The sequence below is a fragment of the Acinetobacter sp. UNC436CL71CviS28 genome, from assembly GCF_000620525.1.
Taxonomy (GTDB): domain Bacteria; phylum Pseudomonadota; class Gammaproteobacteria; order Pseudomonadales; family Moraxellaceae; genus Acinetobacter; species Acinetobacter radioresistens.
The window spans coordinates 1-55760 of the sequence record NZ_JIBB01000021.1 but is presented as its reverse complement, the minus strand read 5'-3'; the positions used below and the strand labels follow the sequence as shown (position 1 = coordinate 55760).

At 41.3% G+C, this 55760-nt stretch carries 40 protein-coding genes, 1 tRNA gene and 3 pseudogenes; 24 read left to right on the top strand and 20 right to left on the bottom strand.

All coding sequences use genetic code 11. The annotated features are described in order from the left end of the window. Positions 1–325 (top strand): annotated as a pseudogene (locus N518_RS0109385) (IS4 family transposase); the annotation flags it as partial. A gap of 611 nt (positions 326–936) precedes the next feature. Here the strand turns inward: N518_RS0109385 and N518_RS0109380 are convergent. Continuing rightward, the gene (locus N518_RS0109380) at positions 937–2319 is read right to left on the bottom strand and encodes an amino acid permease (protein ID WP_017401211.1); all 1383 of its coding nucleotides are present in this window, start codon (positions 2317–2319) and stop codon (positions 937–939) included. Positions 2320–2467: 148 nt separating this feature from the next. Beyond that, on the bottom strand, positions 2468–4189 hold the full coding sequence (locus N518_RS0109375; RefSeq protein WP_017401212.1) for an alpha-keto acid decarboxylase family protein: 1722 nt from the start codon (positions 4187–4189) through the stop codon (positions 2468–2470). A 136-nt stretch (positions 4190–4325) separates the two neighbouring features. Between N518_RS0109375 and N518_RS0109370 the strand changes: the two genes are divergently transcribed. After that, positions 4326–4805 carry an Lrp/AsnC family transcriptional regulator gene (locus N518_RS0109370; RefSeq protein ID WP_005025307.1) on the top strand — a complete coding sequence of 160 codons (480 nt, stop codon included), beginning with the start codon at positions 4326–4328 and terminating at the stop codon, positions 4803–4805. A gap of 104 nt (positions 4806–4909) precedes the next feature. On the opposite strand, the gene N518_RS0109365 is transcribed toward N518_RS0109370, so the two are convergent. Together N518_RS0109365 and N518_RS0109360 are read right to left on the bottom strand one after the other, a co-directional pair. Beyond that, complete coding sequence (locus N518_RS0109365) at positions 4910–6442, bottom strand: pyridoxal phosphate-dependent decarboxylase family protein (RefSeq protein ID WP_005025304.1); 1533 nt, start codon at positions 6440–6442, stop codon at positions 4910–4912. Between the two features lie 3 nt (positions 6443–6445). Next, positions 6446–7819: a diaminobutyrate--2-oxoglutarate transaminase gene (locus tag N518_RS0109360; protein WP_005025302.1), complete on the bottom strand. Its 1374-nt coding sequence runs from the start codon at positions 7817–7819 to the stop codon at positions 6446–6448. Between the two features lie 469 nt (positions 7820–8288). Between N518_RS0109360 and N518_RS0109355 the strand changes: the two genes are divergently transcribed. Then, positions 8289–8990, top strand: coding sequence for an SIMPL domain-containing protein (locus N518_RS0109355; protein ID WP_026444182.1), 702 nt, complete (start codon positions 8289–8291; stop codon positions 8988–8990). 371 nt (positions 8991–9361) lie between these two features. Here N518_RS0109355 and N518_RS0109350 read toward each other — a convergent pair whose 3' ends face one another. Together N518_RS0109350 and N518_RS0109345 are read right to left on the bottom strand one after the other, a co-directional pair. After that, the gene (locus tag N518_RS0109350; protein ID WP_005404239.1) at positions 9362–10474 is read right to left on the bottom strand and encodes a fatty acid desaturase family protein; all 1113 of its coding nucleotides are present in this window, start codon (positions 10472–10474) and stop codon (positions 9362–9364) included. Positions 10475–10493: 19 nt separating this feature from the next. Next, positions 10494–11549, bottom strand: a complete 1056-nt coding sequence (locus N518_RS0109345; protein ID WP_005025296.1) for a flavin reductase family protein — start codon at positions 11547–11549, stop codon at positions 10494–10496. A gap of 137 nt (positions 11550–11686) precedes the next feature. Between N518_RS0109345 and fabR the strand changes: the two genes are divergently transcribed. Both fabR and N518_RS0109335 read left to right on the top strand, forming a co-directional pair. Beyond that, a complete protein-coding gene (fabR, locus tag N518_RS0109340) occupies positions 11687–12382 on the top strand; it encodes an HTH-type transcriptional repressor FabR (RefSeq protein ID WP_005025294.1) in 696 nt (231 codons plus the stop codon). Between the two features lie 175 nt (positions 12383–12557). After that, complete coding sequence (locus N518_RS0109335; protein WP_005025291.1) at positions 12558–12947, top strand: hypothetical protein; 390 nt, start codon at positions 12558–12560, stop codon at positions 12945–12947. A 60-nt stretch (positions 12948–13007) separates the two neighbouring features. On the opposite strand, the gene rapA is transcribed toward N518_RS0109335, so the two are convergent. The 3 genes and pseudogenes from rapA to N518_RS16195 form a co-directional block, all read right to left on the bottom strand. Beyond that, complete coding sequence (gene rapA, locus N518_RS0109330) at positions 13008–15845, bottom strand: RNA polymerase-associated protein RapA (protein WP_010700104.1); 2838 nt, start codon at positions 15843–15845, stop codon at positions 13008–13010. 141 nt (positions 15846–15986) lie between these two features. Then, entirely contained in the window at positions 15987–16631 is a 645-nt protein-coding gene (locus N518_RS0109325) for an RluA family pseudouridine synthase (protein ID WP_005025287.1), read from the bottom strand. Positions 16632–16805: 174 nt separating this feature from the next. After that, positions 16806–17294 (bottom strand): annotated as a pseudogene (locus N518_RS16195) (isochorismatase); the annotation flags it as partial. A gap of 186 nt (positions 17295–17480) precedes the next feature. Between N518_RS16195 and N518_RS0109315 the strand changes: the two are divergent. Continuing rightward, complete coding sequence (locus N518_RS0109315; protein ID WP_005025283.1) at positions 17481–18263, top strand: hypothetical protein; 783 nt, start codon at positions 17481–17483, stop codon at positions 18261–18263. Positions 18264–18369: 106 nt separating this feature from the next. On the opposite strand, the gene hemL is transcribed toward N518_RS0109315, so the two are convergent. The 3 genes from hemL to N518_RS0109300 form a co-directional block, all read right to left on the bottom strand. Further along, the gene (gene hemL / locus N518_RS0109310; RefSeq protein WP_017401213.1) at positions 18370–19671 is read right to left on the bottom strand and encodes a glutamate-1-semialdehyde 2,1-aminomutase; all 1302 of its coding nucleotides are present in this window, start codon (positions 19669–19671) and stop codon (positions 18370–18372) included. 44 nt (positions 19672–19715) lie between these two features. After that, complete coding sequence (gene thiE, locus N518_RS0109305) at positions 19716–20345, bottom strand: thiamine phosphate synthase (protein ID WP_005025279.1); 630 nt, start codon at positions 20343–20345, stop codon at positions 19716–19718. Positions 20346–20417: 72 nt separating this feature from the next. Next, positions 20418–20798, bottom strand: coding sequence for a DUF962 domain-containing protein (locus tag N518_RS0109300; protein ID WP_017401214.1), 381 nt, complete (start codon positions 20796–20798; stop codon positions 20418–20420). A 317-nt stretch (positions 20799–21115) separates the two neighbouring features. On the opposite strand from N518_RS0109300, the gene N518_RS0109295 reads away from it, so the two are divergent. After that, a complete protein-coding gene (locus N518_RS0109295; protein ID WP_017401215.1) occupies positions 21116–22597 on the top strand; it encodes a CYTH and CHAD domain-containing protein in 1482 nt (493 codons plus the stop codon). 67 nt (positions 22598–22664) lie between these two features. Here the strand turns inward: N518_RS0109295 and N518_RS0109290 are convergent, their stop codons facing one another. After that, positions 22665–23297 (bottom strand): hypothetical protein, encoded by a 633-nt coding sequence (locus N518_RS0109290; RefSeq protein WP_017401216.1) that lies wholly within the window; start codon positions 23295–23297, stop codon positions 22665–22667. Positions 23298–23405: 108 nt separating this feature from the next. Here N518_RS0109290 and N518_RS0109285 point away from each other — a divergent pair, with 108 nt between their 5' ends. Together N518_RS0109285 and N518_RS0109280 are read left to right on the top strand one after the other, a co-directional pair. Continuing rightward, on the top strand, positions 23406–23801 hold the full coding sequence (locus N518_RS0109285; protein ID WP_005015077.1) for a DUF3144 domain-containing protein: 396 nt from the start codon (positions 23406–23408) through the stop codon (positions 23799–23801). Positions 23802–23920: 119 nt separating this feature from the next. Next, on the top strand, positions 23921–24985 hold the full coding sequence (locus tag N518_RS0109280; RefSeq protein WP_017401217.1) for an amidohydrolase family protein: 1065 nt from the start codon (positions 23921–23923) through the stop codon (positions 24983–24985). Between the two features lie 91 nt (positions 24986–25076). Here the strand turns inward: N518_RS0109280 and N518_RS0109275 are convergent, their stop codons facing one another. From N518_RS0109275 to N518_RS0109265, 3 genes are all read right to left on the bottom strand, one after another. After that, positions 25077–27848, bottom strand: a complete 2772-nt coding sequence (locus N518_RS0109275) for a M16 family metallopeptidase (protein WP_017401218.1) — start codon at positions 27846–27848, stop codon at positions 25077–25079. Positions 27849–28001: 153 nt separating this feature from the next. Then, positions 28002–29393 (bottom strand): L-cystine transporter, encoded by a 1392-nt coding sequence (locus N518_RS0109270; RefSeq protein ID WP_005406188.1) that lies wholly within the window; start codon positions 29391–29393, stop codon positions 28002–28004. A gap of 525 nt (positions 29394–29918) precedes the next feature. Continuing rightward, complete coding sequence (locus N518_RS0109265) at positions 29919–30746, bottom strand: PhzF family phenazine biosynthesis protein (protein WP_005015083.1); 828 nt, start codon at positions 30744–30746, stop codon at positions 29919–29921. An 81-nt stretch (positions 30747–30827) separates the two neighbouring features. Here N518_RS0109265 and N518_RS16190 point away from each other — a divergent pair. Then, positions 30828–31422, top strand: a pseudogene (locus N518_RS16190) (flavin reductase family protein). A 53-nt stretch (positions 31423–31475) separates the two neighbouring features. On the opposite strand, the gene icd reads toward N518_RS16190, so the two are convergent. After that, positions 31476–32732: an NADP-dependent isocitrate dehydrogenase gene (icd, locus tag N518_RS0109255; RefSeq protein ID WP_005015085.1), complete on the bottom strand. Its 1257-nt coding sequence runs from the start codon at positions 32730–32732 to the stop codon at positions 31476–31478. A gap of 191 nt (positions 32733–32923) precedes the next feature. Between icd and N518_RS0109250 the strand changes: the two genes are divergently transcribed. Continuing rightward, the gene (locus N518_RS0109250) at positions 32924–33748 is read left to right on the top strand and encodes an rRNA large subunit pseudouridine synthase E (RefSeq protein WP_005025256.1); all 825 of its coding nucleotides are present in this window, start codon (positions 32924–32926) and stop codon (positions 33746–33748) included. A 333-nt stretch (positions 33749–34081) separates the two neighbouring features. Further along, positions 34082–35098 (top strand): ELM1/GtrOC1 family putative glycosyltransferase, encoded by a 1017-nt coding sequence (locus N518_RS0109245; RefSeq protein WP_005025254.1) that lies wholly within the window; start codon positions 34082–34084, stop codon positions 35096–35098. Positions 35099–35322: 224 nt separating this feature from the next. Here the strand turns inward: N518_RS0109245 and N518_RS0109240 are convergent, their stop codons facing one another. Both N518_RS0109240 and N518_RS0109235 read right to left on the bottom strand, forming a co-directional pair. Continuing rightward, positions 35323–37560, bottom strand: a complete 2238-nt coding sequence (locus tag N518_RS0109240) for an NADP-dependent isocitrate dehydrogenase (RefSeq protein ID WP_005025252.1) — start codon at positions 37558–37560, stop codon at positions 35323–35325. A gap of 516 nt (positions 37561–38076) precedes the next feature. Continuing rightward, entirely contained in the window at positions 38077–39780 is a 1704-nt protein-coding gene (locus tag N518_RS0109235) for a M61 family metallopeptidase (protein ID WP_005025250.1), read from the bottom strand. Between the two features lie 180 nt (positions 39781–39960). On the opposite strand from N518_RS0109235, the gene N518_RS0109230 reads away from it, so the two are divergent. The 9 genes from N518_RS0109230 to N518_RS0109190 all read left to right on the top strand — a co-directional run bounded on the left by N518_RS0109230 (position 39961) and on the right by N518_RS0109190 (position 52360). Continuing rightward, a complete protein-coding gene (locus tag N518_RS0109230; protein ID WP_005015094.1) occupies positions 39961–41274 on the top strand; it encodes a D-alanyl-D-alanine carboxypeptidase PBP6B in 1314 nt (437 codons plus the stop codon). Positions 41275–41390: 116 nt separating this feature from the next. Further along, the gene (locus N518_RS0109225; RefSeq protein ID WP_026444181.1) at positions 41391–42662 is read left to right on the top strand and encodes an NAD(P)/FAD-dependent oxidoreductase; all 1272 of its coding nucleotides are present in this window, start codon (positions 41391–41393) and stop codon (positions 42660–42662) included. Between the two features lie 138 nt (positions 42663–42800). Beyond that, on the top strand, positions 42801–43283 hold the full coding sequence (locus N518_RS0109220; protein ID WP_026444180.1) for an FKBP-type peptidyl-prolyl cis-trans isomerase: 483 nt from the start codon (positions 42801–42803) through the stop codon (positions 43281–43283). Positions 43284–43420: 137 nt separating this feature from the next. After that, on the top strand, positions 43421–44860 hold the full coding sequence (locus N518_RS0109215) for a cryptochrome/photolyase family protein (RefSeq protein ID WP_005015097.1): 1440 nt from the start codon (positions 43421–43423) through the stop codon (positions 44858–44860). Between the two features lie 481 nt (positions 44861–45341). Beyond that, positions 45342–46724 (top strand): adenosylhomocysteinase, encoded by a 1383-nt coding sequence (gene ahcY, locus N518_RS0109210; RefSeq protein ID WP_005025242.1) that lies wholly within the window; start codon positions 45342–45344, stop codon positions 46722–46724. 81 nt (positions 46725–46805) lie between these two features. Continuing rightward, positions 46806–47642 carry a methylenetetrahydrofolate reductase [NAD(P)H] gene (gene metF, locus N518_RS0109205; protein WP_005025240.1) on the top strand — a complete coding sequence of 279 codons (837 nt, stop codon included), beginning with the start codon at positions 46806–46808 and terminating at the stop codon, positions 47640–47642. Between the two features lie 40 nt (positions 47643–47682). Next, entirely contained in the window at positions 47683–48402 is a 720-nt protein-coding gene (locus N518_RS0109200) for a 16S rRNA (uracil(1498)-N(3))-methyltransferase (RefSeq protein WP_005025238.1), read from the top strand. A 354-nt stretch (positions 48403–48756) separates the two neighbouring features. Beyond that, positions 48757–51027 (top strand): NADP-dependent malic enzyme, encoded by a 2271-nt coding sequence (locus N518_RS0109195; protein ID WP_005015102.1) that lies wholly within the window; start codon positions 48757–48759, stop codon positions 51025–51027. 85 nt (positions 51028–51112) lie between these two features. Then, positions 51113–52360 (top strand): multifunctional CCA addition/repair protein, encoded by a 1248-nt coding sequence (locus N518_RS0109190; protein WP_005025235.1) that lies wholly within the window; start codon positions 51113–51115, stop codon positions 52358–52360. A gap of 52 nt (positions 52361–52412) precedes the next feature. Here the strand turns inward: N518_RS0109190 and N518_RS0109185 are convergent, their stop codons facing one another. Continuing rightward, positions 52413–53594, bottom strand: a complete 1182-nt coding sequence (locus N518_RS0109185; RefSeq protein ID WP_005015106.1) for a S1C family serine protease — start codon at positions 53592–53594, stop codon at positions 52413–52415. 170 nt (positions 53595–53764) lie between these two features. Here N518_RS0109185 and N518_RS0109180 point away from each other — a divergent pair, with 170 nt between their 5' ends. From N518_RS0109180 to N518_RS0109170, 3 genes are all read left to right on the top strand, one after another. Further along, positions 53765–54523 (top strand): Nif3-like dinuclear metal center hexameric protein, encoded by a 759-nt coding sequence (locus N518_RS0109180; protein ID WP_005025232.1) that lies wholly within the window; start codon positions 53765–53767, stop codon positions 54521–54523. 149 nt (positions 54524–54672) lie between these two features. Then, entirely contained in the window at positions 54673–55299 is a 627-nt protein-coding gene (locus tag N518_RS0109175; protein ID WP_005015109.1) for a superoxide dismutase, read from the top strand. Positions 55300–55444: 145 nt separating this feature from the next. After that, positions 55445–55520, top strand: a tRNA-Asn gene (locus tag N518_RS0109170). The last annotated feature ends 240 nt before the right edge of the window (positions 55521–55760 follow it).

Here is a 55760-nt window from a genome sequence, read left to right as displayed (position 1 = left end):
TGAAACCTTATTCAGTTGTCTCAAAGGACGCGGGTTTAATCTTGAAAATACGCGCTTGACAGACCCTAGACGAGTGAAAAAATTGATTGCGGTGTTAGCTATAAGCTTCTGTTGGTGTTACTTAACGGGTGAATGGCAACATGATCAAAAAAAAGCGATAAAAATAAAGAAGCATGGACGACTCTCAATGAGTTTATTTCGCTATGGTTTAGACTATGTTCAAATGGCGATTCAGCGTTTAATTGGTTTTGGGAAAAAAGAAGAGTTTAAGGAAATTTTGGCAATTTTAAGAAGGCAGAACCCTGATAGGATAAGGGTTCTGTGAAATTTGTCGTGTACAGAGAAAATTATATTAAAGAGATTGGGTCAAACATTTAATCCCGACATCTTATAAACTAGAATTAATTCTGTATCACTTTTATTAAGGTAGTTTTTCACTGTAATAGATCTATACAGATTCTGAGTTATCTTAAAAAATTTCAGTATGACTAATCTATAAAAGTTAGAATTGAGCTTTCTATATTTATAAGATGTGATATAGCTCACTACATAAATAGTGTACTAGCTAACAGATATTTAAGCCTAATAAGAATTTCATCAATGAGTCCCCTGCTATGGGAGTGCGATCAAGCAGAGCATTTGTATACCTTCTCCAGACCTATAAATAGAAATTTATAGATTGAAGTATTCTAATAGGCTCAGTTAAAAAAATTTTAAAGGAAAGTGATTAATACCTGAAATCTAAAAACTGGACCATTGGTTTATAGATTTGTCTTAAAATATTTATTGTTCATTAATTTATAGTTTTAACATAAAAATATAAAATCCACTTTAAAATCAGGACTTACTCCAGTTTTCAAATCTCCTCTTGAATTGAAAAAAAGAGATCATTCGATCTCTCTTTATATAGAAAACAAAATACTTAAATAACTGTTTTTAAGGATTAGGCTGGATCCCCCCAGTCAATATAACATTTCTTTTGCGATAATAGACAAAATACATAATGGCCAGTGCACTGAGCCATACAGGTGCCAAAATAACGGCTGAGCGCATATCTGGTGTCAGGCTCATGATCGTTAAAATGAAAAACATAAAAGCAATCGTTAAATAATTTGTCCAAGGACTGGCAATAGCTTTAAATGCAGTCAGCCTGTGTTGCTGCTTCATCACTTTTACAAACTTCAAATGAGTGACTGAAATCATAAGCCAGTTAATTACTAATGCAGCAACCACCAGCATCATAAGAAAACCAAACGCTTTTTCTGGAATAATATAGTTAATGACTACGCAAAGTGCAGTAATCGAACCGGATACAGCCAAGGCTGCGACTGGAATTCCACGATGATTCACTTTTTTTAGAAACTGCGGTGCATTGCCCTGTTCTGCCAGTCCGTGCAGCATACGACTATTACAGTAAATACAACTGTTATAAACTGAAACTGCTGCGATCATTACGACCAGATTCAAGACATTGGCTACACCATGATTATTTAAAGACTGGAAAATTAGTACAAATGGGCTCCCCCCTTGTGCCACCTGATTCCAGGGATATAAACTCAACAGAATACCGATTGCGCCAATATAAAAAATCAAGATACGGTAAACAATCTGGTTCGTAGCTTTTGGAATATTTTTCTCAGGATTTCGTGTTTCTGCGGCTGCAATTCCAATTAGCTCTAGTCCGCCAAATGCAAACATAATAGCTGCCATAGCCATTACCAAGCCAGAAATACCATTTGGGAAAAATCCGCCGTGCTGCCATAAATTGGCTATTCCGGCTTCTGGCCCAGCGGCACCTGAAAACAATAAGTAGGCACCAAAACCAATCATGCTCAAGATGGCAATAATTTTAATGCAGGAAAATAAAAATTCTGTTTCTCCAAAAAAATGGACATTAATAAAGTTAATGCCATTAATCAGTATAAAAAACCCCATTGCAGTAATCCAGGTGGGTATTTCAGGCCACCAGAACTGTATAAATGTTCCAATAGCACTCAATTCAGCCATGCTTACCAGTACATATAGAACCCAGTAATTCCACCCAGACATGAAACCTGCCATACGGCCCCAATATTTATTGGCAAAATAGCTAAATGAACCGCTCACAGGTTCCTCTACCACCATTTCTCCCAGTTGACGCATAATGAGGAAAGCGATGATGCCTGCAATTGCATACCCCAGTAAAACTGAAGGGCCAGCAAGTTTAATGGTTTGTGAAATTCCCAGAAATAATCCGGTTCCAATAGCGCCTCCTAGTGCAATCAGCTGTATATGCCGGTTAGAGAGACCTTTCTTCAATGTATTTTGATTTGTGTCCACAGTTTTATCTCCATTGAAGGCGTAATATCCTTTACACCCTTTATCATTGTTTAGAGAAATTAAGTCAGGAGCACCGAGTAAAAACCAGTGCTCCTCAAGGTCGGATTAAAATAATTTATAAAAAAATAACCGATTGATTTTTAAAAAATTAGAAAGATATTGCATTTTTACATTCTACATAGTGCTGTTGTGTTTTAAGTTTTTGGTAGCCGAAATTACCATAGTCATAACGCGCTACGACATCAGCAAATTTAAGCAGGCTCACCGGTGCATCCATTGCCGGTAATTTAAGTTCAATCAGGCTTAAACCATCATATGCCTCTACCTGATCTAACGCATTTTTTAGTTGGCCAGCGGTCTCGACCATACAGGTCTGATATTTTTCTTTACCATTGAACACCTGTACCAATTCAGTATATTTCCAGTTCTGAATATCGTTATAGCTGGCATTTTCACCCAGAATTAATCGTTCAATCGTATAACCCCCATTGTTGAGTACAAAAATAATGGGTTTGAGACCATAACGGATAATCGTAGAAAGCTCCTGCACTGTAAGTTGCAATGAACCATCGCCAATAAATAAAATTTGCCGACGTTTTGGTGCAGCGAGTAAACTGCCGAGTAATGCAGGTAAGGTATAACCGATTGAGCCCCATATAGGCTGGCAGATATACTTGGCAGTTACCGGTAAACGTAGCCCAGATAATGCTGTATTTGATGTTCCTACTTCACCCAGAATTACATCATCTGCTTTAAAGAAATTACCAATATATTTCCAAAGGATTTCATGCGACAGCTTCTGGTGTTCTGATACCTGAATTCGCTCAGTGGCTGGCGTCTCAAGTATAGGTTTAAGCGATTTTTTAGCTGTGACCCGTAGATTCAGTGCTGTCAGCAATTCGCCCATTTCAATTCCCGGGAAGTTTTTACGTGCGGTATTAACTTCATACCGTTTAATTTCAATATAGCTGTCTTTATTGATTTTATGTGAAAACATACCCGTACCAATATCGGTAAATCTGGCTCCGATTCCAATCAAGCAGTCTGAACATTCGATCAGATTTCTTACAGATAGTTGACTGGCCGCACCAACATACACACCTGCATAATGTGGCGATGATTCATCCATAATATTTTTAGCTGTGGGAAGACAGGCATAAGAGATACCTGTTTTGGCAGAAAGTTCAGCTAATAATGTTGTGACATTAAAAATATCGGCTTCATTATCAATTAGTAGAGCAGGTTTTTTTGCTTGAGATAAGTATTTAAATAATTCGTCTACTGCCTGTTCAAGTATTTCAGGATCACTTACCGGACGTTCCAGACACAGTGGTTGATCATCTATCTGAATCTTCACATGGGTAATATCGGAAGGCAGCTGAATATGTACTGGACGGCGTTCTAGCGCGCACTGGCGCAGTACCCGGTCAATTTCTGAAGCAGCATTAGCAGGTGTCAGACGGGTCTGGGCTACCGTAAACTCACGCATGCAATTCATGATATTGTCATAATTACCATCAACCAAGGTATGATGTATTAAAGCACCCTGAGTAACAGCATGCAGTGGTGGAATGCCTGAAATATGGATCAGGGGTACATTCTCTGTATAGGCCCCCGCAATTCCATTAATGGCGCTCAGGTCACCAACACCGTAAGTGGTGGCCAATGCAGAGAAACCATTAATACGCGCATAACCATCAGCAGCATATGCTGCGTTAAGTTCATTACAGTTACCAATGAATTCAATTTTCGAATCAGCTTCAATTTGTTCCAGATAAGATAGATTGAAATCACCTGGCACACCAAAAATATGCTTGATACCCAGTTCGCTTAACCGTTTATTTAAAAAATTACCGATTTCCATGAACATTTTTATCATCCTTCTCATCTATTTTTATTCCATAGAAAGATAATATTTCATCTAAAACTTATATTTCATGCATAATAGAAACGGATTTTAATAAAAATACATGATATGTGTATCATAAAGGAATAAGGTGCATATAATGGATAAATTTGACTGGCAAATCATTCAGGCGTTGCAGAGAAATGGCAGATTGACCAATCAGGAAATGGGTGAGCTTATTGGACTGTCAGCATCACAATGCTCGCGCAGACGGCAATTTCTAGAACAGAAAGGAATCATCATCGGGTATACCGCACGTATTCACCAGCAAGCCTTAGGCCTTGAAGTTACTGCAATGGTCCATGTAAATTTAAGAGTACATGAAGCCAAAAACCAGCTAGCATTTCAGGAGCTGATTGAAAGTGAAGAATGTATACAGGATGCTTTTTCTTTAAGTGGCGATGCAGATTTTATTTTAAAAGTAGTAGCAGAAAATCTGGAGCAGCTTTCGCACTTTGTGACAGAAAAATTATTATCTTGTGATTTTATTGGTCACATAAAATCTTACATTGTTTTGAAAAAATTTAAAGAACAGAATCACTTTATGCTCAAGAATAAAGTTCCCTCCTATACTTCCTAAATTATTCTATGTGAAAAAATCTATTACGAGAGAAACTCCAGGTTATTAATTCACCATGATAAAAAGCCGGTATCATAGACACCGGCTTTTTATAGGAACAATGTTTAGGCAATCGGCGGAGTATAACTACCCTGCTGAATTGATTCCTTGATTCGGTCAGCTTCGGCTAAAACCAGATCAAGTAAATTCTTTACATTTTCTAGTGTTGCTACCGGGCTCAAGGTCGTCATTTTCAGAGACTGTACCTGCCCCACTTTAGTTACGCCAATATTAGCTTCACCGCGGGCAAACAGCTCATCTGCTACATTCTGATTCAATGCATCTAAAAATTCAGCTGGATATCCTGCTGGAACAACACGGAACAATACTGATGCGAATTGTGGTTCAACCAGAAGTTCCAGACCATCAGTTGCTTTGATGTAGTCTGCTACTTCACGTGTCAATTTCACGCCATGATCAATCATTGAACCATAAAGCTCTTCACCCAGTGCTTCAACCGTCATCCATAATTTCAACGCATCGAAACGACGTGTTGTTTGTAAAGACTTAGACACCAGGTTCGGCACGCCATGCTCTTCATCATAAGCTGAGTTCAGGTATTCTGCTTCATAGTGCATGAAACGGTAGTTCGCTTCATCTTTAAGCAAAAACGCGCCACAAGAAATGGTTTGGAAATAATGTTTATGAAAATCGAGTGTCACAGAATCAGACAACTCGATACCATCTAGCATAGAGCGATAATCATTAGACAGAATCAGTGCACCACCCCATGCTGCATCAATATGCATCCACGCACCATATTTATTGGTAATTTCACGGATCTGTTTTAAAGGATCGATTGCACCGGCATCGGTTGTACCTGCGGTTGCCACTACACATGCCACAATCTTGCCTTCAGACTGAAGGTGAGCCATGGTTTTTTCCAGTGCATCGACATCCATCTGGGCATTTTCGTTCACAGGAACAGTGACTACTGACTGGAAACCCATCCCCATCATTGCCATGTTCTTCTGCACAGAGAAATGTGCATTTTCAGAACAGATGACTTTGACATTACGCATTGCTTCTGCAGGAATACCATCACGCTGAACAGACCACGGATTACCGTTTTCATCTTTCCAGTTTTTCGCGATACAGGCATCACGCGCAAGTAATACGCCCATCAAGTTTGATTGTGTACCACCTGAGGTAAATACACCTGCCTGACCTGAACCATAACCTACTTTTTGGCGTAACCAGTCAATCAGTTGCACTTCCATCAATGATCCGGCTGGGCTTTGATCCCATGAATCCATTGACTGGTTAGTTGCATTGATGAGTACTTCAGCAATCTGGCTTGCCACCATAGTTGGGCAATGCAGATGCGCCAGCGAATGTGGATGGTGTACTTTCAGACTTTTATTCAGAAAAAGCTCAACCATACGTTCAAGCGATTTCTGTACACCCAACCCTTCTTTAGAAGGATGAAAGGCGATTGCTTCACGGAGTTCCTTGATACTGCCGCCAGTATACATTTTATCGTTTTGCAACCATGCTGCTACGGCTTTAGTCGCCTGTTCCATTGCTGACTCATAGTCAGCAATGGATTGAGCATCATTGCAGAGTAACGCTTTACGGTGTTCTGCAAAATCTACCATGAATTATGCGCCTCGAACTGCAACAAGAGCTTCAGCAACTGCTTTCTTAAAGCGAGCAATTACTTCTACACATTCTTCCTGAGTAATGATCAGCGGACAAAGTAAACGAATTACTGTACCGTTACGACCACCTTTTTCAAGCAACAGTTTATGATTAAAACACGCTGCCTGAATTGCAGCAGCCAGTTGACCATCAGCAGGATAAGCACCAATATGATTTGGCTGCTGGCGCTCGTCAACGATTTCGATACCGATCATCAAGCCGCGACCACGTACATGGCCGATACATGGAAATTCAGCTGCCAGATTTTTCAGTTCAGACTGCAAGAACTCACCACGATCATGAGCATTCTGTGCAAGATTTTGCTCTTGAATGACCTGAAGTGACGCAAGACCTGTACCCATGGCCAATTGGTTACCACGGAATGTACCAGTATGGCCTGCTGGCTGCCATGCATCAAACTTGCGCTTAATACCTAAAACTGCAAGTGGCAAGCTACCGCCAACTGCTTTAGACATCACCACAACATCAGGTTCAATTCCAGCATGCTCAAAGGCAAACATCTTACCTGAACGCGCAAAGCCTGCCTGAACTTCGTCCAGAATCAACACGATATTGTGTTTTTCAGTCACTTCACGAATCTTTTGCAGCCATTTAGTTGGGGCAACAACTACGCCACCTTCACCCTGAATTGCTTCAAGGATAACAGCCGCCGGCTTGGTAACACCACTTTCAACATCTTCAATAAACTGTTCAAAGTAATAAGTTAAAGCGTCTACGCCCGCTTCACCACCTAGACCCAATGGGCAACGGTATTCATGCGGATACGGCATAAACTGTACACCCGGCATTAAACCATTGACTGCATTTTTAGCAGACAGGTTGCCTGTCATGGCAAGTGAACCATGTGTCATGCCATGATAGCCACCAGAAAAACTGATAACAGAGCTACGACCAGTATAGGTTTTTGCAAGTTTAATTGCTGCTTCAGTTGCATCGGCGCCTGATGGACCGCAGAACTGTAAACAGTAAGCCTCCTGACCACCTGGCAGAGATGCCAGTAGTGCTTCAGTAAAAGCATCTTTTAAAGGAGTCGTTAAATCCAGTGTATGTAATGGAAGACCACTTGCAAGTGTCTCCTGGATACTTTGAATCACCGCAGGATGATTATGACCTAAAGCCAATGTACCTGCCCCAGCTAAACAATCAAGGTATTTTGTACCTTCCACATCGGTAACCCAGCAACCATGTGCTTGTGCGATCGCTAACGGCAATTTGCGCGGATAACTACGTACATTCGATTCCATCTGACTTTGGCGAGTCAAATAATATTCGTTGGTGGAATTGGTGGCAGGGTTTACAGAAGTAACGCTCATATCGGATTACCATCTCTGATAAGGGTAAAAGAAAATAAGTCTGGTGACTTTTGGTCCTTTGACTCGGTGCTTGTTAAGAATCTAGTGAAGACACAAGGTTTTAATATCTTATTACTAGGAGCGCGATGATACCTAATTTTTAAAGAAAAAAAACATTTTTTGTGTACTTTCATAACCGCGTTTTATTGGAAAAAACGTAGAGGTTAAGCACTAAATAAAATTATCTATTGAGTATGTGACACGCTCAAGAATTTACCAAATCAACTATACATAATGGTCAACTCATGATTACAAGCTATTACTTTTATAAAATACTGATAATAAAAAATTTATCCTTAAATATTTTTTATAAAATGCTGACTTGGCTATTACAAAGCCACTACGATTTCTTCAAAAATTCAACATTTGTTATCATTAATATATTTATATAAAGCAATAAAACTTTCTAAAACGAACAAAAGGCTCTCTCATGCGTTATCTTGCTCTTGCCACCTTAGTTACCACTGCTGCTCTTAGTACTCATATTTTTGCTCAGGAAAATGAGAAACTGAATTATAACCTGGTCAATATTCAGGCCGGAGCGAGCCGTCAAATTTCAAATGATGAAATGCATGCTGTACTTTTCATAGAAAAAAGTAGTAAACAGCCTGCCGAGCTTTCCACACAGATTAATCAGTTAATGAACTGGGCCATGAATATTGCGCGTAAATATCCGCAGGTTAAGGTAGAAACAGGTTCACAAACAACCTATCCGGTATATGACAATGATAGTCGTAAACTCAAAGAGTGGCGTGGTCGTGCAGAAATTCAGCTGGAAGGTACAGATTTTCGTATGACCAGCCAACTCATTAGTGAACTGCAGCAACAATTCCAGACAGAATCAATTAATTTTACGGTATCCGATGCGCAGCGCAAAAAAGTTGAAAATGAGCTGATGGTAGAAGCTTCCAAAAACTTTCAGCAGCGTGCACAGCTGCTCTCGCAAGCATGGAATAAAGGCTCATATAATCTGGTTAGTTTAAACCTGAATACCAATAATTATTTCCCCCAGCCTTTAATGCGCAGCAGTATGGTAAAATTTGCTACAGCTGAGGCTGCTCCTGTACAGGATGTTGCCGCTGGTGAATCTAAAGTTACAGTTAATGCTAACGGTACCATTCAGTTCAGATAATCTATTTTTTGCTAACACTGCCTGAAAGTTAATTTCTTTCAGGCATTTTTTTATACACTAACACCGGTTTTTTCTTTCTAGATATTAAATTTTAAAAATTCTTTTTACATAGAGACCAAGAAAACTAAGGCTTATATAAATATCTGAAAATTCCTATATTAACTTTAAAAAATATAAATAAATTAGAAAGTTATTAAAGGTTAATTCTTCATACTTCTCAATCCTGAGTATATTCATCAGTATTTTCTATTTACAGAAAATAAAATTTGAGTTTTAGAGAATAAGAAAGGCTATCTATTTAGATAGCCTTTGTGATAGTTAAGCAGACGCTTAAATTGGTTTTACAATATCTTGGTCTAACTGTTTTAACTTTATTTCTTAAAGGGAAAAGCATATTTAACAATACGCCCTACCACTTGACCAAACTGTTTGGCTAAACTGGCATTATTATAATTCAGACCAAACTTGTTACAGACTGCTTCAACCTTAGGCGCCATTTGACGGTAACGGCGTGCAGGTACGTCTGGAAACAAATGGTGTTCAATCTGATGGCTTAAATGGCCTGTTAAAATATGAAATGCTTCTGAGCCTTTAAGATTTGATGAGCCACGAATTTGACGCATATACCAATGGCCACGGCTCTCATCTTTCAGAACAGTTTTTGGAAAAACTTCCACATCCTTGGTAAAGTGTCCGCAAAAAATTACACTGAAGGTCCAGATGTTGCGCACACCATTCGCTACCAGATTACCTGTAAATACAGGTAATGCTGCTGGTCCGGCAATTAGCGGGAAAAATACATAATCTCGGAACAACTGTTTAGTAATTTTTTTCTGTAACGGTTTCCACTCTTCTTTAAACTCTTCTTTTGATTTGCGCTTCATCCAGACTTTACCAATCTCAAGATTCTGGATAGCGACACCCCACTGAAACAACAGGCAGAATGGAATACTATATAGGGGCTGTAATAAAAAGCCTGGTTTCCAGCGTTGTTCTGGAAATAAACGTAACAAGCCATATCCGATATCATCATCCATACCCTTAATATTGGTATAGGTGTGATGTTTATAGTTATGTGTCTGACGCCAGTTTTCAGAAGTCCCTACAATATCCCATTCATATTTCGGACCATTGAATTTCGGATCATTCATCCAGTCGTACTGACCGTGCATAACATTATGGCCAAGTTCCATATTTTCCAGAATTTTGGAAAGGCTTAACAAGCCAGTGCCCAGTACCCAAGCAGGTGGAAACCAGCCAGCAAACAATAGTGCACGTCCAGCTGCACCGGTATAGCGGATAGTTGAATAAATACGACGAATATATTTGGCATCTTTCTCGCCAATATCATCTAATACTTCCTGCTTGATGGCATCCAGCTCTTTGGCGAGCTGATTCATTTCATCTGCAGTTAACTCTCTATTTTTAGGATTTTTAAAAAACTGGTTTTTTATAGGTTTTGCTGTAGAAAAATTTACTGACATATTCATAATGCAAACTCACTCAAAGATCAATAACAAGGTCAGTCTGTGCGGAACTCACACAAAGTTTCAGCAGGTTTCCAGGCTCGGTACTTTCAGCACCATTCACAAGATTTCTAGTTGAACCTTGCACTTTGTTACATGCACATTTATTACAAATACCCATACGGCATCCATGTTTTGGTTTAAGGTTCATTTGTTCCAAACCTGCCAAAATAGACTGACCTTTTGGGATGGCGACTGTTTTCTCGCTTTGTAGCAAAGTAATATTTACGAAACCTGTATCAGAAGAATCAGCCTGACTTAAACTGAATGCCTCACCTTTGAATAGCACTGCCTGACTGAATAGCTCTTCAGCCAGAGAGACAAAACCTGATGGACCACATGCGTATACCGCGCTCTGTTCAGGCTGGCTTACCAAAGATAAATGTTCAGTATTTAAACGCTGATCTGTCTGCTGAGTATAAAAAATCTGGAAGCTGAAATTTTCATTTGTCTCAGCAACTTTTTTAAAGTTTGCTTCAAAAGCTGCATCTTCATAATCTTTAACCCAATACAGCAACTGAACTTTAGCTAGAGCATCAGGCTGCTTTGCCCACGTTTCAATCATGCTTAACATTGGTGTAATACCACTACCGGCTGCCAGCAGCACCAAATTTGAAGCTTCGGGTAATATCATATCGCCATAGGGTTGGCCGAATTCGACCAGATCGCCTACTTGAGCATGTTTAGCCAGCCAGTTACTCACTACGCCCTGTTCAACCTGTTTTGCAGTTAATAAGACATGCTGCTCATCTATACGATGCAGGCTATAACTACGTTCATAACGTCGCCCATCTATTTCTATAAATACGGGATGATGCTGACCCGCCTGCCCCATACGAAAATGTCGGTTACACTTTATTTTCAGACTGAATATGCCATTTGCCGCTTTTTCTTTATGCACAATCTGTCCTAATGACTGGTTAACTGACCATAAAGGATTTAGTTTCTTTAGCCAGAAATTTGCTGCATCCGTATCGAATACGGAACTAGTTAAAAAGGATAAAGGCGAATGTTGCTTTTTTAGAGCTTGCATAGTACATCTGAACTCTGTGGTTTTTAATTATTATACACATGTATATACATTTGTATATAAGTTTATCTGCTGTATTCGTTTCACAACGTTACGCTCTACCGCTATAATAGAATCACTCTTTCAATGTATTGAAATATATGAGCGCATCTTCAATTTCGGCCGAACTAGAGCTAGATACTCATGCAGAAACTGTTCTGCATGAAAAAATGCCTGTACGTACGGTCGGGAGAAAAGCAACCATTACCAAGGAAGAACTGTTTCAGGCGGCTTTAAATCTGATTGGTCCACAAAAAAGTATTTCTTCTTTAAGTCTGCGCGAAGTTGCGCGTGAAGCAGGAATTGCACCTAACAGTTTTTATCGGCATTTCAAGGATATTGATGAACTGGCAATTGCCCTGATTGAACGTTCGGGTATTGTATTACGTCAGATTCTACACCAGGCACGTCTTAAGGCTCTGAAACAGAGCAGTATTATTCGAAGTTCAGTGAACGTATTTATAGAGCAGTTAGATGCAGATGAAGGTAACCTCAGCCTGCTATTACGCGAAGGTTATACCGGTTCACAATCTTATAAGGCAGCAGTTGACCGACAGCTCAACTTTTTCCAGCAAGAACTCCAGGAAGATCTGGTGCGACTGGAACGCTTAAATCATAGCAATATGGCACATCCAGATATAGCAGCAAAAGCTATAACACAGCTGGTGTTTAATATGGGTGCACAGGTTATTAATTTGCCATCAAGTGACCGGCAGGAAATTGCCGAGCAAACTATGATCATGATCAGAATGATTCTTGAAGGTGCCCGTCATCTGGATGAATCAAAAATTCGATAATCTTTTTATAGAGCAGTGAAAATAGCGGCTAAATAGGCCGCTTTCTTCTTTCCGAAAATTCAGTTTAAGTCTGGTTATTTAAAATATTTACTGCATTTATTTACGCTTTCCTTGTAGTTGTTTGCGGTAAAAACAGCTATAAAAAATCCATCTGGTGAGTTTTAAAGGAGCTGAAATGCGCCTGATCAATACTTTCCCTAAACTTCGGCAGCAGTATATACAACTGGATTTATCTCAGCCTCAATCCTGTATTTTAGAAACTATCCATCAAAACTGTGAGAAATTTGACGCAGATATTATTGTTGCTTCTGAACAGGAGGCAGATTATGCCCTGTCCTATGCCTATATTAATCCTTTTATAGCTATAGCCATCAAACGGCCAGCATTAGAAGCAGTTAATTTAGCAACCCTTCCAGCCCGATCACATGTCTGGGTGTATGTAGATGCAGCTCATCCTGCCTATGCAGGTCTAAAGAACCGTTATCGCATGCTAAATAGTGAATATGAATTTGACCATGAAATAGAGCAGCTGGGGCGTTGCCTGTTTCAGTTACCTCAGACATAAATACAAAATACTTATACAAAGAAAGAGCCTCTACCAAGGAAGCTCTTTCTTTAAATATTTTTAAGGTTTAACTACAACCAGCACCTGAATTGCTTCTGGCGTAACCGATAGGCCATCAAGCAAGTTCAAGCCTTCTCTCTGCAGTTTTTGCAATCGTTCAATCTCATCCTGCCGGATACTAGGGTTAAACTGTTTCAGATAACTCAGACGGTCAATTTCATACTGCCATTTGCTACCATAAATTTCTTTTGCCTGCTGCTTAAGCTCAGGCAATGCAACTCTGGCAATATCCAGCGCCTGTTTATAACGTGCATCAATGACTTCACGGCGTGCCTTGACCACCTGACGGCAACTATTACCATCCAGATGATGTAGATAAGGTTTCAAAATCGAAGGATCAATCTTTTCAGATAAATCCTGGCCATTTTCACTCAGTAATACACGTACTAACTGTTTTGGCAGGCTTGACTGTAAATTTAATGCCTTTGGCGCTACTACATCGACCTTAAACCATATTTCAAGCAATACTGAGCCCTGCTTTAATGCATTCGACTTAAGTACTGCAACATTGGTACTCCCGAAAGACTGTGTACGGATCACTTCCATTACACTTTCAGTAAATGGATGCTCAAGTGTCAGATATTGAGCATCTTCACGGATCTGGGCCTGATCGCGATAGAAGGTTGCAGTCATGCCTTCTTCATCTAGAGTCAGACCTTGAACCTGCATCTGGTCAGTTGGTTTAATGATTACTGTACCATTACTTTGCTCATCAAAATCAATATTGGTTGAAGCCATAAAACGCTTCATAAACATTGGCAAAGTGGTATTGTCATCATAATCTTCAAGTGCCTGAACAATTTCCTGTGCAACAATTGGCCGACAAGAGTTATATTCCAGCAAGCGGTCACGACCAGCCTGCAGTTCACTCTCCAGTGCCTGACGTTGTACATTCACTTCTTCCAGTAAATCCTCAAAGGTTTGCCCCTGATCAGACAGTAAACAATCCTTCAGCTCAACAATAAAGTTTTCCTGCAGAGTCTGTGCAGCTGGTGAAATATTACTAAAAATATTCAATGCTTCATTGTACCAGCGGAACATACGCTCTTGAGCTGTACCCACCAGATAAGGTACATGAATCTGGATACGGTTCTGCTGACCTATCCGGTCCAAACGACCAATTCGCTGTTCCAGAACATCGGGATTCGCAGGCAAATCGAATAAAATCAGGTCAGATGCAAACTGGAAGTTCCGCCCTTCAGAACCAATCTCTGAACAGAGCAGAATCTGCGCACCATAGCTTTCTTCAGCAAAATATGCAGCAGCCTGGTCACGTTCCAGCAGGCTCATGCCTTCATGGAACATGGCTGTACGAATACCTGCATGTAGACGTAACGCATTTTCCAACGCTTCAACTACAGGTCCGCTGCGAGCAATGAGCAACACCTTATTATGTTTCAAATCTTTGCGCAGCATTTCCATTAACCATGCAACGCGCGGATCACTTTCCATCCATGCGCCATCGATTTGACCTTCTTCCGGCCACATCTGTTCGCGAAGTTTACCGTCCATTGACCAGGTTTCAGGTGCTGGCAATGGTGCCGGACGGCAGTCACGACCAGGAAAGCCCTGGATGGCCTCCCGCGTATTACGGAACAGAATACGGCCAGTGCCATGCCGGTCAAGTAACTCGTGAATGGCCCGGAAACGCTGTTCAGGCTGGTCTTCAATCTGGTGGCCCAACAGGTCTTGAACAGCATTTAAATGCTGTTCAGAAAGCGGCTCATCAGACATTAAGACTTCAGCAATCTGGGCTGTATGCTGGTACTGCGCTTCTTCATCCAGAAAACGTTCAAGTGAGCTGAAACGTTGAGGATCAAGCAGACGTAGGCGAGCAAAATGGCTCTCTACCCCTAACTGCTCAGGTGTTGCGGTTAATAGCAGCACGCCCGGGGTCTTTTCAGCCAGTTCCTCAATCAGGTCGTAACGGTCATTCCCGCCTTCTTCCTCGCTCCACATCAGGTGATGTGCCTCATCGACAACCAGTAAGTCGAAGCCGGCTTCTACCGCCTGTTCACGCAGGTCATCATGGTCAATCATCAGATCAATACTGGCAATGATGCATTGTTCGGTCAGAAACGGATTTAACTCAGGATCATGTTCCTTGATCGCGGCAGTACGGGTTAAGTCAAATAGCGAAAATTGCAGATTGAAACGGCGACGCATTTCAATCATCCACTGATATTGCAGTGAATCCGGTACTAGAATTAAAATACGTTCAGAACGACCAGTTTTAAGCTGCTGGTGAATAATCAGGCCAGCCTCAATTGTTTTACCCAATCCGACTTCATCGGCCAGTAAAACACGTGGTGCAAAGCGTTGTCCTACTTCATGGGCAATATAGAGTTGGTGAGGAATAAGCCCGACTCGGGGCCCAATCAGCCCTCGTAACGGACTGGTCTGCATTTGTGCCTGCATGATGAGTGCTTCAATACGCAGGTCATACCACTCTTTATAGTCAATCTGACTAGCCAGCAGTCGGTCTAAAGGCTTGGAAAGCTGAATCTGGGCACCTACACGGGTTTCATTCAGCGCTTTGCGTTCCTGTTCACCATTTTCCAAGGTACGGACAACATTATAACGAACTACCCCGTGGCGGTCTTCAAGCGACTCGACCAGCCATTTATGGCCTTCCTGATCCTGAATTTCATCATTAATATTGAAAATGATACGGGACAATGGTGCATTATTTCGCGCATAAACACGAGTTTCATCGCTTTTTGGGAATAAAATGCTGATCGATCGCTCATCAACATCAATAAGAACACCTAAACCGAGTTCTGTCTCTGTATCTGATAACCAACGTTGACCAATAGCGAACTGCTGCAATTTTTCCACCTTTATTTCAAGTTAGCACTACATTTTAAAACTCAAACCCGATAGTTTTTGAGTATGTTTATGTAGTCTTTAAGCAATGTATTTTGGCATAAAGCTCGCCCGAAGGAGAACTCTAATAAATCTCGAAAATATGTATTTTATTTAAAATGGGACCGGGCAATAGAAATTTAAAGCCTCACCGGTCTGCGGATGCGCAAATCCCAGCTGCTCGGCATGCAGGCATAAACGGGGCATCAACTGTTGCTGCTCCAGATCTGCATATAAGGTATCGCCAACAATAGCATGGCCAAGATACTGCATGTGTACACGAAGCTGATGCGAACGACCGGTAACTGGAACCAGTTTGACACGCGTCACCTGCTGACCGTTTATTTCGAATTGCTCAATTGCCTGCCAATGTGTCAATGCTGGCTTATTATGATGAGCATCTGCAATATGCAAAGGCGGATGAGCTGGATCATAAACGACAGGAACATCTATAGTTCCTTCACCTTGCAGATGCCCTGCTACCAGCGCCTGATAGGTTTTCGTTGTCTGGCGTTCCTGAAATTGTCTGGCAATTGAATTTTGTCCACGCCGGGATAAACCGAAAACCAGAATACCCGAGGTATCCCGATCCAGACGATGAATTAAAAGTGTTTTAGGTTCAATTGCGACCAGACGTGTCAGAACGCTGTCAGACAATGCTTCACCTTTACCGGGAACACTGAGTATGCCTGATGGTTTATGAATTACCATAAAGTCTTCATCACGATGAATCAGGTGTTCGGCTAGAAAATTACCCAATGCTTTATTCCGATCGCGAATTTAAAAACAAGCCGGCAATAATAGAAATCTTGGAGAATAATTACAATGCGCATTTAGGCAATTGGTGATGAAATTTCCGATTATGTTAAGAAAACTGCTCAATCAGGGCCAAAATTTTTGCTAACTGCAAAATATAATCGAGCAATTCACTTAGGAAACTATATAACTTGATGGAGCACTCAAATCCCAAAGCCGGGTTAAACTATAACTGTTCATATGGTGCAAACCTTCTTTCGAGATATTTTCTATCCATTGAATATGCTGTTCCTGATTAGCCAGCAAGATGGCATCATCCACAATACAGAGTTGATCCGTCACGCTTTGCAGATGCGGCAGAATCTGTTTGAGCATCGGTGTTACCTGTCCTGTGAAGACTAATTGGGGATGAGTGGAAGTATATTCACCAAGCTGCTGCATACCTTGTATCAGGTCATCGCCATACAGGTCGACCACAGGAATATTTAAAGTTACAGCCTTGTTATTGATTTGAACAAGATTACTCATAAGATCAGTTTTCTGAACCATAGCCTGCATTTTTAAATTATGTAATCCAACCAGTACCAAAACCGAGCCTGATGATGAAATTTGCCATTTGGCTTGAGATGGGGCAAGCTGGATTTTCTTGGGCATCGCGTACAGCATTAAGGACTCTTTAGAAGGATTAAGCACCCATTATAATAACTGATGGGCCGGATTAGAATTTGGAAGTTTTATATATCAGTTATTTAATAAATGTGAGGATTTTTTACGCTAGTATTATTCAGTTAGAGATCATTATTTTTATGATATAAATCTCTCAAGCAAACAGATTAATTTAAAAATATTATTATGGTCACGCTTTATATTGAAAATAAAAAGGATCCTCTTATAAATGATGAGGCGCAGGAATTAATATGCTTTGCTACTGTTCATGAAGTTAAATCCTGGCAAGCTCTCCTTGATCTATATTTCCAGCTTAAAAGACAAAATTCTGTCAAAAAAGTACTTTTTCTTTTAGAAGATATTGGACAATGTGAATACACTTCCATGCATGCGTCCATGGAAGATAGACTATATTTCGATACCACTGAACTTGTTAAAGATGATCTAGACAGTAGTTGGGATAATGTCAAATCCTTTGAGTTTCAATATCATATCCAGCAACTTTTAAAACCTGAACATCTAATAGAGATTAACAGGTTGTATAATAAGTTCAATTATAGTGAGCAGGATTTATCTCTTCTAATTAAAATCAACAAATATCCTGAACAGATTCTAGATGAAATTATTCAAGTAAAATTGGTGGATACTACCAATGAAACTTATAAATTTGCAGCACAACTTAATGGCTACTTTGCTGGTAATTTAAATCCTTTTGAGACCTTTAGCCTGATTCAGCACTTAGATCAAAATTTTGGCTTAGAGTATATAGGTCTAGGCGCAAGTTTATTATTTTTTATTAAAACCACAAGGTTTAATGAAAGCAAAATAGATGAACTTCTGAACGAACTAAAGAAAATTTATCAGTCTAGTCAAATAGGCTATATACAATTAAAACAGCATTTACTTGCTCATCAATATCTTATTTTACCCTACGTAGAGTCGCTAGAAATTTTTGATTTTCACGAATAGATTAAATAAAAAATCTATTATTTCTGCTTTACTGAGAACACACATGAGCAAATAGGTTGAAAAAACCCGACCAGGATCGGGTTGTTCCTGCATGACTTCAAAACTGTTAAGCTTTCATTTCTTCAAATGTTTCTTTTGCTGCCTGAATAGTAAAAGTTATATCTTCATCACTATGGGCTGCCGAGATAAATCCAGCTTCAAAAGCAGAAGGTGCAAGATTAACACCACGTTTTAACATACCGTGGAAAAACTTTTTAAAAGCTTCTACATCACAGGCCAGCATTGAATCAAAACTGGTGATATCTTCCTGATCAGTAAAGTACAGACCAAACATACCGCCGGCCTGCTGGGTTTTAAAAGGTATACCAATCTCATCTGCGGCTTGCTGTAAACCTGTTAACAGTTTCTCGAGTTTAACTGTAAGATTTTCATAAAAACCCGGTTGGCGTAAATTTTTAAACATTTCAATACCAGCACGCATGGCAAGCGGATTACCAGATAATGTACCAGCCTGATATACCCCACCCAAAGGCGCGATGCATTGCATAATTTCGCGCTTTCCGCCGAAAGCACCTACGGGTAACCCGGCCCCAATAATTTTACCCAGTGTAGTCAGGTCAGGCTTAACATCGTAATAAGCCTGTGCACCACCTAGAGCAACCCGGAAACCTGTCATTACTTCATCAATGATAAAGACGGACTTGTATTCATCACAGACATCACGGATTGCTTGCAGGAAACCATCAATAGGCTTAACCAGATTCATATTCCCTGCAACCGGTTCTACAATGACACCAGCAATTTCATGGCCAAATTTTGCAAAACAGTCTTTTAAAGCAGCAATATTGTTATAAGGCAGAGTTAAGGTATGTTTGGCAAAATCTGCTGGTACACCTTTAGAGGTTGGCTCACCTTCCCCTTTGGTTAACAAACCTGAACCTGCTTTTACCAGTAATGAATCCGAATGGCCATGATAACAGCCTTCAAATTTAACAATCTTGTCTCGACCAGTATAACCACGAGCTAAACGGATCGCGGTCATGGTAGCTTCTGTACCTGAGTTGGTCATACGCACCATTTCAATAGATGGCATAATCTCACAGATAATATCTGCCAGTGTAGTTTCATGAACAGTAGGCGCGCCAAAACTCAAACCATCCTGAGCGGCATTTTGTACTGCCTGAATAATATCTGGATGTGCATGACCCAGGATCATTGGACCCCATGAGCCTACATAGTCAACATAACGCTTATCATCTTCGTCCCAAAGATAAGCACCTGCAGCTTTTTTAATAAAGACCGGCGTTCCCCCTACACCATTAAATGCACGCACCGGAGAGTTTACGCCACCCGGAATATGTTTACTGGCTTGCTTGAATAACTGCTCTTGCTTTGGAGATAAGCTCATGGAAGGTCTCAACTAATAATCACAATAAAATTAAAATATTCAGCTTATATAGCAGGCTGGGTCTCTGCAAATAAAATAGCCCAAGCCTGTACGCGGCCTGGAATTTCTTCGGCCGGCAATGCCAATATATCACTAATGACTGCACAAAGGTCTGCTCCAGCTTGAATCACAGGCTGAGCATTTTCAACCGTTAACCCCCCAATGGCACAAATAGGCAGACTAAACTTCTGGCGTGCCAGCTTTAAAGTTTCCAGCCCGATATTACCTGCTTCAGGTTTGCTGCAAGTCGCATAAATTGCCCCAAATGCAATATAGGTTGCCCCATCTGCAATTGCCTGTTCAGCCAGTTCAATAGAGTTAGCGCAGGTCCGGCCAATGATCATATTTTCTGGTAACTGAGTTTTCGCCTCTATAATTTCACCATCGGTCTGCCCCAAGTGCACACCTAGACCAAACTGTGCGGCCAGTCTAATATCATCATTAATCACCAAAGGAACCTTATAAAAATCGCATAGGGCTTTAATCCGTTCCACTTCATGCAATTGGTCAGCTTTTTCTACTTTTTTACGACGGTACTGCAATATTTCAATTTGATGAGTGGCTAGCGCAGCCTCCAATTTTTCCAGTAAGAGCTCAATTGGATCATCATTGGTAATGAGATATAGACCGCGCATAAAACCTCACTTTTAAATTTAAATAAAAATATCAATAAAGTATAACAAATTTCAGGCTTTTATCAGCTCTGCTTATGAGTCAATTTTATCGTAGCGGCGATCTTTTAGACTTAAATTACCACGCACGACATCGGCAAACATACGCCAGTCTGAAATAAAGCTGTATAAAGGCTGTTTGAAGCTGGCAGGTTTGTTTTTCTCAAACATAAAATGCCCTACCCAGGCACAAGCATAACCAGCCAGCAAAGCAAGTGGAAGATAACGTTTTTTAGATTTAACCAAACTTACACCGAGCAGCAATAAACCTGTACTGCTCCCGGCCACATGTAGACGTCGGCTCATAATATTACGGTGCTCTGTCAGATAGAACCTGTAAAATTCGTGATAATTACGTATTGGCAGCTGATATTTGATTTCTGTGCTCAGTTCATGGGGTGAATGTGCTGTTGTCATGGAATCATCCTGATACCGGTTACTTATTTTCTTTCACGTTACTGCATTTCTTGAGCAAAATAAAGCTGAGCATTTTGAATTGTAATCCTCATAGATTCAAGATAGCAAAAAGATACAATATGCTTATATATGAATAAAAATAAATTAATATAATCAAATAATTAATAATATTATTTTAAATCCGAAAATTTGGTGGTTTATTTTTTTTATGTCATAGTGAAAATTCATGTTTAGAGCTGTTCAGCTGGTAGAGCTGATCTGATTAAAATTTTATATCACTATTTTTTTAGCGTGATTGAGAACTCGGAGACTGTTCAATGCTGGAAATCGAATTAAAATTTCAAATTCCTGAGGCTCAACAAAAATCACTCAAGCAGGCTTTGCAGCCAGATACTGCACAGTCTATTCACCTGCAAGCCAAATACTTTGATACACCAGAACGATTACTCTCTAAAAATGGGATGGCGCTGCGGCTACGCAAGGAAGGTGAAGACTGGGTTCAAACTTTTAAGGCAGCTGGCAAAAATCATCTGCATCGTATTGAAGCAGAAGTTGATCTTGGTATATGTAGTGAAGAGCCTGAACTTCCTGATCTGAATTTTTTTGCAGAACATCCTGAAGCTCAAACTCTTCTGGAAAATACACTGGGGAACCAGGTAACCGAGCTAGAATTACAGTTTGAAACTGATGTGCAGCGAATCTACCGGATTTTTAACTTTAATAATGCAGAAATTGAAGTATGTCTCGACCAGGGAGAAGTCCGTACCCAAAATGATATCGATGTTATTCACGAAGTTGAATTCGAACTTAAACAGGGCCCTGCTGAAAGCCTGATTCATTTTGCACAAGGCTGGGTCAAGAAATATCAACTCTGGCTCGATGTTAGAAGTAAAGCTGAACGGGGCACGCTACTGGCGCTCGGCCAAAAAGCCTCCAAAGCAGTACATGCCAAGTCTATTGAATTATCGAAAGAAGACAGTACTGATACTGTTTTAAGAAAAATCGTGGCCAATTGTCTCGATCAAATTTTACCGAACCTGGCAGCAGTTGCTGCAGAGGTTGCTGATGCCGAACATACTCATCAGGCGCGTGTAGGTATCCGCAGATTGCGTAGTGCCCTCAAGATTTTTAGTAACTGGTCTGATGCTGTAGACCCTGTCTGGGAAGAAAATCTGAGTAAGCTCTTCAGCCAGCTTGGTTCAGCACGTGACCGCGATGTAGTAGAAGCAGACATTCTGCCTCAGATTGTCCAGGAAGGTTTAATTACTATTGAATTACCGTCAGCATCTGATGATTCAGAACATCCTGCTGGATCAGTTGTACGTTCAGTCATGGTAATGAACACATTGCTCGACCTGATGGCTTTTGCATATACAGGCAGCTCTGCCAATGAAAACCAGCATAAGTCCACTAAAGTAAAGAAAAAAATTAAAAAACGTTTGGAGAAAATGCATCAGCAGATCGTGCATGATGCATCGCAATTTATGCAGCTCGAAGCTGAAGAACGGCATCGTACCCGCAAACGTGCTAAACGCTTACGTTATGGTATTGAATTTGTGAGCAGCTTATATTCTGAAAAAGAGGTCCAGCACTATCTAAAGCAGCTACGTCCAGTGCAGGAGGCTCTCGGGCATTATAATGATCTAATTATTGCAGAAGAGGTTTTCCGTAACGCAGCTGCACAGCAACCTACTGCCTGGTATGCCGCTGGCTGGGTTAAGGCCAGACAGGAATCTGCTTTACATGAGGCAGCTCAAGCTCTAGAAAAATTCTGCGCTAGTCAAACCTTCTGGTCATAATCTTGAGATAAATTTTTTATATCATAGTGATTTTAAATGCTGCTCAGGATTGGGCAGCATGTATTAACTAACGATATTTTCCGTAGATTTTCCATATCCCGTTATCAGCCAGTGGATCACTATAGCTGTCACTGCGCTGTTTGCGTGGCTTGTCACGGGCATCTACCAGTTTAAAGTCAGGCTCTACACTCAGCACAATGCCATTTACATAAAACCGGGTACGGGTATATTCACGCTGGCCGTGTTGAAATACATAGGTACGCAGGTCAATAAACTCACGATGTGCTACCAGTGCAGCGGTATCATCACTTTCCAGCCACTCTTTCATAGCGAATACCTGTTCAGGTTCGAACTGGCCACATTTCTCTAGCAGACTGGCAACACCGCGAAACGTTTTAGACTCTTTGGCGCGGGTTTTATTAATACGGATCCGGTCTACATGAAAGAAAAAAAGCGGTAAATTTAAATGACTGGGCAGATGAATTGCATCTAAAATTTCATCTTCCATAAAAGGCTGGAACATTTCTTGAGCACGCTCGATTAAGCCTCGCCACTGCTGATAATATTCTGCCACTTCAGATTTTGAACCATAGTAAATAGGCAAGCCTTCCACATGTTCTAGGTGATTAGGTGGCCATATATGCTGGCGTAATAAAGCTATGTCACTTTTCAGACTTTGTACAGCAATGGCATCTTGCATGAGTTTACCTCATTCTAGGCTTAGGCTATTTTTAGATTAAGACAAAGGTTCAGTTTCTGCAAGGCTTTGCCTATAATAGAACATTAAATTTTTGAGTTGGAAAATGTCATGTCTCAAAAGATTCAAGCAACGGATGTTACCGAAGAAGAAGTGTTAAATGCTGCTTTCTTTGAACGTGCCGATGAATTTATTAGACAGGCCAATGAATTTTGCCGTCCTCCCAAAGGTGAAAAAGCCAATCCTGCAGAACTTCGTGGTCAGGTTAGTGCGGCCATGTTATTTGCTGCGGCCCGTTTTAACACATGGGTTGCAGCTAACAATTTTAAAGATGGCAACGAGATGCGTGAAGCGAAAGAACAGGTTATGTCCTATCTGATTCAGCAGTTTCAAATGATGTTGGAAGATAACTTTGATGAATATTGCGAACAGTTTGAAAACTATTTGCGTTTTCGTAAAAATGAGGAGTTTCATACTCATAAACATGATCACAAGCATGACCATTGAAATCATTGTTTAGGCCCTGCGGGGCTTTTTTTATGTTTACAGATTTATCTAGAATAAAAAGATGATTCATCATAATCTGTGCTCAGGATATTCAGAAATAAAAACAACATGGAATGATTATGCAAGATCTGGGTTTTAATTTTATTGATTCACATATTCACCAGTGGGATCCACTCAATACTCCACATAGTGCCCGTATGGCAGTTAAAGTTTTTGGTAGGTATCCGGCTGTACTCGACAAAGTTATACGCCTGGTTAAACCTAAAGAACTGATCGAGAGTTTAGGTCAAACTGTCTATGTAACTTCTCCTTATCTCCCCCAGAATTACCAGCAGGATCTTGGTCCCTATCAGGCTGAGCAGGTGGTACATATCGAAGCTCACTGGCATGATGGCCGAGGTAAAGGAGTAGTCAGCGAAACCCGTTTTATTGAATCCTTGCCTTTTGATACAACCCGTACTCAACTGGGTGCCGTTGTGGCAACAGCTGACCCGCGTCAGAGTAATTTTAAAAAGATTCTCAAACTCCATGCAAAGAATTCTTCACGGCTGCGCGGTATACGCCGAATGGGAGCTGTACATGAAGATAAAGGTATTCTGGCATGGGCAGATCAGCCCCATCTTTATACTGATAAAAAATTCTTAAAGGGATTTGAGCAGTTGGCTCAACACCAGCTCAGTTTTGATGCCTGGGTCTACTCTACCCAGCTTCAAGACCTAATTCAGCTGGCACGCCAGTTTCCAGAAACTTCGATTGTTTTAGATCATCTTGGAACACCTGCGGGTATATTTGGAAAAGTCGGAAAAAATACCGGACTGACCCAGACCGGTCGTGACAATATTTTTTATCAATGGCAGGAAGATATTGCAGAACTTGCTACCTGCCCAAATGTTTATACCAAAATGTCCGGACTAATGATGCCGGTTTTAGGACATCAATTTCATAAAAATAAACGTCTGGCCACCAAACAGCAAATGATCGATCTGCTTAGTCCAATGATTCTACACGCACTCAAGAGTTTCGGGACCTACCGGGTAATGTTTGGCTCCAATTTTCCCATGGATAAAGTAAGCACCAGTCTGGTTAATCTGATCGATGCTTATAGTGATATTGTGGCAAGTTATGATGCTAGCGCTTTGAAAAATATTTTTTATGATAATGCACGGCAATTCTACCGTCTGTAAAAAAACAGGCTGACTTTTAATAGCCAGCCTGCGTATACATTTATATTCTTTAAGATAAAATAAGCCATAACTGGCTTATTTCATATTTCATTTAGGAGCCTTTCTGAGGCTGACCATACTGGTCTGCCATCACTTCAACCAAGTGCTCCGGCTTGATGTATTTACGAATTACTGCATCAATATCAGCTTTATTCAAACCGGCAATAGCCATATCACGCTTTGCACGGCTTTCCATTTTTTTGCCGCGCTCCAGCTGGCTATTTAGCATGGCATGGATATTACGTTCATCTTCCAGTGCAGTAACGCGCTGTTTCATAATATCAGCTTTGGCTGCTTCAAGTTCCTGCTCAGTTACGCCCTGCTTCAGAAGATCATTCAGTACTTTATGTACCGACTGTGACACCTGTGCAGAACGGCCGGCCGTATAATTTGCTTCAATACTTAAGCCTCCAACCGCTGCATCCGGATCAAGCTGTAAATCACTACCAAAACCATAGACCAGTGCATTCTTTTCACGTAGCTCTTGTGCCAGGCGTGATGATAACTGAGAATTGCCCAGAATATGGCTAAAGATGATCAGTGCAGGCGCATCAGGATGGTCCACCCCTACCGGAAAAGTCAGTATGCTCTGGTAGTTGCCAAATTCACGCTGCTCAGAAAGCACATGTGCTTTTTGTGCTTGATATACCCTATGTTCAGAGGTCAGCTTTTTATAAGGCTGGTTCCCCTTCCAGTTACCCAGTTCACGCTGCAACAGTTTTTTAATCTGTTCAGGCTTAAATTCACCAGTAACTGCGACCTGAGCATGGTCCATAGCAAAGAACTGCTGATATAGCTGTTTGACCTGCTCTACTTTGGCGGTCTGTATTTTGGATTTCGCCAGTTCGGGTTCAAAATGATAGCGCAGGTCGCCCGGTTGATAAATTTCAATTAAACGTGCCATAGTTAAAGCAGCAACGGTATCAGGTTCAGTATAAGGCCTGTCCAGAGTAGCGAGAGTTTGTGATTTGATCAGATCAAACTGTGACTGCTCAAATTTGGGTTTCTTCAGCAACTCAATTACAAATCTGAAAAAATCATCAAATTTTTCTTTTTTTGCCTGTATCCGGATCACAATACCGTTTTCATCCGCACTGGCACTGGCCTGGCCTCCGGCTTCTATCGAACGGTCTGCAATGTCTTGTAAACTGTACTGATCTGTTCCTCTTAGTAGCAGATAAGCCATCAGTTCCAGAGTTTCTCCACGGTCAAAAAGCGTTTTCTCATCACCGAATTGCAGGGTAATAGTGGCGTAAGTTTTGTCATCACGAGTAGCGGTTGGAAACAGCGCATATTGCATGCCATTTTTGAGGGTTCCCCGCTGAATTTTCTTTTCAGCTTGGTCCAGAAGCTGTTTCGAGTTAGTCAGATACTGGGTAACCTGTTGCTTGTAAACACTGGCGTCAAGCAAGGGTTCAGCTGATACTGCCTGCTGATCAAGTGTTTTTGGCTGCTCGGCAGCCTGCTTTTGTTCCAGTGCCTTTTTCTGTTCTTCTGGTGTAGGCTTGATGTCACCTGAAATCCGGTGTTGCGGTACCAGAAAGCTTTTCAGGGTCTGGTTCAGCTCGGCAGTGTTTAAATTACGCACGGTCTGTAAATCATTGAAATACTGGTTCCAGTTACCCTGACTTGAAACAACATAATCACTGAGCCGTGAACCAATAGCAGTCGCATTGTTCATAATACTGTCTGCCTGATTCTGCATCAGACTTTGAACCCGTTTTAGCTCTGTATCATTGAAATCCTGGTTTTTCTCTACACTGGAAAGCAAAGTATTTTCAACTTTATTTTCATCATGACTTGGCGCATAAATAGCTCCCATAAAGACCAGATTAAAATCCTGATCTAACCAGGTAGTAGACTGGACAGCAGTACTTAATCCGGATTCAACCATACTCTGGTAAAGATGACCGCTTGGCTGCATGGTATACAAATATGGTGCCAATGCCAGTGCTGGCTGAATTTTGGTATTTTTTCCATCCATATAAATATGGAACTTGGCCAGATCGCTGCCTTTTCTGACAATAAAATTACGGTTCTTGATCTGGGTCGAGTCCAGTTTTGGCACTTTAACCTGCTCAGGCACTGAACGTGCTGGAATTGGACTGAACTGCTGATCAATCGTTTTTAATATGGCTGCCTTGTCAAATTTTCCGGCAATGACCATGACTGCATTGTTAGGCGCATACCAGGTACGGTAAAAGCGGTTAAGCTCATCCATTCGGATTGATTTAAGTTCTTCTAGATCTCCAATTGGTAATCGCCCAAGATACTGGTTGCCATAAGCAGATTTCCACATTTGGTCCATGAGCACGGCGAAGGGCTGGTCCAGACGGATTTCGCGCTCACGTTTTACAATCTCGATTTCAGAGGGAATAAACTTTTGCTGTAGTACCAGCTTATCCATTCGCTCTGCTTCAAGATACAAAACTTCATTCAGGGCTTTGCTGTCAGGTCGGACAATATTAAGGTAACGAGTAGAGTAATAGTCAGTACTGGCATTTGTCATTAATGTATATTGGTCCAGACGCCGCTGAAACTCCTCACCTTTTACATTTTGAGTACCTTTGAAAGCCAAATGTTCCAAAAGATGAGCCAGCCCTCCTTTTCCTTGCGGATCATTCAGGGAACCGGTCAAATAAATTGTGTTGATATAAACTTTATTTTCTTTATCATTCGGGGCAAGTACAACACGGAAGCCATTGTCCAGTTTGTATTCCTCGATTTTTTGCTGGGATTTAACCAGAATCGGCTGTGCAAATACTGCTGTATTTAAACCGAGAAGACATAATGAGAGAGTAAGAGTCTTAAACCGCGTTAACATAATTATTCCAATTATTTCAGCTCAGTGAAGCTATTTATTCATCATCATAGGTAATGATTGTTATATTTAACAGCCTATTCTAAAAAAATAGCCGCTTATTTCAACGGCTCAGTGTATAGAAAATATGCCTGTAAATATCTTGGTATAGCAATATTAATGATGTGCCAGTTCAATTTCTTCACGGCTATTTAAAATACTTTTATCGGTCTGGCCCATCAGTTGACTAGTAACAATACCGGCTGTCATTGAACCATTTACATTTAATGCAGTCCGGCCCATATCAATTAAAGGCTCGATAGAAATCAGGAGCGCCACCAAAGTTACTGGCAGGCCCATAGCCGGCAATACGATCAGCGCTGCAAAAGTTGCTCCGCCACCCACTCCGGCTACACCGATTGAACTTAAAGTCACAATTCCAACCAGTGATGCGATCCACATCGGATCTAGAGTATTGATTCCTAAAGTTGGTGCGACCATCACTGCCAGCATGGCTGGATATAAACCTGCACAGCCATTTTGACCAATCGTGGCTCCAAAGGAGGCTGAAAAACTGGCAATCGACTCTGGAACGCCCAACCGGCGAGTTTGCGCTTCAATATTCAAAGGAATACTGGCCGCACTTGATCGGCTGGTAAAAGCGAATGTCAGTACAGGTGCTACCTTTTTAAAGAATTTTACTGGAGAAATGCCAGTAAGAAGTAAAATAACAGCATGTACAGCAAACATGATGGCCAAACCCACATATGAGGCTATCAGGAAGCCACCCAGATTTAAAATATCAGCAAGGTTAGAACTGGCTACTACTTTTGTCATTAAAGCAAAAACGCCATACGGTGTTAAAGTCATAACCAAACGTACTAGTTTCATTACCCAAGCCTGCAAAGTCTGAATGGCATTCAGAATTCGCTGGCCTTTTACCACATCATCCTTCATCAGGTTTAATGCAGCCATACCTAAGAATATGGCGAAAATCACCACACTGATAATTGAGGTTGGGTTAGCACCGGTCAACTCGGCAAAAGGATTACTCGGAATAAACGATAAAATCAATTGTGGCACACTTAAATCGGTTAATTTCCCAACGTAATCAGACTGAATAGTATTTAAACGGGCCGTTTCGGCCGCTCCCTGTACCAGGCCCTGAGCAGTTAAACCGAATAGATTGGTTACGAAAACCCCGACTAGGGCCGCAATTAAAGTGGTAAACAATAAGGTTCCAATTGAATAGAAACTGATTTTACCTAATGATGAAGCCTGATGTAATTTTGCCACAGCTCCTAAGATAGAAACAAAGACCAGTGGCATCACGACCATTTGCAAAAACTTCACATAGCCATTGCCCACAATATTAAACCAACTGATAGATTCGGCTAGAACTGGGTGGTTTGCGCCATACACGGCGTGTAATCCGAGTCCAAATATAACCCCCAGAACAAGACCAGCAAGTACTTTTTTAGACAGGCTCCATGTGGTTTTGCGTGTTTGGGCAAGCAAAAATATCAACCCGATAAAGACCACAATATTAATGATTAGGGGTATATTCATTCCCAAACTCTATCTAGTTGCCGGTGCATTCTTTTAAGGTGGCATATTTGACTATAGTCTGTCTCAAACACCTAGCCTTTTTAACAATTTTATAGCATCAAAATTACTACCGATCTGTTTGTAATGCTTAATCATTTTTAAATATATAATTAGCAGTTTAAATGAAGACCAATTTGATGAAAGGATCAAACCGCTATACTTATTTATCTTCCTGATAGTTTTAGTAAATTCTGATGTCATGAATCTACTTAAAGCTCTAGCTGGCTATTTCGGTTTTTTAGATATTAGATTGGAATAAAAATTATAAACAAATGATTTTAGTCACTATATTAATAACCGATCTATTTTCATGCATTTATTATAGTGCCTATATTTACCCTTTATTTAATCTGTTCAGTCTGCGGTATAAATAAAAGCATTTTTTAATTACTACAGTAAAAATTATTAAACAAGCAAAATATAAAAATAAAAGGTTCCCGAGGCCGAGAACCTTGAATGATAATTTCCAGGTTGAAAAGTATATCTCTAGTCTAAAAAGATTTCTGCAACCATATATAGCTTCGCATAACCAGAAATTTCTATACGTTGATTATCTTTTAAATCACAGTACAGTAATCCGCCGCGAGCAGAAGCCTGATAGGCAACCAGTTGCCGTTTTGAAAGTTTATCGGCCCAGAGTGGAGCAAGACCAGTATGCATGGAACCTGTTACAGGGTCTTCATCAATCCCTTTATGCGGTGCAAAATAACGAGCAATATAATCATAATGCTGTGCCTTGCTGGTAATGGAAATATCAAGGTCAGCGGCAGTGATTGCTGTGCTGCGCTGATAGGCTACTGCCAATTCTTTAATTTTATTAAAATCTGGTTTTGCATCACGTACAGCCTGTTCAGATTCACAGACCAAAATAAAAGCTTGCTGGTTTACATAAACTTCATTAAAAGGGCAATCTACTACCTTATTTAACAAGACAGGATAATCTGGCAAGGGCTCAGGTACACGTACTGGAAAATTCATGGTGATTTTGCCATCTTGTCCTTGTGTGACAATAAAGACTCCTAGGTCTTTTACATGAAAATGAATCGTTTTTGTGGTGGTAAAATCTTTAAAAAGAACAAAACTACTGGCTAAGGTAGCATGACCACAGAAATCCACTTCAACACTTGGGGTAAACCAGCGAATCTCATAATTTTCATCATTTATTATTTTGACGAAGGCAGTTTCTGAAAGGTTGTTCTCCAATGCAATGTTTTGCATAATCCTGTCATCTAACCACTCTTCACATACAAGCACAGCAGCCGGATTTCCCTTAAAAAGTTCTGTGCTAAAAGCATCAACCTGATACATTTTCATAAGATTTTTCCTACGTTCTTTGCTCTGTATCTTAAGGCTTTTTCTGCTAGGCTGGGCAAAATTGTTTTACTGAGAATGCAGATGTTAAATCCACACATTCAACATGTTCCCCTAGAGAAAGCTTATCGTCTGCTGACACATGGTCCTACTGTTTTAGTCTCGAGTAAAGACCATAAAGAGACAGATGTGATGGCTGCTGCATGGGCATGTGCACTTGAGTTCGATCCAGCTAAAGTGACTGTAGTGCTGGATAAAAGCACAAAAACCCGGCAGCTTATTGAGAATTCGGGTTATTTCGCCTTACAGATTCCCACTCTTAAACAACTGGAACTCGTATACAAACTCGGCACTACCAGCAAGATGACTGAACCTAATAAGCTGGAGATTTGTCAGGTTGAGCTGTTCCAGTTTGAAAACTCCGATCTTCCCGTGGTTGCAGACTGTTCAGCATGGTTACTGTGTGAATTAATTCCGGAACCCCATATCCAGCAGGCACATGATCTGTTTATTGGAAAGGTTATTGCAGCCTATGCAGAATAATAGGGTTTTCAGTCAGGGCCGCTGGCACTTTGAAGATGCAGATGAAGAGTGGCGAACCATTCACCATGTAGCAGGAGGACACTTTTATAGTATCGGTAAAGCAGTCTCTGTAGAAGAAGCAAATCTGGAGTTATAGATTTCTAGTAAAAACCCGCGATTGTCGCGGGTTTTTATTGGGGAAAATAGAAATTACTCGCCCATATTTTCAATAATTGCCTGTCCGAATTCAGAACAGCGCAGAAGTGTTGCATTTGGCATTAGACGCTCAAAATCATAAGTCACAGTCTTGGCCGCAATAGCGCCAGCAATTCCTTTAATAATCAGATCAGCAGCTTCTATCCAGCCCATATCTCGCAGCATCATCTCAGCAGAAAGAATGATTGAACCCGGGTTGACTTTATCCTGTCCGGCATATTTAGGCGCAGTACCATGAGTCGCTTCATATACTTGAATTGCCCCACCGATATTTGCACCGGGCGCAATACCAATGCCTCCAACTTCTGCTGCAAGTGCATCAGAAATGTAGTCCCCATTCAGGTTCAGCGTAGCAATCACAGAATAATCTGCCGGACGCATTAAGATCTGTTGCAGGAATGCATCAGCGATGACATCTTTAATAATAATATCTTTACCAGTCTTAGGATTCTTAATTTTAACCCACGGACCACCATCTAGCAGTTCACCACCAAAGCGCTCAAGTGCAACTTCATAGCCCCACTCTTTAAATGCACCTTCAGTATATTTCATGATATTACCCTTGTGCACAAGCGTTACACTCGGTTTATCATTATCAATTGCAAACTGAATAGCCTTACGTACCAGACGCTGCGTACCTTCTTTAGAAACAGGCTTAATACCGATACCACAATTTTCTTCAAAACGGATCTTGGTTACACCCATTTCTTCTTTTAAAAACTTTATAACTTTTTTAGCTTCCGGAGAACCGGCTTTCCACTCGATTCCGGCATAGATATCTTCCGAGTTCTCACGGAAGATCACCATATCTGTTAATTCAGGATGCTGGACAGGTGAAGGTACTCCTTCGAACCAGCGTACTGGACGTACACAGACATACAGGTCCAGTTCCTGGCGTAATGCGACGTTTAGTGAGCGGATCCCGCCACCAACCGGCGTGGTTAAAGGACCTTTAATTGAGACAACAAATTCACGCAGGGCTTCGAATGTTTCTTCAGGCATATAAGTGCCGTAAATTTTATTGGCTTTTTCACCGCAATATACTTCCATCCACTCGATCGAACGTTTGCCACCATAAGCTTTTAAAACCGCAGCATCTACCACTGCTTTCATTGCTGGTGTAATATCCACACCAATACCGTCACCCTCAATGAAAGGAATGATCGGATGGTTTGGTACATTCAGTGACAGGTCTGCATTGACTGTAATTTTATTACCATCTGCAGGAACTACGATCTTCTGATAACCCATTGTGCAGGTTCTCCCTTATGTAGCTGACGAATAAAATGTATGCCATGCAGGCACACTCTTCAACTTTCCTTACATGATATACTTTAATCGATCTTAGGGCTTGGTTGAGATTTATACGAGAAATAACAACATTTCTCTATTAAATAAAACGTCGTTATTTTTTGTTGTATACACTGAAGTTGAAATTCCGTATGAAAATTATCATTTTTAATAAGCCTTATGATGTGCTTTCACAGTTTCGTGAAGACTCTAAGCATTTAACACTCTCCCATTTTATTCATGATCCTGAATTACGGCTGGCTGGTCGTTTAGACTTGGACTCAGAAGGTTTAATGTTTCTCACCGATCATGGCGGTTTGAATCAGTTCATTACTAATCCCAAGAATAAAAAGTTTAAAACCTATCTGGCACAAGTTGATGGCGATATTACAGAAGAAGCTCTCGAGCAGTTACGTCAAGGGGTCGAACTGGCAGATGGTATGACTTTACCGGCCAAAGCCCGTAAGGTTGAGCAGCCGGAATGGTTATGGGACCGCGATCCTCCTGTGCGCTTTCGTGCCAGCATTCCTACTAGCTGGGTTGAGCTGCAAATCTGTGAAGGCCGAAACCGGCAGGTGCGCCGTATGACAGCTGCAGTAGGCTTTCCGACTTTACGTCTGATTCGCACACAAATTGGCACTATTGACTTGGTAAAACTTGGTCTCCAACCAGGTGAGCAGTTTGAAATTGAGCCTCTGCTTTATCCGGACTTTAAAGATGTGCCTGCAGATAAGCCTTATACAGGCCGCAGTGCACCACGTAATGCAGCAAAAAAGCCCTTTGAACAGAAAGATGGCAAGTCCAAATTTAATAAAGAACAGCCTAAAGACAAAGGTGCAAACAAAGCAGGTAAAAAGTTACCATCCGGCGGAACAAAACGCGTATGGCAAACAGAAGAAGGTGAGGCGAAGCCACGTCGCAAGACTAATGGGACTACCCGTCCAGGAAAAATTCGTCGATCTAACCGCTTTGGGTAATTAGAGTTAAGAGCAGTTGAATAATCATATAATTCTCTGCTCTTTTTCAATTTTATAAATTATTTTAGAAACTGTATTTTTATAGCCCTACTCTATAGAAATTTCTTGTTGAAACATATCACTGCTATAGACATGGAGCATAATAATAAAGGCTGAGCTACATATATATGCAGTACTTACAAAAGGCTGAATTGTTGCAATCTAAAACTCTTAAAATTGTAATTTGAGATACAATAGTCTGTTAAATCTGACATTTATATAAATTTTTCCTGCATCTAGCTACCATTTTTTTGTTTATTCTGTGCTCAATAGATTAATCACAGGATAGAACGGATGATCAGAGAACTTTCGAGCCAATCCCAAATTTTGGTAGTGCATGATGGTCATACTGGTCATTTAAACCCCTCTCTTGCAATTGGAGAGATTCTTGAACAACAGTTTAGAAATTCTTATGAAACCTTAAAAGTTCCAGTAAATCTGGGCAACTCTATGGTCAGTCTATTAAAGCGCCTTTCTTGGTTTCCTAGATTATTTCGTGTAATGGCAAAGCTAATATTTGGTGCTGCCCCAGTGCATATTGCCCAGTATCGGTTGATTGTGTGTTCAGGTATGTCCAATCTGCTGTATTCAGCTTATCTGTCGCAAGAGTTCGATATCCCTTTAGCATTTTCAGGTGATATAGGTAGTTTTAATGAACACTTAATTCACTGGACTATTAGCGCATTGGCTCAACCTACTCAGGTTGAACAGATTATTTTACCTACACTTCCGGTCAGAAAAAAATTTATTGAACTCCGTGCCCAACCTCACTGTGGTGAGGCAAGTTTGCTATTGGGCGGCCCTACCCACGAATATCCCTTTACACAAGCAGACTATCTTAACATTATCCGTCATTTTGATTTTTTTGTGGAGGCTTATAATATCCAGGGTTATATTGTTTGCTCGAGGCGTACGCCTGCCTTTAATAGCCGAATTAAAAAATATCTCAAGACCTCAGGACTAAAATTTGTGTCTATAAACGACACTACACCAATTGAACATCTGGTTGCGAGAAGCAAATATATTTTTGTGACTGAAGATAGTAGTACTATGCTTTCTGAAGCAATTCAGAGCGGTCGGATTGTACGGTCAGTCTGCCTGAATCCCGAACACAACAACTTGTTGATTGAAAAGTATTTACATAATCATCTTATACAGCGCCAGCCAGCAAATCAGCCCTTTTATACAGATGAACGTTTTCCTTATATTGCCGATCTAGATCTGATCCGCCCACTGGGTAGTCATTTCCGCAATTATTTATTATTTGATGATCATTATGCGCCTTATGATCTGCGCAGGAAATTTGCTTAAAAACAATTTATAAACTCAAGCATTTAAGGAATAAAGATAGGAGTAATAATGTTTAGAGTTCTATCTTATAAATCTAATTAAAACATAAAAGTTAAAAATAACAGTGATATCCTTAGCATATAAAAAATTCATTCTATAAAAGTTTTTTTAGTATTTGATTAAAAAAGCCAGTGCATGTGCACTGGCTTTTATATTATCAGCAGGTTATCCGGCTTTATACAATGTTAAACAGCAACGCTCGAAATTACATTATTGAATGTGGTACTTGGACGCATTACCGCATTTACTTTTGCCTGATCAATAGCGTAATAGCCACCAATATCAGCTGGTTGACCCTGCACTTGTGCAAGCTCGGCAATAATTTTCTCTTCATTTTCAGCTAAGGCTTGGGCCAGTGGAGCAAATTTTGCTTTAAGTTCAGCATCTTCGTCCTGTGCAGCAAGTGCCTGAGCCCAATATAGTGATAAATAGAAGTGACTACCGCGGTTATCCAGTTCACCAGTACGACGTGATGGAGATTTATCGTTGTCGAGCAGTTTACCAGTAGCTTCATCAAGTGTTCTGGCTAACAGCTTGGCACGGTCATTACCTTCCTTGATTCCCATTTCTTCTAAAGAAACCGCCAGTGCCAAGAATTCACCTAAAGAATCCCAGCGTAAGTGGTTTTCTTCAACTAACTGCTGAACATGTTTTGGTGCAGAACCGCCAGCACCCGTTTCATACATGCCGCCACCAGCCATTAATGGCACGATAGACAGCATTTTCGCTGATGTACCCAGTTCCATAATCGGGAACAGGTCAGTCAGGTAGTCACGTAAAATATTACCTGTTACTGAAATAGTATCGAGACCGCGAGCTACGCGCTCAAGCGTATAACGCATTGCACGTACTTGAGACATGATCTGGATATCCAGACCAGTCGTATCATGATCTTTTAAGTATTTCTGTACTTTCTTGATCAGCTCATTTTCATGTGGACGGTATGGGTCAAGCCAGAAGATAGCCGGCATACCTGAGTTACGTGCACGATTTACAGCCAGTTTTACCCAGTCACGGATTGGCGCATCTTTCACTTGGCACATACGCCAGATATCACCTTTTTCCACATTCTGAGACATCAGCACTTCACCTGTTTCAAGATCAGTGATGTTCGCGATACCCGCTTCAGGAATCTCGAATGTCTTGTCGTGGGAACCGTATTCTTCAGCTTTTTGCGCCATCAGACCAACGTTAGGTACCGTACCCATCGTACGTGGATCGAAATTACCATTCCACTTACAGAAATTAATCATTTCCTGATAGATACGTGCAAAAGTCGATTCAGGCATTACTGCTTTACAGTCATAAGGTTTGCCATCAGCGCCCCACATTTTACCGCCACCGCGGATCATTGCCGGCATAGAAGCATCGACAATGACATCATTTGGTGAGTGGAAGTTAGTGATCCCTTTTGCAGAATCAACCATCGCAAGCGCTGGACGGTGCTCTTGACAAGCATGCAGGTCAGCAATAATTTCTTCACGTACAGAGGTTGGTAAAGTTTCAATTTTCTCGTAAAGACCGGCCATACCGTTGTTAACGTTAATGCCTAGCTCGTCAAACAGTTTACCGTGCTTTTCAAATGCATCTTTATAGTAAATACGCACACAGTGACCGAATACGATCGGGTGTGATACTTTCATCATGGTCGCTTTTACGTGTAAAGAGAACAGGATGCCAGCTTCTTTACAATCATCTAATTCTTTTTCATAGAAGTCACAAAGCGCTTTTTTGCTCATGAACATTGAGTCGATAATTTCGCCATCTTGAAGCGCTACTTTTGGCTTCAGAACAATGGTTTCACCAGACTTGGTGATCAATTCCATTTTTACATTACGCGCACGATCAAGTGTCATCGACTTTTCGCCGTGGTAGAAGTCCCCTTCCTGCATATGTGAAACATGGGTTTGTGACCAAGGCTTCCATTCACCCATAGAGTGCGGGTGTTTTTTCGCATAGTTTTTGACTGCAGCTGGTGCACGACGGTCAGAGTTACCTTCACGTAGTACAGGGTTTACTGCAGAACCCAAACATTTACTATAACGTACCTTAATTGCTTTTTCTTCTTCGGTTACCGGGTTTTCTGGATAATCCGGAATTGCATAACCTTTTGATTGAAGTTCTTTGATACACGAGATCAACTGCGCAACAGAGGCACTGATATTTGGAAGCTTGATAATATTAGTATCTGGATCTTGGGTAAGACGACCTAACTCTGCAAGATTGTCTACTACCTTCTGCTCTTCACTGAGGTAGTCCGAGAATTCAGCGAGCACGCGTGCAGCCACAGAAATGTCAGTTTTAACAACTTTAACACCGGCCGGCTTAGTAAAGGTCTCAATGATCGGCAGTAGCGAATAGGTCGCCAGCAGTGGCGCCTCGTCAGTCAGTGTGTAAATGATAGTTGACTTTCCACCAGCCATATATAGCCCCTTGCGTTGGATTGAGTGTTTAAGGATTGAGCTTTTGGCCCTGCCCCTTTAAACCGAAATGCTTAAATAAACCTTGAGAGTATCAGCCCTCATGACCTTTCAGTCAACGCAAGATCTTGTGATAACGACATTTCGATACGAAATAGTAGTGTATAGCTTAAAAGCTTTACTATGAAATATGGTTAGTTTAGGTAAAATATAATATTACTCTTCCAAATACTGAATACTTTTTATACAATTCATCAAAACTGTTATTTCGCCAAGAAATACTATTAAGTTAAGTTGCTTACAAGCTAGAGCAAATATATTACAGCTTGGTGTCTAAACTCTGTTTATAAAATGATGAGCTATTTCTTATAGTTTATATCAAGCAGATCCTATTTTAAGATTTGCTCTACTAAATAATAAGTTCACTCTATAAGATAAAACGAACTATATCTAATTTTAAAATTACAGAATATAAAAAACCGGTACATGAGTACCGGTTCAAGTGATATGTAGCACTTGTTAGACATTTAACCAAGTTTCAATCTTGGCTTGATTATCTACTTTTAGCTCTACAGTAGTTAGATCTGTAGAACCACCTTGCACTTCAAACTGCATCAGTTCATCACGACGGAAAGCAAGCAAGCTATAATTTCCTTGCTGTTTTGCATATTTTTCAATCAGTTTAGTGGTGGCTTTTAAACCATCAATTGCAATAATAATATCATGGGCAGAAAGTCCTGCTTTTGAACCGACTCCATCACGGCGTACAGTCTGCACAACCACCCCCTCGGCTTTATCTGCCAGTTTTAAACCAAATGGTAGAGACTTGTCATTTTTCAAACTGTAACTAAGACCAAACTCCGGCAAGAGCTGCTCAAGTGGCAATTCATCAGTCGTGTTAATCAGATAATTAATCTGTTCAATCCACTTATCACCAGTCAACTGCTCGCACAAATCATAAATAGTACGTTCATTTACCTGTATGCCGTTTTGAGTGTTTTCATACAGTTTACGCATTAAAGCGTCGAGGCTCGAACCACGTAAACGCAGGCCCAGATCCAAACATAGTGCTACCAGGCAGCCTTTGTTGTAATAGCTGGTGCCCGCATTGTTTGAATTTTCATCCTGACGATAAAATTTCACCCAGGCATCAAAACTTGACTCTGCTACGGTCTGCACAAAACGGCCCGGATTTTGTAAATAGCGATCTATCTGGGCTTTGAGTAATTCTAAATAGGATTCCTGCTTGATTACGCCGCTACGCAATAAAATGAGATCGTCATAATAAGAAGTGAAGCCTTCAAAAATCCATAACAGTGAAGTGTAACCTTCCTTGTTCAGATCATAGTCAGCAAAGTTTTCTGGACGTATAAATTTGACCAGCCATGAATGAAAATATTCATGGCTGCACAGTCCTAAAAAGCGCTGATAATCCTTGGAGGGTTCTTCAGGCTCATCAGCCTTAGGCAAATCATCACGTGGAGTAATCAAACTGGTACTGTTCGGATGTTCAAGACCACCATAACTGTTACCTGTAGCCATGGTCATAAAGGTATAATGTTCAAACGGCGCTGAGCCAAACATGGAAATTTCTGTCGCACAGATTTTTTCAATATCCTGCTGCATGCGCTCAACATTCAATGCATGTTTGCCGGATACCACAAACTCATGTGGAATACCTTGTGCTTTAAAGCTGAAACGGGTCTGCTCTGCCAGTTCAAATGGCGCATCAATAAGCTCCATATAATTCTTGGCTTTTAAGGTATAACGGCCTCGAACCAGTGTCTTAGAGCTTAAAGCGGTGGCAAGCTGAAAGTGTTTCAACTCTTCCGGTAAAAATACCTCAGCCTCAATGGCTGTGTCTTCTTGCCCCTCCAGCCCCAGACAAACACAGGCCGGATTTACGTAAAGACGGGTTTGGTCAACATAAGCTCCGCGAACTGAAAGATCATAGGCATACACATCATATTCAACCGTAATCAGCTCATGGTCTGTATTAAACAGGCGCCATTTATTTTTTTCAGTCTTACTGATGTTTAAAATCCGGCCTGCTTCATCATAGGCTTTCACTGCTTCGATATGCTTTGAGAACTCACGAATCAAATAACTGCCCGGAATCCAGGTCGGTAACCACAGGACCTGATTTGGATTGGCCAAGAAGCGTAAAGTTACGTGAATCAGGTGCTGGCGATAGTCATCGAACTCGATTTGATAATGCAACATAAGTCGTAATAAAAGATCAACAGAAAGAAATTAGCATTTAGCTTAGCATTTTTTTACAAAGTGATGCGGATAAGTCTTATTTGTCCTTAAAAGTCGCTAGCATTCAGAAAAAAAAAGGCATAGCATGCCTGTGTTTTTCGCATCATCTGCGATCAATCCGGCATATAAAGGTACTTCCCGTTGAGAATATTTGCTTACCTCTTTATTTTATTTAGCTTGTGCTGTGCCAGTCTGGCCAACGCCCGCCTGCTTCAGGTGGTCCCTGAATCAGTTGAAGCCGCAGCCTGGAGCATTCTGGACCCGCAGTCGGGACAGATAATTGCCGAATATAATAGTGAGGTACAGCGCTCACCTGCTTCACTTACCAAGATGATGGTGGCTTATATTGCCCTCAAGGAAATTGAGAACGGGAAACTGAATCGAAATGAAATTCTGACTGCGACCCCGGTGGTAAAAATGGTCATGTGGGATGAATCTCAGATGTATCTGAAGGAAGGCGAGCAGATTTCAGTTGATCAGCTTCTGGCTGGTCTTATTGTGATGTCAGCCAATGATGCTGCGGTGACTTTAGCAGAGCGAATTTCTGGAAACGTGCCTGCATTCATTGAACGCATGAATCAGGAAGCTCAAAAGCTTGGAATGAAAAATACTCATTTTACCAATCCGGCTGGCATTACTATGGATGGGCATTATTCAACTGCGCATGATCTGGCACTGCTGGGCCAGGCACTGGTAAATGACACACCGGATTATCTCAATTACTCCAAACAGCAGAGCTTTACCTATAACAATCATTTTCATCGTGCTACCAATTTGTTACTCAAGCAGGATGCAACAGTAGACGGACTAAAAACCGGTTTTACCAAAGCTGCGGGTTATAACCTTGCGCTTACAGCCAGTCGCCCTACCATGAATGCAGATTTACCTAACCGCCGCCTGATTGTGGTAGTTATGGGTACAACCAGTGCTGTAAAACGTGCCGAGGTAGCTTATAAGTTGCTGAATCTGGGCTATGCATATACGCGAGATGAAGTTGCGATCAAAGATAAACAACTACTTGGTGAACTGCCGGTAGTCAAGTCAACCTTAAAAATGTTTAAGGTAAAATCAGCCCAACCGAAGATTATAACGACCTCTTTATATAACCAGCCTTATGCAATTGACCTACAGACTTTTGATAATGCAACCCAGCGTATTATGCTTAATACGGGTAATGGTATATTGCAAACCATCGAACCCTTACAGACGACCAATACTCATATCAATATTGAACTGAATACCAAGCAGTTAACTGCCCCGTTAATGCAGGTCATGAAACTTGCAACTGTGCATGTCTATCAGAATAACCAGCTGATCAGCACATTTGATATTGAAAATGAAGTGCATATTGAAGAAGCTAATTTTTTTCAGAGAATCTTTTTATGGTTGGTCAGCTTATTTCCGTTTATGAGTAATGATGAGATGAAAACTGCACCAGAAGTATTTAATTCTTAACTGTTAAAATCTATAAACCCATATAAATATAACAAAGAATCAATCAGGAAGATGGCATAGTTTTGCCATCTTCTTTTTTTATGTTTCCTTAGAAATAAAATATAAACAGGTATAAAATGGCTCAAGAATTACATCATATCGTCGTGGTCGGCGGTGGCGCAGGTGGCCTCGAACTGGTGACCCGGTTAGGCAATAGTCTGGGCAAGCAAGCTAAAGCAAAAATCACGCTAGTTGACCAGAACCTTACTCATATCTGGAAGCCTCTTCTTCATGAAATCGCTGCCGGTACGCTGGACCCATATAGCGAGGAAGTCAATTATTTTGCTCATGCCGCCAGACATCACTACCAGTTTGTATCAGGCAGCCTATGTAATGTATTACCCGAGAAAAAACAGATTCAGCTTTGCTCCGCCACAGGCAAAAACCTTAAAACGTTAAGCTATGACACGCTAGTACTTGCTGTAGGTTCGGTATCAAATGATTTCAATACCGAAGGAGCTAAAGAATATTGCTATTTCCTGGACAACCGTGCTCAGGCGGACCAGTTTCAGAAAGATTTATTGAACACTTATCTAGATGCACAGTATTCCCAACAGCCTAATCATCTTAATGTTGCAATCATTGGTGCTGGTGCAACGGGTGTAGAGCTTGCAGCACAACTGGTCGAGGCTAAAGAAAATTTTTACCGTTATGGCCTGAATCATATACATCCTGATCTGGTTAAAATTACTTTAATTGAAGCAGCAGACCGAATTTTGCCTGCCCTTCCAGAAAAAGTGGCCGAAAATACATTACGACAAATCAAAACGCTAGGCATTGAAGTCCTGACTGGCCATAAAGTACAGCATGTCGCTAAAGACCATATCTCTTTTCAGGATGGAAGTGCCTTGCAAACTGATTTAAATATCTGGGCAGCCGGTATCAAGGCACCGCAGGTCATTGAACAGCTAGAAGGCTTTGAAAAAGATCACTTAAACCGTATTAAAATCTATGCAACCCTGCAGACTTATAGTTACCCGGATATTTTCGCTTTCGGTGATTGTGCGCACTGTCAGCTTGAAGCAGGCCAGCCACCCCTTGGGCCCCGTGCTCAGGTTGCTAGCCAGCAAGCAAATTTTCTGGTTAGAGCTTTAACAGCCCGTATTGCGGAGCGGCCAATACCCATGTTCCATTTTTCCGATAAGGGCTCACTGATTTCATTAAGCCAGAATAAGGCTGTGGGCCAACTCCTGGGCCAGGTAAATGTCCAAGGGTCGGTCGCCAAAGGCTTGTATATCTCACTATACCGTTTACATCAGGCTAATATATATGGCTACAGCCAGGCTGGTGCACTCACAGTGAGAGATTTTGTTACACGAAGAATTCGGCCGAAAATAAAATTGCATTGAAATTTCATCACACAACCCCATATTTGAATAAATTGGCTTCAAAAAGATCGAAATCACAGTTTTTTTAGGATTTTTCTTCTAAAAGCGCTGTGTTTCATCTTATGATGTACCCTTCAAAAAATTGACTGGATCAATAATATGACTGCTATTGCAAATAATCATGTGGTTTCATTCCACTATACACTGACCAATGCAGAGGGCGAGACTCTCGACCAATCTCAGGGTGAACCACTGGCTTATTTGCACGGTGCGGGTAACATTATTCCTGGTTTGGAAAATGCGTTGGCTGGTAAAACAGTAGGCGAGAAATTTACTGTAAATGTACCTGCTGCTGAAGGTTACGGTGAATATAATCCTGACCTTGTACAGGAAGTTCCAGCTCAAATGTTCCAAGGTGTAGATAATATCCAGCCTGGTATGCAGTTCCAAGCACAAACTGATGACGGTGTTCAGATCGTGACTGTTAAAGCAGTTGAAGGCGAAAACGTACTGGTTGATGCGAACTTCCCGCTAGCTGGTCAAGACCTGACTTTTGAAGTTGAAATTGTTGATATCCGTGATGCAACTCAAGAAGAGCTTGATCATGGGCATGTTCATGGCACGGGTGGTCACCACCACTAAGATCGTCTGATCAAAAAAGCAAAGCTCAGGCTTTGCTTTTTTTATAGTTATTTTTCAGTATTAGAAATAGCTTCAGCTTGATTTTTTAAATATTTTTCTTAATGATAAACATAATGTTATTTTAATTACTGGCTTTTATGTCTGTATATCAACTGGTCTGGTTCCGTCAGGATTTACGTATTGTTGACCATTCTGCATTATGGCATGCCAGACAGACTGGTCCCTGCATTGCGCTTGTTACCCTTTCACCAGTTCAATGGCGGCAACATGATGATGCCGTGATCAAAATTGATCTTTATTTAAGACAGCTTAAAGTTTTAAAAGAACAGTTAAAACAGCTCAATATCCCTATCATTATACAAACTATTCCTCTCTGGAAGGAAGTTCCTGAGTTTTTGCTTGAATGCTGTCAAAGTTTAAGCGTTCAGCAAATACATGCCCATATTGAGGCAGGTATAAACGAGCAGCAACGTGACCAGGACTGTCAGCAACTGCTCGATACATCCGGTATTGCTTTGACTTTATACCAAGACCGCACTCTATTCCCTTTCGGTAGTATTACCAATCAAAATGGACAGCCTTATCAGGTCTTTGGTGCCTTTAAAAAAGCCTGTTATAGCCGTTTAGAAATAGCGCTACCAAAATGTTATACAGAAATTACAGCTCAAAATCCTATAACTCTCCCTGCTCTTGATCAGTTTCAGCAGACAGTGCCAGATATCAGGCAGCTTTGTGACATACCTGTTCCAGAATCCATTCAACAGCTCTGGCCTGCTTGCGAAAACCATGCTCATACATTACTTGAACAATTTCTTGAAAATCATATTCAGCATTATCATATTGAGCGAGACTTTCCTGCACACTCCGGAACCAGTCAGCTCTCTGCCTATTTGAATATTGGCGTACTTTCTATACGCCAATGTATACAGGCTTTATTCCGGCATCAAAGCGGGTACTTTGTGCCTGAACAGGAGGGCCAGAGCATCTGGCTAGATGAGCTGCTATGGCGTGAATTTTATCAGCATATTCTTTATCTGTTTCCAAATGTCTCAAAATATTTACCTTTCAAAGCCAATGCTCGGAATATTCCCTGGCAAGATGATAAAACTGCATTAACTGCCTGGCAGCAAGGCCAAACTGGTATTCCAATTGTAGATGCAGGAATGCGGCAGTTATTGGTCACTGGCTGGATGCATAACCGGGTCCGCATGATTACAGCCATGTTCTTGTGTAAGAATCTTCTGATTGACTGGCGCCAAGGTGAACAGTGGTTTATGCAGCATTTGATTGACGGTGACCTGGCGGCAAATAATGGGGGATGGCAATGGTGTGCTTCCACCGGCACGGATTCAGTGCCCTATTTCCGTATTTTCAACCCGGTCAGTCAGTCCAGAAAGTTTGATCCTGAAGGTCAATATATCCGTACATGGATACCGGAACTGGCACATCTGGATGCTAAAACAATTCACGCACCCTATGAAAGTAAAACTGTCCAGCAACTGGACTATCCAAAACCCATAGTAGATTTAAAATACAGTCGTGCTCGGGCTATTGACCACTTTAAACAGTATTTGTAGAACTTCTACTCTTAAAAAGAGACTGGATATTATGCAGATATATGTATTTTGCAGAGATAATATTGATGCTTTTTGACAGCAGATTTCACGTCTGGACTTTAAAACCTGATATAAAAAATTGCATGTCGGGTATTCACTATTCAGATTAAAAATAATATTTATTTAAGTGCAAATTGTATCATGACTTTTAACTGGTAATAAGATTAAAAACTGTAATGCAATTTTTAAAACTACAACCAAAACAGGCAGACTTTTGACCAGTCAAAACCTTGGTATAAGGAAAATAAATAATATTGCATCTTATAACTTGGAACGTTTTTAGAATCCAAGTACAATACTGCGCTAGTCGAGGGATGCTGCGACGTTTTACAGGCACTAAATGTAAAATCGCCAGGCTCGACGATCGGTATGTCTGTTCAAGCTTACCAACAACGGCATCCGCGAACTGAATGATCCATACTATTTTTTCTAGGAGATCCTGATGAACGCGGTTACTGCTTCATTTACAGATTATAAAGTTGCCGATATTTCACTTGCTGATTACGGCCGTAAAGAAATTAAACTTGCTGAAGCTGAAATGCCTGCCCTAATGGGTCTGCGTAAGCGTTATTCAGCAGCAAAACCACTGGCAGGCGCGAAAATTCTCGGCTGTATCCATATGACTATTCAAACTGCAGTTTTAATTGAAACACTGGTTGAATTGGGCGCAGAAGTTCGCTGGACTTCATGTAACATCTTCTCGACTCAAGACCACGCTGCTGCTGCAATTGCTGCATCTGGTATTCCTGTTTTTGCCTGGAAAGGCGAAACTGAAGAAGAATACATGTGGTGTCTTGAACAGCAAATCAATGTAAACGGCAAACCTTGGGATGCCAACATGATTCTGGATGACGGCGGTGACCTAACGGCTGTTGTACATGAAAAGTATCCTGAACTGATTGCAAAAATTCATGGTATTACTGAAGAGACTACTACGGGTGTTGCACGTCTACTCGAAATGTGGAAAGACGGTTCACTGAAAGTTCCTGCCATCAATGTCAATGACTCCGTAACCAAGTCTAAAAATGATAACAAGTATGGCTGTCGTCACTCACTTAACGATGCCATCAAACGTGCAACAGACATGCTGCTTTCTGGCCGCCGTGCACTTGTTATCGGTTATGGAGATGTAGGTAAAGGTTCTGCACAATCACTTCGTCAAGAAGGCATGATTGTACGCGTAACTGAAGTTGACCCAATCTGTGCAATGCAGGCCTGCATGGATGGTTACGAAGTAGTATCTCCATATAAAAATGGTGTTCAGACCGGTAATAAAGAAGATATTAATGTAGATCTTCTCAAAAATACTGATCTGATTGTTACTACAACCGGTAACTATCACGTATGTGATGCTGCGATGCTGGATACACTAAAAGCAGGTGCAGTGGTTTGCAACATCGGGCACTTCGACACTGAAATCGATACAGCTTACCTGCGTGGATATAAATGGGTTGAAGTTAAACCTCAGGTACATCAGGTATATCGTTCAGAAAATGAAAACGATTATCTGATTCTTCTTTCTGAAGGTCGTTTAGTGAACCTGGGTAATGCTACAGGCCATCCATCTCGTGTGATGGATGGCTCTTTTGCCAACCAGGTTTTAGGCCAGATGCACCTGTTTGCCGAGAAATTTGCTGATCTTCCAGAAGATCAAAAACAAGCAAAAATCCGTGTAGAACTGCTACCGAAGAAACTGGATGAAGAAGTTGCTGCCGCAATGGTTGTAGGTTTTGGTGGAGTACTGACACAACTGACCACTGAGCAGGCAGCTTACCTTGGTGTACCGGTAGAAGGTCCGTTCAAGTCTGACGCTTATAAATATTAAGATATCTTAAGGGCAGATGTTTAGGCATCCTGCCCTTTTCTTTGTCTGGCATATTTATAAATTAAACAAAGGATTTGAAAAATGACTAAACGTGTTCCGATTTCTTTTGAGTTTTTTCCGCCAAAAACTGATGCTGGCGCAGAAAAGCTCAAACTGGTTCACCAGGATCTTCAACATTTGAATCCGGAATTCTTTTCGGTGACTTATGGTGCCGGAGGTTCCACCCGTGAACGTACCTTGGCTGCAATTGAAGAGTTTAATGGCAAGGGTACACCGGTAGCACCTCACCTTTCCTGTATCGGGGATGATAAGGCACGTATAGCAGAGCTGCTGGATCTGTATAAATCTCAAAACATTAAACGTATTGTTGCCCTGCGTGGTGATTTGCCATCCGGTCAGGTCGGTCTGGGCGAACTTCCATATGCACAGGATCTGGTACGTTTTATTCGTGAACATTCAGGTGATCACTTTCATATTGAAGTTGCAGCCTATCCGGAGATGCATCCTCAGGCAGAAAGCTTTGATGCTGATATTCGTCGCTTTATTGAAAAGGTTAATGCTGGCGCAAATGCGGGTATTACCCAGTTTTTCTTCAATCCGGATTCCTATTTTTATTTCTTGGATCGCCTTGCAAAGGAAGGGATTCATATTCCTATTGCACCAGGTATTATGCCCATCATTAACGCCAGCAACCTGATCCGCTTTGCTGATGGCACAGGTGCAGAAATTCCTCGCTGGATTCGTAAACAGCTCTCTGCTTATGGCGATGACAGTGTCGCAATTAAGGACTTTGGTCATGAAGTCGTGCTAAAGCTTTGCGAACGTCTGATTGCTGGTGGTGCACCAAGTCTGCATTTCTATTCAATGAACCAGACCGAACCCACCCGCCAGCTTGTACTTGACCTGGGTTTAGCCTGAGCTAAATTAATCATCTGCTTTTTTGAAGAGTAATACATTCATGCCACGTTTTTATATTGAAGCTGATTTAACTGTAGGAACAACAGTTGAGCTTACAGAAACAGTGTTTCATCATTGGGTGAAGGTATTACGTGCACAGATTGGTGACAGTGCCACCCTGTTCAATGGACGGGGTGGTGAATTTGAAGCGAATTTGACAGAAATCAGCAAGAAAACTGCATCTGTTGCAATCAGGTCGTCTAACCCGGCAGATCGTACTCCACCTTTTACAACAGTATTGGGTCAGGTCATGAGCAAAGGTGACCGAATGGATTATGTCATTCAGAAAGCCACAGAACTGGGTGTTACGACCATTCAGCTGTTAACATCAGAACGATGTGAAATGCGCTTAAAATACGATCGCGATCAAAAAAAGCTTGATCACTGGCAAGCTGTTGTAATTGCAGCCTGTGAGCAATGTGGCATGAACCGGATTCCAGAGATATTACCCCCTGTTCCACTCACAGACTGGCTACAGCAGAATTTATCAGCAACCCGGCTAGTGCTTGCTCCCAATAAGCGTCAGCAGAATGTTTTAACCGATGCTCAAACAGATCTGGCACTGTTAATCGGTCCGGAAGGCGGGTTGAGTGAAGCAGAAATAGACATGGCCAATCATGCTGGCTTTAAAAACTGGTGCATTGGAGAACGCATACTACGTACTGAAACAGCGCCTGTAGTCGCTTTGTCTATCTTAAATCACCATTTCTCAACATACTAGACTTATACCAATATACGAAGTTAAATTAAGTCATTATTCATCACTTTTAACTCAAGCTTGTAAATACGTGATTAACTAATGACTAGTTTCAGTTATATTCGTATTTAAAAAAACCCGTAATCATTTTGATATAAGCTCTTATATCCTCTGGGCATTGTGAGCTTTTATTTTCAGCTCGCTTTTTTCTTAAAATATTTTAACTATAAAGCCAGACATTATGACTATAACTTGAGTGAATGGAAAAAGCCTGGTTTTACGCTGGGATAAGCGCTCAAGTAATGGTATATTCGATAAAATTTAGCCAAAACCGACCAGCATGCTGCTGGGCCAACACATGTAACAATCGAGATTCAAATGGACGATCAATCATTAAAACAGCAAGCTTTGTACTATCATGAATTCCCAACACCAGGAAAAATTAGCGTCACTCCAAGCAAACAGCTTGTCAACCAGCGTGATCTGGCTTTAGCCTATTCTCCAGGTGTTGCAGCTCCGTGTCTTGAGATTGAACGTGACCCTTCAGCTGCCGCAAAATATACGGCACGGGGCAATCTGGTTGCTGTGGTCAGTAATGGTACTGCTGTTTTAGGACTGGGGAATATTGGTCCATTAGCCTCTAAACCGGTAATGGAAGGCAAAGGTGTACTCTTTAAAAAATTTGCCGGTGTCGATGTATTTGATATTGAAATTGCTGAAAATGATCCCGACAAGATTGTTGATATTGTGGCAGCACTTGAGCCTACATTCGGCGGTATCAACCTTGAAGACATTAAAGCACCAGAATGTTTTTATATTGAGCGCAAACTCCGTGAGCGCATGAATATTCCGGTATTTCATGATGACCAGCATGGTACCAGTATTATTGTAGGTTCTGCCCTGCTAAATGCCTTGCAACTGATCAATAAAAAAATTGATGAGATCAAGATTGTAGCCTCAGGCGCCGGTGCTGCTGCGTTATCTTGTCTTGATCTGCTGTGTGCGCTGGGCGTAAACAAAGACAATATTATTGTTGCTGACTCTCGAGGCCTGCTAACTACCTCACGTGATGGGCTAGATGAGTCTAAAAAACGCTATGTACAGGACATTCCGCAAACCCAGCTCCATGAAGTCATGGCCGGTGCAGATATGTTTCTGGGGCTTTCTGCCGCAGGTATCCTGACCAAAGAAATGGTCAAGCAAATGGCAGAGAACCCGATTATCTTCGCACTTGCCAATCCGGACCCTGAAATTCTGCCTGAACATGCTCATGAAGTTCGTCCTGATGTCATTATGGCAACTGGCCGTTCAGACTATCCGAATCAGGTCAATAACGCCCTGTGCTTCCCGTATATCTTCCGTGGCGCACTTGATGTGGGTGCAACTACAATTAATGAAGAAATGAAAATTGCCTGTGTACATGCGATTGCACGTATGGCACATATTGAAGCAGATGCAGCGACATATGGCGAAAAATCAGCTTCATTTGGCCGTGAATATTTAATTCCGCGTCCACTGGATCAACGCTTGATTCTGGAAATTGCTCCTGCTATCGCTCAGGCAGCGATGGATTCTGGTGTAGCTACCCGCCCGATTGAAGATTTCTCAGCTTATCGCCAGCGTTTGTCCGAGTTTGTTTATAACTCGGCATTTATCATGAAGCCAATTTTTGCACAGGCGAAGACTGATCCGAAACGCATTGCTTATGCTGAAGGTGAAGACCTTCGTGTATTACGTGCTGTTCAGATTGCAGTAGATGAAGGTCTGGCTAAGCCGATTCTGGTTGGACGTACTGCGGTTATTGAAGCTAATATCAAAAAACTAGGATTGCGTCTTGAACAGGGCGTAAATATTGAAATCGTAGATCAGGAAAAGAATCCTGACTATGAAAAGTTTGCGGACGATTATTATCAGCTAATGCAGCGTAAAGGTGTAACACCCGAATATGCACAGCGTGAGGCACGTCGCCGCTCCACTTTGATTGCAGGCATGCTGGTACGTCATGGCAAAGCAGACGGTATGCTGTGCGGTACATATTCAAGCTATGACATTCACCTAGATTTTGTTAAAAATGTCATTGGGTTACGTGAAGGTCGTAGTACGTTCTTTACTTTAAATGCATTAATGCTTGAAGACCGCACCCTGTTTATTGCAGATACCTATGTCAATACTAATCCGACTGCCGAACAGCTCGCTGAAATGACAATTCTGGCAGCTGAAGAAGTACGCCGTTTTGGGATCGCGCCCCGCATTGCTCTGCTATCACATTCAAGCTTCGGTTCTGACCAGACGGATGCAAGTGCACAAAAAATGCGTCAGGTATATGAAATTCTGTCACGCATTGCACCAGAGCTAGAAGTTGAAGGCGAAATGCACGGTGATGCAGCACTTGATGAGAATATTCGTCATTTTGCATTCCCGAATTCACGCTTCAAAGGTTCTGCCAACTTGCTGATTATGCCAAATCTGGATGCAGCCAATATTTCGTTTAACCTGCTTAAATCTACTTCAGGCAATAACGTAACAATTGGCCCGATTCTGCTGGGTGCTGCCAAACCGGTGCATATTTTAACCCCAACCGCCACCACCCGTCGTCTGGTTAATATGACTGCACTGACTGTTGCTGAAATTCAGCAAGCTGAGGTATAAGCTTTAACTGAATAAAAGCTAAAGTTCTTTACTTGAGAAAACCTCTATTCTGTTGCATGATTGCTTGAAGAATAGAGGTTTTTTCATGCAAGTTTATTTAGTAGGCGGTGCTGTCCGGGACCATTTGCTTGGCCATCCCTATCAAGAAAAAGATTATGTTGTGGTAGGAGCAACGCCTGAGCAGCTTCTCGCTCAGGGTTTTATGCCAGTTGGTAAGGATTTTCCAGTATTTCTGCATCCTGATACTAAGGATGAATATGCTTTAGCGCGTACTGAGCGTAAATCCGGTCAGGGCTATCACGGTTTTGAATTCCATACGGATAGCAGCGTGACTCTGGAAGAAGATTTAATCCGTCGCGATTTAACGATTAATGCTATGGCCATGGATGAACAAGGTCAGGTATATGATCCATATCAAGGCCGGCAAGATCTCAAAAATAAAGTTTTACGCCATGTTTCCGATGCCTTTATTGAAGATCCGCTTCGGGTATTACGTGTTGCCCGTTTTGCTGCTCGCTATGCTCCTTACGGTTTTAAGATTGCTGAAGAGACCATGAGCCTCATGCAGCAACTGGTCAATACGGGCGAATTGGATACTTTGACCCCAGAGCGGGTCTGGAAAGAAACCTCTCGTGCCTTAATGGAACAGCGCGCTGATGTCTATTTTGAAGTTTTACGTGAATGTGGCGCCTTAAATATCCTGTTACCCGAACTGAATGCCCTGTTTGGAGTTCCTCAACGGCCAGAATATCATCCTGAAATTGACTGTGGTATTCATACGCTGATGTCCTTACAGCAGGCATGTCAGGCGAATTATTCACTTGATGTACGTTTTGCGGTACTGGTTCATGACCTTGGCAAAGCTCTTACGCCAACAGATATTCTACCCCGCCATATCATGCATGAAGAACGTGGTGTAAAACCCGTAACTGCTGTATGCGATCGTTTAAAAGTTCCTGCTACTACCAAGCAACTGGCTCTGGCAGTCTGCAAAGAACACTTAAAATGCCATCAGGCTTTAACTCTAAAACCTGGAACCTTATGGCGCCTGCTGCAACGTTTAGACGTTTTACGCCGTCCGGAACGGGTCGAAGCTTTTGTACAGGCATGTGAATGTGACTCTAGAGGCCGCTTAGGTCTAGAAAACCGTCCTTATCCGCAAGCCAGCTACATGTATCAAGTCATCGAGATTGTCCGTTCAATCAAGGCACAAGACTTACCTCCGGAAATACAAGGGCCGGATATTGGAGAAATGTTGATTCAGCGCCGAATTGAAGCTATTGCCACATTTAAGGCTGAGTTTCTTTCTTCTCAATCCTCTAACCAGTTTTAGTTTTAAAATAAATATAAAAAAAGCCTCCATATAGAGGCTTTTTACTGGAAGATTAACGGCGAGGTAATGGAATAAACTGGGAGTCCTGATTCTGAACTTCACGCTCTCCTACATTTACGTTTAAGGTCTGCTGCTTACCTTCGCGCTCCACCAGAAGCTGGATAGTGCTGTTCGGTGCTTGCAGAGCGACATAATTGATTAAATGAGATGTTGAGGTAATCTGCTCATTATTCACTTTTAAAATGCGGTCCCCTACCTTTACACCGGCTTTGGCAGCTGGGCCATTACCCAGTACTCCCGCAACCACGACACCTGGCTCACGTGGTGCCAGTACATCAGTTTGTGCAGGTGGGACCAGACTGATACCTAGCCATCCTCTTACTACGCGGCCATCTTTCAAAATGGCATTTAACACCTGCTGACAGACTTTAGCCGGAATGGCAAAACCTATTCCAAGTGAGCCACCGGTCTGTGAGAAAATTGCCGTATTTACCCCAATCAGATTACCTGCAACATCGATTAATGCACCGCCTGAGTTACCCGGGTTAATTGCAGCGTCTGTCTGGATAAAGTCTTCATAGGTATTTATTCCCAAATCAGAACGACCAGTTGCAGAGATAATTCCCTGCGTTACCGTTTGCCCTACCCCAAACGGGTTACCAATTGCCAACACCACATCACCGACTTCATTACCACTGAGTTTAAAAGGTAAAACAGGTAATTTATCCAGTTCAATCTTGATAACGGCAAGGTCAGTATCAGGATCAGTACCAATAATTTTTGCTTCAGCACGGCGACCATCATTTAAAGCCACCACAATCTGTTCTGCTTGTGCCACTACATGGTTATTGGTCAGGATGTATCCATCAGGACGTACAATAACACCTGAGCCAAGACTGTTTTCATTCTGCTGGCTATTAAACTGGTCTGGTAGCTGGTCCCCAAAAAATTCACGAAATGCCGGATCATTTAATAAGGGATGATTCATCTGCCGAACTTTTTGCGTGGTAAAAATATTAACCACCGCAGGTGCAGCAACTTTTACTGCCGCATTATAAGAGACTACTCCTCCAGAACGGGAGGTATCAATTAAAGGTTCAACTTTTTCAGCAGGCATTTTTACGCCATCAGCAGCGACTGGCGCTTTGGGCTGATGGAATTTCTGCCAGCCAATAAAACTGATAATCACAATGACCAGCAGTACCCAAGGTAACCAGGCAAAGGTTCGGCGCACGTTATTATCCTCTAGATTCTTTTGATTTGTTAATGCGTAATAGATCTAGGTGATTGTAATACAAATACAAAATATACGCTTTAAAACACACTAAAGTTTTGTCTGGCTTTAGTTACAAGATAAAATATGTTTCTATATCCCATTGTCCAGTTTAATTATTAAGGTAAATCATGGCCAGGTTGACTGATATTCTTCAATGGTGTGATCAGACATTGAAAACTTCCGAATTTCGTGACTATGCGCCGAACGGTTTGCAAATTGAAGGCTCGCAGGAAGTAAATAAAATTTTGTGTGCAGTTACTGCATCACAAGAAGCTATTGATGCGGCGATTGCACAAAAAGCAGATCTGTTATTGGTTCATCATGGTTATTTCTGGAAAGGCGAACCCTATCCGATTACCGGTATGCGCGGCAAACGTATTAAAACTTTAATACAGAATAACATCTCTCTTGTCGCTTTTCATTTACCTTTAGATTCGCACCCAACATTGGGTAATAATGCTGCCATTTCTGATTTACTTGGCCTTGAGCATCTTGAAGCACTTGATCCATCTGAACGGCATCCGGTGGGTAACATTGGTTATTTACCAGAAGCATTAAGTCCGGAAGCATTTAGAAATTATCTGGCAGAACGTTTAAACACCCAGGTACTTCATCTACCTGCGGAAAAGTTATCTGTGCAAAAAATAGGTTTTTGTACTGGAGCTGCTCAGGATTTCATTACTAAAGCAGCTGTCCAGGGTTGTGATGCTTATATTTCCGGTGAGGTTAGTGAGCGAACTTATTATGAGGCTCAGGAACTAGATGTGCATTACTATGCCTGTGGGCACCATGCGACTGAACGTTATGGTGTACAACGCTTAGGTCAAGCACTGGCTGAACAGTTTGCCCTCGAATATCATTATCATGAACTGAACAATCCGGTTTAAACCTTATGTTACGATTGGAATTGTTTACAAGTTTATAAATTCGGCCTTTATTATGTATTGTTATTTAAAAAGCGTGGCCTACCATGCAGATAATCAATTACAATAGAGGCACTTAATTGTATAACCCAGCAAATGCAAGGAATTAGAACATGACAACCATTACTTTACCTCCTCTTCCTTATGACTACGATGCGCTTGAGCCGCACATTAGTAAAGAAACTTTAGAATTCCACCATGACAAACATCACAACACTTATGTGGTGAATCTGGTTAAAGCAATCGAAGGTACTGACCTCGAAGGTAAAGAGCTGGACGACATCATCAAAGCAACTGCGGGTGATGCATCTAAAGCAGGTATTTTTAACAATGCAGCCCAAGTATGGAATCATACATTCTACTGGAACTGTATGACTAAAAATGGTGGCGGTAAAGCTACTGGTCCTGTTGCTGAGAAAATTGATGCAGCTTTCGGTTCTTATGAAAAATTTGCTGAAGAATTCGCAACTGCGGCTACTACACAGTTTGGTTCAGGTTGGGCTTGGTTAGTGGCTGATGAAGTAAATGGCAACCTGTCAATCATGAAAACTTCAAATGCAGATACGCCATTGGCTCATGGTAAAGTAGCGATTCTGACCATTGATGTATGGGAGCATGCATATTATATCGACTACCGCAATGCACGTCCTAAGTACATCTCTACTTTCCTTGAAAGCCTGGTAAACTGGGAATATGTAAATGCAAAACTTGCAGGCCAGCCTGCTGGAGTTGAGAAATAATCTTTCTCTTGCCTTAAAAAGTCACCCTGCGGGGTGATTTTTTATTACATTATTTTATAAATGAATATTTATAGATCAATCAGTTTATTCTTATAAATTATTTAATTGACGCCTATATAATTGATCCGTAGAATGGCCCACAGATTCTCCCATAGCTCAGTCGGTAGAGCGACGGACTGTTAATCCGCAGGTCCCTGGTTCGAGCCCAGGTGGGAGAGCCAAGATTCTAAAAAGCCCGCTTATTTAAGTGGGCTTTTTTTATTACGCCAAGAATATATCCAAGTTATTCCTATTGATGGGTCTTATTGTTCGCCAAGATTCACTTACTGAATATTTTTAAAACAAACGCTTTAAATCTAATGATTTTTTAGCTGTTTCCACTTGACCATTTATCTCTTCCTCCATAGAATAGCCCACAGATTCTCCCATAGCTCAGTCGGTAGAGCGACGGACTGTTAATC

Coding starts and splice junctions, on each gene's coding strand:
- N518_RS0109235 (WP_005025250.1), bottom strand. CDS start 39,780: ATGTTGCATTATCAAATCGAGTTCGATGACTATCGCCAGCACCTGATT.
- N518_RS0109225 (WP_026444181.1), top strand. CDS start 41,391: ATGGCTCAAGAATTACATCATATCGTCGTGGTCGGCGGTGGCGCAGGT.
- N518_RS0109285 (WP_005015077.1), top strand. CDS start 23,406: ATGTCTCAAAAGATTCAAGCAACGGATGTTACCGAAGAAGAAGTGTTA.
- N518_RS0109175 (WP_005015109.1), top strand. CDS start 54,673: ATGACAACCATTACTTTACCTCCTCTTCCTTATGACTACGATGCGCTT.
- N518_RS0109215 (WP_005015097.1), top strand. CDS start 43,421: ATGTCTGTATATCAACTGGTCTGGTTCCGTCAGGATTTACGTATTGTT.
- N518_RS0109350 (WP_005404239.1), bottom strand. CDS start 10,474: ATGTCAGTAAATTTTTCTACAGCAAAACCTATAAAAAACCAGTTTTTT.
- N518_RS0109360 (WP_005025302.1), bottom strand. CDS start 7,819: ATGAGCGTTACTTCTGTAAACCCTGCCACCAATTCCACCAACGAATAT.
- N518_RS0109245 (WP_005025254.1), top strand. CDS start 34,082: ATGATCAGAGAACTTTCGAGCCAATCCCAAATTTTGGTAGTGCATGAT.
- N518_RS0109290 (WP_017401216.1), bottom strand. CDS start 23,297: ATGCAAGATGCCATTGCTGTACAAAGTCTGAAAAGTGACATAGCTTTA.
- N518_RS0109365 (WP_005025304.1), bottom strand. CDS start 6,442: ATGGTAGATTTTGCAGAACACCGTAAAGCGTTACTCTGCAATGATGCT.
- icd (WP_005015085.1), bottom strand. CDS start 32,732: ATGGGTTATCAGAAGATCGTAGTTCCTGCAGATGGTAATAAAATTACA.
- N518_RS0109315 (WP_005025283.1), top strand. CDS start 17,481: ATGGTCACGCTTTATATTGAAAATAAAAAGGATCCTCTTATAAATGAT.
- N518_RS0109220 (WP_026444180.1), top strand. CDS start 42,801: ATGACTGCTATTGCAAATAATCATGTGGTTTCATTCCACTATACACTG.
- N518_RS0109275 (WP_017401218.1), bottom strand. CDS start 27,848: ATGTTAACGCGGTTTAAGACTCTTACTCTCTCATTATGTCTTCTCGGT.
- N518_RS0109195 (WP_005015102.1), top strand. CDS start 48,757: ATGGACGATCAATCATTAAAACAGCAAGCTTTGTACTATCATGAATTC.
- N518_RS0109250 (WP_005025256.1), top strand. CDS start 32,924: ATGAAAATTATCATTTTTAATAAGCCTTATGATGTGCTTTCACAGTTT.
- metF (WP_005025240.1), top strand. CDS start 46,806: ATGACTAAACGTGTTCCGATTTCTTTTGAGTTTTTTCCGCCAAAAACT.
- N518_RS0109355 (WP_026444182.1), top strand. CDS start 8,289: ATGCGTTATCTTGCTCTTGCCACCTTAGTTACCACTGCTGCTCTTAGT.
- N518_RS0109375 (WP_017401212.1), bottom strand. CDS start 4,189: ATGTTCATGGAAATCGGTAATTTTTTAAATAAACGGTTAAGCGAACTG.
- N518_RS0109190 (WP_005025235.1), top strand. CDS start 51,113: ATGCAAGTTTATTTAGTAGGCGGTGCTGTCCGGGACCATTTGCTTGGC.
- N518_RS0109345 (WP_005025296.1), bottom strand. CDS start 11,549: ATGCAAGCTCTAAAAAAGCAACATTCGCCTTTATCCTTTTTAACTAGT.
- N518_RS0109200 (WP_005025238.1), top strand. CDS start 47,683: ATGCCACGTTTTTATATTGAAGCTGATTTAACTGTAGGAACAACAGTT.
- N518_RS0109370 (WP_005025307.1), top strand. CDS start 4,326: ATGGATAAATTTGACTGGCAAATCATTCAGGCGTTGCAGAGAAATGGC.
- thiE (WP_005025279.1), bottom strand. CDS start 20,345: ATGCGCGGTCTATATCTCATTACCAATGATGATCCAATTGAGCTCTTA.
- N518_RS0109335 (WP_005025291.1), top strand. CDS start 12,558: ATGCGCCTGATCAATACTTTCCCTAAACTTCGGCAGCAGTATATACAA.
- N518_RS0109180 (WP_005025232.1), top strand. CDS start 53,765: ATGGCCAGGTTGACTGATATTCTTCAATGGTGTGATCAGACATTGAAA.
- N518_RS0109240 (WP_005025252.1), bottom strand. CDS start 37,560: ATGGCTGGTGGAAAGTCAACTATCATTTACACACTGACTGACGAGGCG.
- N518_RS0109270 (WP_005406188.1), bottom strand. CDS start 29,393: ATGAATATACCCCTAATCATTAATATTGTGGTCTTTATCGGGTTGATA.
- fabR (WP_005025294.1), top strand. CDS start 11,687: ATGAGCGCATCTTCAATTTCGGCCGAACTAGAGCTAGATACTCATGCA.
- N518_RS0109280 (WP_017401217.1), top strand. CDS start 23,921: ATGCAAGATCTGGGTTTTAATTTTATTGATTCACATATTCACCAGTGG.
- hemL (WP_017401213.1), bottom strand. CDS start 19,671: ATGAGCTTATCTCCAAAGCAAGAGCAGTTATTCAAGCAAGCCAGTAAA.
- N518_RS0109265 (WP_005015083.1), bottom strand. CDS start 30,746: ATGAAAATGTATCAGGTTGATGCTTTTAGCACAGAACTTTTTAAGGGA.
- ahcY (WP_005025242.1), top strand. CDS start 45,342: ATGAACGCGGTTACTGCTTCATTTACAGATTATAAAGTTGCCGATATT.
- N518_RS0109295 (WP_017401215.1), top strand. CDS start 21,116: ATGCTGGAAATCGAATTAAAATTTCAAATTCCTGAGGCTCAACAAAAA.
- N518_RS0109300 (WP_017401214.1), bottom strand. CDS start 20,798: ATGACAACAGCACATTCACCCCATGAACTGAGCACAGAAATCAAATAT.